General features: G+C 61.7%; 49 protein-coding genes and 5 pseudogenes. 25 read left to right on the plus strand and 29 right to left on the minus strand.

What is annotated here, in order from left to right:
* Nucleotides 1–189: 189 nt before the first annotated feature.
* The 6 genes from ACZIRK_RS37745 to ACZIRK_RS37770 all read right to left on the minus strand — a co-directional run bounded on the left by ACZIRK_RS37745 (nt 190) and on the right by ACZIRK_RS37770 (nt 4,572).
* Nucleotides 190–429 (minus strand): ComEC/Rec2 family competence protein, encoded by a 240-nt coding sequence (locus ACZIRK_RS37745; RefSeq protein WP_130231223.1) that lies wholly within the window; start codon nt 427–429, stop codon nt 190–192.
* A gap of 37 nt (nt 430–466) precedes the next feature.
* Nucleotides 467–997 carry an MBL fold metallo-hydrolase gene (locus ACZIRK_RS37750; protein WP_130583612.1) on the minus strand — a complete coding sequence of 177 codons (531 nt, stop codon included), beginning with the start codon at nt 995–997 and terminating at the stop codon, nt 467–469.
* A 408-nt stretch (nt 998–1,405) separates the two neighbouring features.
* A complete protein-coding gene (gene tnpC / locus ACZIRK_RS37755) occupies nt 1,406–2,998 on the minus strand; it encodes an IS66 family transposase (protein ID WP_130231227.1) in 1,593 nt (530 codons plus the stop codon).
* A 74-nt stretch (nt 2,999–3,072) separates the two neighbouring features.
* Nucleotides 3,073–3,417, minus strand: coding sequence for an IS66 family insertion sequence element accessory protein TnpB (gene tnpB, locus ACZIRK_RS37760; protein ID WP_027583889.1), 345 nt, complete (start codon nt 3,415–3,417; stop codon nt 3,073–3,075).
* A complete protein-coding gene (locus ACZIRK_RS37765) occupies nt 3,414–3,761 on the minus strand; it encodes a transposase (RefSeq protein WP_229167410.1) in 348 nt (115 codons plus the stop codon). Before ACZIRK_RS37765 ends, tnpB (ACZIRK_RS37760) begins: the two co-directional genes overlap by 4 nt.
* A gap of 127 nt (nt 3,762–3,888) precedes the next feature.
* Nucleotides 3,889–4,572 carry a class I SAM-dependent methyltransferase gene (locus ACZIRK_RS37770; RefSeq protein ID WP_474419236.1) on the minus strand — a complete coding sequence of 228 codons (684 nt, stop codon included), beginning with the start codon at nt 4,570–4,572 and terminating at the stop codon, nt 3,889–3,891.
* Nucleotides 4,573–4,837: 265 nt separating this feature from the next.
* On the opposite strand from ACZIRK_RS37770, the gene ACZIRK_RS37775 reads away from it, so the two are divergent.
* Entirely contained in the window at nt 4,838–5,092 is a 255-nt protein-coding gene (locus ACZIRK_RS37775; RefSeq protein WP_245475157.1) for a hypothetical protein, read from the plus strand.
* 584 nt (nt 5,093–5,676) lie between these two features.
* Here the strand turns inward: ACZIRK_RS37775 and ACZIRK_RS37780 are convergent.
* A pseudogene (locus ACZIRK_RS37780) lies at nt 5,677–6,072 on the minus strand (isocitrate lyase/phosphoenolpyruvate mutase family protein); the annotation flags it as partial.
* Between the two features lie 806 nt (nt 6,073–6,878).
* On the opposite strand from ACZIRK_RS37780, the gene ACZIRK_RS37785 reads away from it, so the two are divergent.
* From ACZIRK_RS37785 to ACZIRK_RS37805, 5 genes are read left to right on the plus strand one after another with little or no spacing between them, the layout of a single operon-like run.
* The gene (locus ACZIRK_RS37785) at nt 6,879–7,175 is read left to right on the plus strand and encodes a transposase (RefSeq protein WP_130231233.1); all 297 of its coding nucleotides are present in this window, start codon (nt 6,879–6,881) and stop codon (nt 7,173–7,175) included.
* Nucleotides 7,176–7,221: 46 nt separating this feature from the next.
* Entirely contained in the window at nt 7,222–7,623 is a 402-nt protein-coding gene (gene tnpA, locus ACZIRK_RS37790) for an IS66-like element accessory protein TnpA (RefSeq protein ID WP_028168800.1), read from the plus strand.
* 23 nt (nt 7,624–7,646) lie between these two features.
* Nucleotides 7,647–7,967 (plus strand): IS66 family insertion sequence element accessory protein TnpB, encoded by a 321-nt coding sequence (gene tnpB, locus ACZIRK_RS37795; protein WP_433994572.1) that lies wholly within the window; start codon nt 7,647–7,649, stop codon nt 7,965–7,967.
* Between the two features lie 46 nt (nt 7,968–8,013).
* A complete protein-coding gene (gene tnpC / locus ACZIRK_RS37800) occupies nt 8,014–9,666 on the plus strand; it encodes an IS66 family transposase (protein WP_474419237.1) in 1,653 nt (550 codons plus the stop codon).
* On the plus strand, nt 9,615–10,652 hold the full coding sequence (locus tag ACZIRK_RS37805) for an IS3 family transposase (RefSeq protein WP_474419238.1): 1,038 nt from the start codon (nt 9,615–9,617) through the stop codon (nt 10,650–10,652). Before tnpC (ACZIRK_RS37800) ends, ACZIRK_RS37805 begins: the two co-directional genes overlap by 52 nt.
* Before the next feature lie 393 nt (nt 10,653–11,045).
* Here ACZIRK_RS37805 and ACZIRK_RS37810 read toward each other — a convergent pair whose 3' ends face one another.
* From ACZIRK_RS37810 to ACZIRK_RS37830, 5 genes are all read right to left on the minus strand, one after another.
* Nucleotides 11,046–11,507, minus strand: a complete 462-nt coding sequence (locus ACZIRK_RS37810; protein ID WP_130230597.1) for a hypothetical protein — start codon at nt 11,505–11,507, stop codon at nt 11,046–11,048.
* 410 nt (nt 11,508–11,917) lie between these two features.
* Nucleotides 11,918–12,337 carry a type II toxin-antitoxin system VapC family toxin gene (locus ACZIRK_RS37815; protein ID WP_245475119.1) on the minus strand — a complete coding sequence of 140 codons (420 nt, stop codon included), beginning with the start codon at nt 12,335–12,337 and terminating at the stop codon, nt 11,918–11,920.
* 8 nt (nt 12,338–12,345) lie between these two features.
* Complete coding sequence (locus tag ACZIRK_RS37820; RefSeq protein WP_474419239.1) at nt 12,346–12,993, minus strand: DUF433 domain-containing protein; 648 nt, start codon at nt 12,991–12,993, stop codon at nt 12,346–12,348.
* A gap of 171 nt (nt 12,994–13,164) precedes the next feature.
* Nucleotides 13,165–13,356 (minus strand): hypothetical protein, encoded by a 192-nt coding sequence (locus ACZIRK_RS37825; protein ID WP_463702886.1) that lies wholly within the window; start codon nt 13,354–13,356, stop codon nt 13,165–13,167.
* Nucleotides 13,357–13,473: 117 nt separating this feature from the next.
* On the minus strand, nt 13,474–13,791 hold the full coding sequence (locus ACZIRK_RS37830) for an ATP-binding protein (RefSeq protein WP_245475118.1): 318 nt from the start codon (nt 13,789–13,791) through the stop codon (nt 13,474–13,476).
* A 123-nt stretch (nt 13,792–13,914) separates the two neighbouring features.
* Between ACZIRK_RS37830 and ACZIRK_RS37835 the strand changes: the two genes are divergently transcribed.
* Nucleotides 13,915–14,097 (plus strand): hypothetical protein, encoded by a 183-nt coding sequence (locus tag ACZIRK_RS37835; RefSeq protein WP_245475117.1) that lies wholly within the window; start codon nt 13,915–13,917, stop codon nt 14,095–14,097.
* Here ACZIRK_RS37835 and ACZIRK_RS37840 read toward each other — a convergent pair.
* The 7 genes from ACZIRK_RS37840 to ACZIRK_RS37870 form a co-directional block, all read right to left on the minus strand.
* The gene (locus ACZIRK_RS37840) at nt 14,094–15,470 is read right to left on the minus strand and encodes a helicase HerA domain-containing protein (RefSeq protein WP_245475116.1); all 1,377 of its coding nucleotides are present in this window, start codon (nt 15,468–15,470) and stop codon (nt 14,094–14,096) included. The genes ACZIRK_RS37835 and ACZIRK_RS37840 overlap by 4 nt on opposite strands.
* Entirely contained in the window at nt 15,463–15,879 is a 417-nt protein-coding gene (locus ACZIRK_RS37845; protein ID WP_349645133.1) for a hypothetical protein, read from the minus strand. The genes ACZIRK_RS37840 and ACZIRK_RS37845 overlap by 8 nt, the downstream gene beginning before the upstream one ends.
* 55 nt (nt 15,880–15,934) lie before the next feature.
* Nucleotides 15,935–16,558 carry a hypothetical protein gene (locus ACZIRK_RS37850; protein ID WP_245475115.1) on the minus strand — a complete coding sequence of 208 codons (624 nt, stop codon included), beginning with the start codon at nt 16,556–16,558 and terminating at the stop codon, nt 15,935–15,937.
* A gap of 264 nt (nt 16,559–16,822) precedes the next feature.
* Nucleotides 16,823–18,058: an HAD-IA family hydrolase gene (locus ACZIRK_RS37855; protein WP_130230591.1), complete on the minus strand. Its 1,236-nt coding sequence runs from the start codon at nt 18,056–18,058 to the stop codon at nt 16,823–16,825.
* 1 nt (nt 18,059) lies between these two features.
* On the minus strand, nt 18,060–19,112 hold the full coding sequence (locus ACZIRK_RS37860; protein WP_130230589.1) for a DNA-processing protein DprA: 1,053 nt from the start codon (nt 19,110–19,112) through the stop codon (nt 18,060–18,062).
* Nucleotides 19,113–19,300: 188 nt separating this feature from the next.
* The gene (gene scpB, locus ACZIRK_RS37865) at nt 19,301–19,978 is read right to left on the minus strand and encodes an SMC-Scp complex subunit ScpB (RefSeq protein WP_474419240.1); all 678 of its coding nucleotides are present in this window, start codon (nt 19,976–19,978) and stop codon (nt 19,301–19,303) included.
* Nucleotide 19,979: 1 nt separating this feature from the next.
* Nucleotides 19,980–20,921 carry a DUF1403 family protein gene (locus ACZIRK_RS37870; protein WP_474419241.1) on the minus strand — a complete coding sequence of 314 codons (942 nt, stop codon included), beginning with the start codon at nt 20,919–20,921 and terminating at the stop codon, nt 19,980–19,982.
* Between the two features lie 298 nt (nt 20,922–21,219).
* Here ACZIRK_RS37870 and ACZIRK_RS37875 point away from each other — a divergent pair, with 298 nt between their 5' ends.
* From ACZIRK_RS37875 to ACZIRK_RS37885, 3 genes are read left to right on the plus strand one after another with little or no spacing between them, the layout of a single operon-like run.
* Nucleotides 21,220–21,474 carry a type II toxin-antitoxin system Phd/YefM family antitoxin gene (locus ACZIRK_RS37875; RefSeq protein ID WP_130231981.1) on the plus strand — a complete coding sequence of 85 codons (255 nt, stop codon included), beginning with the start codon at nt 21,220–21,222 and terminating at the stop codon, nt 21,472–21,474.
* The gene (locus ACZIRK_RS37880; RefSeq protein ID WP_130231983.1) at nt 21,474–21,881 is read left to right on the plus strand and encodes a type II toxin-antitoxin system VapC family toxin; all 408 of its coding nucleotides are present in this window, start codon (nt 21,474–21,476) and stop codon (nt 21,879–21,881) included. The genes ACZIRK_RS37875 and ACZIRK_RS37880 overlap by 1 nt, the downstream gene beginning before the upstream one ends.
* Entirely contained in the window at nt 21,878–22,960 is a 1,083-nt protein-coding gene (locus ACZIRK_RS37885; RefSeq protein ID WP_463702736.1) for a tyrosine-type recombinase/integrase, read from the plus strand. The genes ACZIRK_RS37880 and ACZIRK_RS37885 overlap by 4 nt, the downstream gene beginning before the upstream one ends.
* Nucleotides 22,961–22,981: 21 nt before the next feature.
* Here ACZIRK_RS37885 and ACZIRK_RS37890 read toward each other — a convergent pair.
* From ACZIRK_RS37890 to repA, 6 genes and pseudogenes are all read right to left on the minus strand, one after another.
* Nucleotides 22,982–23,400 (minus strand): annotated as a pseudogene (locus ACZIRK_RS37890) (PIN domain-containing protein).
* Nucleotides 23,397–23,645, minus strand: a complete 249-nt coding sequence (locus ACZIRK_RS37895) for a type II toxin-antitoxin system VapB family antitoxin (protein WP_130230078.1) — start codon at nt 23,643–23,645, stop codon at nt 23,397–23,399. The pseudogene ACZIRK_RS37890 and the gene ACZIRK_RS37895 overlap by 4 nt, the downstream one beginning before the upstream one ends.
* A gap of 124 nt (nt 23,646–23,769) precedes the next feature.
* The gene (locus tag ACZIRK_RS37900; protein ID WP_130230076.1) at nt 23,770–24,387 is read right to left on the minus strand and encodes a hypothetical protein; all 618 of its coding nucleotides are present in this window, start codon (nt 24,385–24,387) and stop codon (nt 23,770–23,772) included.
* An 85-nt stretch (nt 24,388–24,472) separates the two neighbouring features.
* Nucleotides 24,473–25,801: a plasmid replication protein RepC gene (repC, locus tag ACZIRK_RS37905; RefSeq protein ID WP_130230074.1), complete on the minus strand. Its 1,329-nt coding sequence runs from the start codon at nt 25,799–25,801 to the stop codon at nt 24,473–24,475.
* Nucleotides 25,802–26,078: 277 nt separating this feature from the next.
* Complete coding sequence (repB, locus tag ACZIRK_RS37910; protein WP_130230072.1) at nt 26,079–27,107, minus strand: plasmid partitioning protein RepB; 1,029 nt, start codon at nt 27,105–27,107, stop codon at nt 26,079–26,081.
* Nucleotides 27,104–28,318, minus strand: a complete 1,215-nt coding sequence (gene repA, locus ACZIRK_RS37915) for a plasmid partitioning protein RepA (RefSeq protein ID WP_130230070.1) — start codon at nt 28,316–28,318, stop codon at nt 27,104–27,106. Before repA ends, repB begins: the two co-directional genes overlap by 4 nt.
* A 414-nt stretch (nt 28,319–28,732) precedes the next feature.
* On the opposite strand from repA, the gene ACZIRK_RS37920 reads away from it, so the two are divergent.
* The 13 genes from ACZIRK_RS37920 to ACZIRK_RS37980 all read left to right on the plus strand — a co-directional run bounded on the left by ACZIRK_RS37920 (nt 28,733) and on the right by ACZIRK_RS37980 (nt 39,664).
* Nucleotides 28,733–29,152 (plus strand): acyl-homoserine-lactone synthase, encoded by a 420-nt coding sequence (locus ACZIRK_RS37920; RefSeq protein WP_245475088.1) that lies wholly within the window; start codon nt 28,733–28,735, stop codon nt 29,150–29,152.
* A complete protein-coding gene (trbB, locus tag ACZIRK_RS37925; RefSeq protein WP_130230068.1) occupies nt 29,149–30,117 on the plus strand; it encodes a P-type conjugative transfer ATPase TrbB in 969 nt (322 codons plus the stop codon). Before ACZIRK_RS37920 ends, trbB begins: the two co-directional genes overlap by 4 nt.
* A 28-nt stretch (nt 30,118–30,145) precedes the next feature.
* Nucleotides 30,146–30,487, plus strand: a complete 342-nt coding sequence (locus tag ACZIRK_RS37930; RefSeq protein WP_455998270.1) for a TrbC/VirB2 family protein — start codon at nt 30,146–30,148, stop codon at nt 30,485–30,487.
* Nucleotides 30,480–30,779, plus strand: coding sequence for a conjugal transfer protein TrbD (locus ACZIRK_RS37935; RefSeq protein ID WP_027584282.1), 300 nt, complete (start codon nt 30,480–30,482; stop codon nt 30,777–30,779). The genes ACZIRK_RS37930 and ACZIRK_RS37935 overlap by 8 nt, the downstream gene beginning before the upstream one ends.
* A 9-nt stretch (nt 30,780–30,788) precedes the next feature.
* The gene (locus ACZIRK_RS37940) at nt 30,789–33,242 is read left to right on the plus strand and encodes a conjugal transfer protein TrbE (protein WP_463702735.1); all 2,454 of its coding nucleotides are present in this window, start codon (nt 30,789–30,791) and stop codon (nt 33,240–33,242) included.
* Nucleotides 33,214–34,011 (plus strand): P-type conjugative transfer protein TrbJ, encoded by a 798-nt coding sequence (gene trbJ / locus ACZIRK_RS37945; RefSeq protein ID WP_130230063.1) that lies wholly within the window; start codon nt 33,214–33,216, stop codon nt 34,009–34,011. Before ACZIRK_RS37940 ends, trbJ begins: the two co-directional genes overlap by 29 nt.
* The gene (gene trbK / locus ACZIRK_RS37950; RefSeq protein WP_130230061.1) at nt 34,008–34,193 is read left to right on the plus strand and encodes an entry exclusion protein TrbK; all 186 of its coding nucleotides are present in this window, start codon (nt 34,008–34,010) and stop codon (nt 34,191–34,193) included. The genes trbJ and trbK overlap by 4 nt, the downstream gene beginning before the upstream one ends.
* A 14-nt stretch (nt 34,194–34,207) precedes the next feature.
* Complete coding sequence (gene trbL / locus ACZIRK_RS37955) at nt 34,208–35,368, plus strand: P-type conjugative transfer protein TrbL (RefSeq protein WP_474419242.1); 1,161 nt, start codon at nt 34,208–34,210, stop codon at nt 35,366–35,368.
* A 43-nt stretch (nt 35,369–35,411) separates the two neighbouring features.
* A complete protein-coding gene (locus tag ACZIRK_RS37960) occupies nt 35,412–36,074 on the plus strand; it encodes a conjugal transfer protein TrbF (RefSeq protein ID WP_130583603.1) in 663 nt (220 codons plus the stop codon).
* A 29-nt stretch (nt 36,075–36,103) separates the two neighbouring features.
* Nucleotides 36,104–36,931 carry a P-type conjugative transfer protein TrbG gene (gene trbG / locus ACZIRK_RS37965; RefSeq protein ID WP_245475158.1) on the plus strand — a complete coding sequence of 276 codons (828 nt, stop codon included), beginning with the start codon at nt 36,104–36,106 and terminating at the stop codon, nt 36,929–36,931.
* A gap of 2 nt (nt 36,932–36,933) precedes the next feature.
* Entirely contained in the window at nt 36,934–37,389 is a 456-nt protein-coding gene (gene trbH / locus ACZIRK_RS37970) for a conjugal transfer protein TrbH (protein ID WP_130231275.1), read from the plus strand.
* A gap of 11 nt (nt 37,390–37,400) precedes the next feature.
* Nucleotides 37,401–38,705, plus strand: coding sequence for an IncP-type conjugal transfer protein TrbI (gene trbI / locus ACZIRK_RS37975; protein WP_130583601.1), 1,305 nt, complete (start codon nt 37,401–37,403; stop codon nt 38,703–38,705).
* Nucleotides 38,706–38,911: 206 nt separating this feature from the next.
* Nucleotides 38,912–39,664, plus strand: coding sequence for a TrbI/VirB10 family protein (locus ACZIRK_RS37980; protein ID WP_245475159.1), 753 nt, complete (start codon nt 38,912–38,914; stop codon nt 39,662–39,664).
* 443 nt (nt 39,665–40,107) lie between these two features.
* Here the strand turns inward: ACZIRK_RS37980 and ACZIRK_RS37985 are convergent, their stop codons facing one another.
* The 3 genes from ACZIRK_RS37985 to ACZIRK_RS37995 form a co-directional block, all read right to left on the minus strand.
* Entirely contained in the window at nt 40,108–40,272 is a 165-nt protein-coding gene (locus ACZIRK_RS37985) for a transposase (protein ID WP_349645142.1), read from the minus strand.
* On the minus strand, nt 40,244–40,522 hold the full coding sequence (locus ACZIRK_RS37990; protein ID WP_245475160.1) for a transposase: 279 nt from the start codon (nt 40,520–40,522) through the stop codon (nt 40,244–40,246). The genes ACZIRK_RS37985 and ACZIRK_RS37990 overlap by 29 nt, the downstream gene beginning before the upstream one ends.
* A 75-nt stretch (nt 40,523–40,597) precedes the next feature.
* Complete coding sequence (locus ACZIRK_RS37995) at nt 40,598–40,894, minus strand: hypothetical protein (RefSeq protein ID WP_245475161.1); 297 nt, start codon at nt 40,892–40,894, stop codon at nt 40,598–40,600.
* 381 nt (nt 40,895–41,275) lie between these two features.
* On the opposite strand from ACZIRK_RS37995, the pseudogene ACZIRK_RS38000 reads away from it, so the two are divergent.
* Together ACZIRK_RS38000 and ACZIRK_RS38005 are read left to right on the plus strand one after the other, a co-directional pair.
* Nucleotides 41,276–41,513 (plus strand): annotated as a pseudogene (locus ACZIRK_RS38000) (hypothetical protein); the annotation flags it as partial.
* A 1,071-nt stretch (nt 41,514–42,584) separates the two neighbouring features.
* A pseudogene (locus tag ACZIRK_RS38005) lies at nt 42,585–43,617 on the plus strand (IS110 family RNA-guided transposase).
* 155 nt (nt 43,618–43,772) lie between these two features.
* On the opposite strand, the pseudogene ACZIRK_RS38010 reads toward ACZIRK_RS38005, so the two are convergent.
* Nucleotides 43,773–44,016: pseudogene (locus ACZIRK_RS38010) on the minus strand (hypothetical protein); the annotation flags it as partial.

The following is a 44,016-nucleotide window of genomic DNA, read 5'->3' on the forward strand; positions in this document are numbered from 1 at the left end:
CCGCGCCGACTTGAGCGTAACCGGTATGAGCTCCCACGTTCCGCAGTGATCAGCGGGCGCGTGCGTAGCGGATCGGCATCCAGTATTGGCGCAGCGCCTCGACGGCCGCTGGAATATCGAGGTGGGCAGTAATCGTCGTGTCGGTCGTCATGTGAGTCTCCTCGGTAAGGTAAACTCACAGAAACCTGCTTACACATTCTTTCTGACACCCTCCTGCGCTGCTTTCCTTTGACCTAAGATTGCATCGAGCAGTTCGGTCGTAACATTATGGCGACCGCCATGGTGTGGAACTTGAAACCGATCGATGCCGGGCAACATCAATCCTGCCAAAGGCGCGCAATCAATGACTTCCTGAAGACCGCTGCGTCCGGTATCTCCGGTCAGCAAAATTTTGCATTCATTTAGGTTGGCATATTGGACAACGCTCATCTCGTTTTCGTTGCTTGTTTCACCTCCCGGAAAATATTCATCGCCCCCAAGCCGCCTTAACAAGCACAGCGGCCTCTTTCATTAAACGTACAACTGCATCGCGCGCGGTTTCGAGCAGGCCTTTTTCCTCGGGCGTCTTCTCTGAGGAAACAACCAGGTCTAGAAAGCGCGAGCGTGTCGGGGCCATTACCCGAAAAGCGCCAATGGTAGCTCCCTGAAAGGGCTCGTAGATTTGAATCTTCCTGCGAACAGCAATTTCTTCAAGTGCCGCGAGATTTGAGTAAGCTTCCTTTAGGGCTTTCCCCAATCCATCGACAGTTGTGAAGCGCTTGAACCGGGGCAGAAGTTCTTCTGCATAGATCCACGGCCGCAACATCCAAAGCGCGCCGACCTCAAAATCTTCCAAGACTCGTTGCAAACCTCCGGCATGATCACCGTCGTTGTGTGTTGCGACAACATGCGCGATTCGTTTCGGATTGCCATAGTACTTGTTTATGAAGTTGACGACCTTCTCTCCGGTTAACTGATAGCCGCCGTCAACGACATGAATGAGGGTCTGACCGTTCAACTCATAGCGGACGCAAATAGCGCGCCGCTGCTTTTCGCTTCAACGTCCAAAAAATCGATTTCAAAAAAATCGGCCAATGTTCTCGCTCCCGAGTCGGGCTTGAGTGAGTGTCGCCACTGCCGACGCCGGCATTGGTCTCGATTGCCACGCTGTTTCCGGCCGCCGCTCACGGGGCTCTAGGCGTAAGGCCACACGATGTTCATGGGTCTTGATTTCTTGGGAACACCAACCTTCGGTAACAATCTCCTTTTTCGGACGACGTTTTCTAATCGGGATAGCAGTTTGTTTTCCTACAAACTTGCAAAGCAGACGCCAAATTGCGCAGAATTTCAGCGTTTTTGGCGCCATTACGCAGGATCCGAAACAGATGGACGCCGCTTCCAGTATGTAAGCGGCAAGCTAAGGCCGTCAGGCGGCGTGGTTCCATGGCATAAGCGCGTCGATTTGGCTGCTCGGCCAGCCGTTGGCGATACGCTGAAGTGTTACGGCGAGCCAGGCGAACGGATCGACGGTGTTCATTTTCGCCGTCTGCAGCAGCGTTGCGATGGTCGCCCAGGTTCGTCCGCCGCCGTCGCTGCCAGCGAAGAGGCTATTCTTTCTCGTAATTGTTTGTGGCCTGATGGCGCGTTCGACGATGTTGGAGTCGAGCTCGATGCGACCATCGGTCAGGAAGCGTTCGAAGATGGCACGCCGCGAGACGGCATAGCGGATCGCCTCGGCCAGTTTTGATTTGCCGGAGATCCGCCGCAAGGTCTGCTGCCAGAGATCGAAGAGATCTGCGACGATCGCTGCGGAAGCTTGCTGGCGCGCGGCAACGCGAGTGTCGGGGCTTTGACCGCGCACCGTTTTCTCGACCTGCCAGAGCTTCGCCATCCGCTCGACCGTCGCCGTTGCCACTTCTGAGCTCCCCGCAACATGCAGCTCGTAGAACTTGCGTCTGCAGTGTGACCAGCAGCCAGCCAATGTGATGCCATCATTGCCGCGATCGGATCGCGCGAGCTTGTTATAGGCGGCGTATCCATCAACCTGCAGGATGCCGCGATAACCATTGAGGTGCCGGACCGCGCATTCGCCGGCGCGGCTGTCTTCGAAGCGATAAGCCACCATCGGCGGACCGTTGCGGCCAAAAGTTCGGTCATCTCGGGCATAGGCCCATAAGTAGGCCGTCTTTGTCGATCCGGAGCCCGGAGCGAGCGTCGGCAAAGTGGTTTCGTCGGCAAAGACCCGTTCGGCCTTCTTGACCTCGCTGAAGATGTAGTCGGCCATGATCTCGAGCTCGAAGCCGAGCTTACCCATCCATTGCGCCATCAACTGGCGGTCCAGCTCGACATGATCGCGGGCGTAGATAGCCTCCTGCCGGTAGAGCGGCAGGCCATCGGCATATTTGGCGACGGCGATCTGGGCCAGAAGCGCTTCCGTCGGAATGCCTCCTTCGATGATGTGGGCCGGGGCCGGCGCCTGGATGACGCCGTCCGCGTTCTTGAAGGTATACTTGGGACGGCGCGTGACGATCACACGGAACTTCGCCGGCACTACATCCAGGCGCTCCGACACGTCCTCGCCGATCAGCACCTTCTGCTTGCCGGCATGCTCAGCCAGCTCTTGCGGCTCAATGACGGTTTCGATCCGTTCCAGATGCGGCGCAAAGCCCTTGCGCCGACGCGGTGCACGCTTGCCATCCGCCTGCGCACGGCCCTTGCTGACCTGGGCCTTGATCGCGGCGATGCCGGTCTCGATCTCCTCGAAGACGAAGGCCTGCTGTTCATCGTCGCCGTTCGCCGAACCGAGCTTTTCCGATCGTCGGCCGAACCGGGCGCGGTCGAAGGCCTTCAGGATCTGCGTCAGCCGCTCGATGCGCGCATCGGCATCGGCGTTGCGGGCCTTGAGATCGGCGACTTCGCTCGCCAGAGCATCGGCGCGGGCCGCTTTCTCGGCCAGGGCAAGAACCATGGCCTTCAGCGTCTCTACGTCATTCGGGAGGCTGAGATCGGGCGGCGTCATTGACCCGACCAGAGCACATTTTGCCCCGGTTCTCTTGCCCTTTCAGCTCACTGATTCACTTCGCCGCAGTGCTTTTACCCAACAATCTCCGGCGGCTTGACCGCCGCGGTCCGGACCCGCTTCCAGTCCATCCCATCGACCAGGGCCATCAACTGCGCAGCATTCAGCTGCACCCGATGATGTCCGATCCGCGGCCAGCAGAACCTCGCCTTCTCAAGCCGTTTTAAATAGAGGCACACGCCGGAGCCATCCCACCATACGATCTTGATTCGGTCGGCTCTTTTCGCCCGGAACACGTAAAGCGCACCGTCGAACGGATCTGAGCCCGCATCGCGCACCAGCGCAACAAGGCCATCGATACCCTTGCGGAAGTCGACTGGATGGCTGGCCAGGAACACCTTCACGCCGGAGGGGATCATGCCGAACGGACCGCCCGGATCACCCGCTGCAGCTGCGCCTCGTCGACGTCCACGCCGGCGCGCACGATCACCTCGCCAATGGCAATTTCGATCACAGCGCCTGACACAGACGCCACCTCACCCCCGCAACTCGAGTGCCGCTCGCGATAATGTCGTTCCGCCCGAGCATCACGGCGCCAGGCAAACAGCTGCGACGGGTGAATGCCAATCCGGCGAGCGATCGCCGAGACGCTCGCGCCAGGCTCCAGCGCCTCTGTCACGACTTGGGCCTTGAACTCGTCCGACCAGCGTCGGCGAAGCTGCCGCGGCGCTCCCTCAAGACGGTCGGCGACCGCTTCGATCATATGGAAGGTTCTAGTTCCAGAACTAGGCGCAGACATAGTAGCTCACATCGGCTCACAAACTCAGCAGCCGATAGCCGATTGCTCACCCCCTGCGCCAGACGGGGTCTCTGCGATAGCGCGAGAACCGTCATATCCGTATCCAGGGAGCGGACCTCGGGGCTCGGAGTGCGATCCAATCAGGATCCGACCACGACCGCTCCACCTCAAAGTTGAACAAAGGGACCAGATAGTCCCGGATGATAATCGTGACGTGAGGTTCGTTTGCCTCGTCCTCAGTCAACTCCTTGGTCTGCCCGCCATCCGCATATTGAGCGGTCGCTTGGATCAGATGTCTGCTTCCGAAGGCGAACCTCACATCATCGAAAAGGAATAGGGAGCCGGGCTTCAAGAGCCGTACTGCTGCGATGGCAGCCGCCAAATCTACATAGATTGAATGGTTGCCGTCGAGATAGATGATATCGAAAGTCTCCCGATTTCTGGCCAACCTGATCAGGTTGAACAGGTATGTTCCTACGCGATTTCCCAGAAACCTGATGTCTCGATCCGCGATGCCGGCCGCCGCCAAGTCGGCCCGGCGTTCGGCGCAAACATGTTCGAAGTCCAGGCCCACATAGTGAATCCCGAGATCGTCGATGGTCCTGAACCGCTCCTGCCTGAATGTTGGTCCTACGCCGATCTCGAGAAAGCGGCATCCGGGATTCTGTCGAAGTATTTGAAGCAGGCGTGTATGAACCGAACGCCGATACGCACGGTAGTCGCTCGGCAGAGCATGGCTAGCGTCAAACAGGAAGTCGTGATGGTCAACATTCATCAATCGTCTCCAGTTGCTCTACGGATGGATTCCGGCGTGGCGCACGCATCATCCAACGCCTCACCTTCGGTGCACCGCGACCAGCACGTTGGCCAATCAAGCCGCTTCCATTGAGAACAGCCGGCACGGACCGAGAAGGTCGGCTGTCGACCCCGCGCAGAGGTCGTCAATCTGCTTCGCAAGGCTGAACACCGGTCCTGCCGACGGATTGACGCGTTCACTGCTCTCGTCAGGGGGGACGGGTCCGGATGATGTACCGTCGCCAATGACGCTGACCGTATTGGCCGTGCCGGCCGCGAGGCGAGCCGCGGCCGCCGGCACCAAAGTGACCGGACGATACGAAACACGCGGTGACAGCTGCACAGGCCGCAAGGGCGCACAGGAACATCTGGAAGCAGGGTTCGCGGATCTGGAGCTGGGTTGTCGTGACCCATCCAGCGATAGCACCGGCCCGAGGCATCGTTCGAAGCAGGCCGCGTCCATGGGCCTGCCCGAAGGCACGATCGACAAAAGCGGGTAGCACCACACAACGTGATAGCCATGAAATCGAGCGTCACGAGGGCGAGCAGAACTCCGATGGCGAGGATCTGGCGGAGGCAGCTCAGGAAGTCTCACGCGGCCATCCGCCCCGCGCCAAACTGAGCCGGAGAAGAGCCGCAGGGCTGATCGCATAAATGAATGGTAGCCAGCAACTCGAGCTTGCGGCGAGAAGTCTCCCGACGATCGGCCCGGTAGGCTGGAGCACTTGGCCCGCTTCGTCGATTGGGCGATGGATGTCGTTGGGCGGTCGGTGTTGACGGTGGCGGACAGCAGCGGCGCGACGGACGCCGAACACTCGACGGTGCGGGACGTGGGAAGATCACGACGGCTAGGAAAATCGCTGCGCTCCCGGCGTGTTGGGTGCCGCCGGCGCTCAGCCATAGGGGCCGTCACAGCATGACGACAGGCGGTCCTGTCCAAAATCCCCTTCTCGGCGGTCGGTCGACCAACTGCCCGAAGAAGGCTGGCTAGCGGCTCTCGGTGGTCTGGCAGGCGGCTATCACCGAAAGATATCGGGGTCGAGGCGGAGGTGGTCGGCCGATGATAGCGGGGCAAGGCTGCCCCCCATGCCTGCGCGAATGCCTTGATCTCCTCGGCATCACGTCTCTTCGAGTGAACGAGACTCTGATCGGCACCGGCCACGCGATGGCAGTTGCAGCGCTCAAGCGCGGCTTCGAGCTTCAACCGACAGACCGTGGGCTCCATACGCGCCACGACGACGAAGTCCAGGTCGCGGACAGGCTGCTCAATTGCACGAACGCGTCCAAAGACTTCCATCGGATTCGCCAGCAAATGTGCATGGCTTCGGAACGAGTTCATCTTTGGTAATCTCTTGTCCTCGACATACACGCCCGCGGCGACCAGCTCGATCTGAGAAGCGAAGCGCCGATCGTTGTTGATCGTCACCGAAACCAGTATTCTCCATCGGACGAGGAGCGGAATCAACGCCTCATCGGCCATGACTTGGACCGATCACTCGAGCTGGGACAACGATGCTTAATTGGCAGCCCGGACAATTCCAGTCCTGCAGACCTATCGCCGTCGAGCTCGCAAGCCCAGATGCCCAGAGCGCGCCGAAGTGACGCGACGACATTCATACCGGGACCTTAGCGGTAGCGAGTGATGCGGTAACTTCATCTCGATCCGTCGTGACCGCCGCCAGATAGCGAGCGAAGAGCGAGATCGTCCGGGTGTGCGATTCGAGGGCGCTCTTGCTGCAGCGCCCTGCGAGCCAATCGTCAAACAGTCTTCTGCGGCCAGCGCCGAGGTCGGCGTTTCGGACGAGTGTATCCCGCGCGGGATAGAACCTTTCGCGAAAGGCTGCGCGGCCGAGGAAACCGGCGTTCCGCCAAAGCGTGATGTGCGCATGCCTGGTCAATTGCGGATTGCATTCCGTGCCCGAGTGCGGGCGCTTCAGGATTCTAGCCTCGATCGCAGCGAAGGGACCGATGTTCAAGCGAATAGTCTCGGACGCATACCGGCCGTTCTTATTATAGACGTTGGTTGGCAATTGCCGCCAGTTGCGAAGCGATACGCTGGTCTGCAGAAGGTCGAGCCGGAACAGGCAGACGGTATCGCGGCTCCCACGACGGCGTGCGACTCCGGAAGAGACGAGATCCGTCTCACCCCAGCACGGTGGAGCGGTAAATAGTCTAGGGGCTGGCGCGGGGCCGGGAAGCCTGCGCACCGGATCCGGTCCGATCTGCCTGACTTGGTCGGCAGCCGTCGCCCGGTGGACATCCAGTTCGACCGCCCGGAGGTGTTGAATGGAACGTCAACGTCGGTCATTTAGCGAAGAATACAAGCGCCAGACCGTCGAGCTGGTGTTGTCGAGCGGGCGCTCGGTCACGTCGGTTGCCAAGGAGCTTGGTCTGCGCGACTCGGTGCTGCGGCGCTGGGTGGATAAGGTTCGGCAGGAGCCGACATCGGCGGCGTGGCGCCCCACCACGCAGGCGACGCCGATGTCGGCGGACCAGGCTTCGGAACTCGCCCGGCTGCGCCAGGAGAACGAGCGGCTCCGCAGTACGCATCCGACGGCGGCCGTCTTGCGTGACGGGTGGTAATTAGCGAAGCGTGTGACCTTAAGTCTAGCTTTAAGGTCATCAGGCGATGCGGGTCGAGGTTTTGGGCGGGCTGGAGCGGCGGCGGCGCTGGTCGCAGGACGACAAGGCACGGATTGTCGAGGAGACGTTGGTGCCGGGCGCGAAGGTGACTGAGGTTGCGCGTCGCAACGGAGTAGCGGCCAGCCTGGTGTTTACCTGGCGTCGACAAGCACGGACATCGGAACAAGTTGTGCCATCTTTTACGCCGGTGCAGATCGCCGCCGCAGCGGCATCGGCTGAGGAAACTCCGAAGCTTTTGCCTACGGCTGACGGCCGAGTTCGCTCTGTGGCAGCCGCGCGTACTGGATTGATCGAGATCGATCTTGGCAACCGACGGTGCATCCGGGTGGATGCGCACGTCGATCCGGAGGCGCTGGCGCGGGTCCTCGATGTGCTTGGACGCCGATGATTGCTATACTGGGGAATGTGCGAGTGTGGCTCGCGACAGGCTACACGGATATGCGCAGAGGCTTTCCGTCGCTGGCACTCCAAGTGCAGGAGGTGCTGCGCAAAGACCCGCTCAGCGGTCATCTGTTCGTCTTCCGCGGTCGCCGCAGCGATCTTGTGAAGGCGATCTGGCACGATGGCCAGGGAGCCTGCTTGTTCACAAAAAGGCTCGAGAGAGGAAAGTTCATCTGGCCATCGGTTGCCGGTGAATCGGTCACGATCTCGCCGGCGCAGTTGAGCTATCTGTTGTCCGGGATCGATTGGCGCAACCCTCAAGAAACCCAGCGTCCGACGCGGGTCGGATAGCCGTTTTACGGTTTGAATCTGCTGCTCGATCTGATTCAATGGCTTCATGATATCGAAGCCGGACGATCTTCCATCGGACCTTGTGAGTGCCCTGGCGGCGCTGCAGGCCGAGCGTGAGGCGCGGCTGCAAGCCGAGGCGGTGGCTGCCAGTGCGCGGGCGGAACTGTCGGACAACGAAGCGCTGATCGCGCATCTCGAGCTGCGGATCGAGAAGCTCAAGCGCGAACTGTACGGGCAACGCTCCGAGCGCACAGCGCGGCTGCTCGAGCAACTGGAGTTAGAGCTCGAAGAACTCGCCACCACGGCGAGCGAGGATGAGCTTGCCGCGCAGGCCGCAGCGGCGAAGACGCAGAACGTCCGCCCCTTCATGCGCAAGCGGCCGGTGCGCAAGCCATGGCCGGATGACATCGAACGCGAGCGCGTCGTCATTGAGGCTCCAACAACCTGCGCCTGCTGCGGTGGATCGCGACTGGCGAAGATCGGTGAGGATGTGACCGGGACGCTGGAGGAGATCCCGCGCCGCTTCAAGCTGATCGAGACGGTACGCGAGAAGTTTACCTGCCGCGATTGCGAGAAGATCAGCCAGCCGCCCGCCCCGTTCCACGCCACGCCGCGCGGCTTCATCGGCCCACAATTGCTGGCGACGATCCTGTTCGACAAGTTCGGCATGCATATCCCGCTCAACCGCCAGAGTGCGCGCTTCAAGGCTGAGGGGATCGACCTGCCGTTGTCGACGCTGGCCGACCAAGTCGGCCACGGGACCTTCGCCGTCATGCCGCTCTTCCACTTGATCGAACGCCATGTACTCGCGGCCGAGCGCCTTCATGGCGACGACACCACCATCCGTATCCTGGCGAAGGGCAAGTGCACGACCGGGCGGATCTGGACTTATGTGCGGGATGACCGGCCGTTTGCCGGGCCTGCGCCGCCGGCGGCGGTCTATTACGCCTCGAGCGACCGACGAGGCGAGCATCCCCAGAAGCATCTGGCCGCCTTCGCCGGTATCCTGCAAGCCGATTGCTACAACGGCTTCGAGCCGCTGTTCGACCCGCAGAAGAAGGTGCTGCCGATTACGCCGGCGTTTTGCTTCGCCCATGCGCGGCGGGGCTTCTTCGAGCTGGCTGACATCGAGAAGAATGCCCGGGAAGGCAAGAGAGGTAAACCGGTCTCTCCGATCGCGCTGGAGGCGGTCAGGCGCCTGGATGTGTTGTTCGAGATCGAGCGCGCCATTAACGGCTGCGGCGCCGAAGAGCGGCGCGCCGTGCGCCAGGAAAAGAGCAAGCCGCTCCTCGGGGACATGCACGCCTGGTTGTTGCGTGAGCGCGAAACCCTCTCTCGCTCCTCCGAGGTCCTGAAGCCTATGAATTACATGCTCAGGCGCTGGGACGACTTCGCCCGCTTCCTCGACGATGGCAGGATCTGCTTGACCAACAATTGTGCTGAGCGCGCATTGAGAGGCATCGCCTTGGGAAGGCGCAACTGGACCTTCGCCGGCAGCCAGCGTGGTGCCGACCGTGCCGCTATCATGCTGACGATGATCACGACTTGTCGCCTCAACGACGCCGATCCCAAGGCCTGGCTCGCTGACATCCTCGCCCGTATCGCCGATCTTCCCGCGTCGCGTCTGCACGAACTGCTGCCCTGGGAATGGAAACTCCTGCGCCAAGGCGACAAGCCCGCCGATCAGCAGGCCGCCTGATCTTCACGCAACGCCATCATAGAGCTCGCCGTGCCCGCGCGCATGCGTCGATCAGGCGGTCTTCGTCGTATGCGAACGCTCCGCATGGAGTGCGACATTTTAAAAAAGTCGATCGCGATCTTTGCCGGAACCCGGACATGAGCTTCCGCTTCATCGAAGATCACCGCGAGGCTTATCCGGTGCGGCTGATGTGTGCCGTGCTCGAGGTTTCCCCGGCCGGTTATTACGCTTGGCGCGATCGTCTGGAGAGCGGCCGCGCAATCTCCAATTCTGTGCTGCTGGCCGAGATCCGGCAGGTCCATCGTGAGAGCGGCCAGCGCTATGGTAGTCCGCGGGTCCATGCCGTCCTGCGGATGCAGGGACGTGGTGCCAGCCGCGGCCGGATTGAACGGCTGATGCGACGGCATGGTATTCGCGCGATCATGTCGCCGCCACGTCGAGTCCGCACCACCGACAGTTGTCACGATCTGCCAATCGCGCCGAACCTGGTCGCGCGCGACTTCACTGCCGCAGCCCCCAATCGGGTCTGGCTCGCCGATATCACCTACGTCCCGACCGCGGAGGGCTGGCTGTACCTGGCGGCCGTCATGGACCTCTTCAGCCGAAAGATCGTCGGTTGGGCGATGCGAGACCACATGCGGGTCGAACTCGTCTCCTCCGCGCTGACGATGGCGATCCGCCAGCAGCGGCCCGCTGCAGGACTGATCCATCATTCCGATCGCGGCGTACAATACGCCTCGCAAGACTATCGTGCGATCCTGTCGGCTGCCGGAATCGCAGGATCAATGAGCCGCAAAGCCAACTGCTACGACAATGCCCCGATGGAGAGCTTCTTCCACACTCTCAAGCCCGAGCTCGTTCATCATCGTCAATACCAAACCCGCCTCGAGGCCCAGCGCGACATCTTCGCCTTCATCGAAGGCTTCTACAACTGCGCATCAGAACACCCATCTGGCTATGTGATTGAAGAGAAGAGAGTTTGTTGAGCGGGATGCGATCCCGCGGGGTATTTTGGGTGAGCCGGCCGTATGTTCTTTATTGGCCGGTCTAGGCTGTTCAGAAAGCCTGCTGTGATCTTCCGGCCATGCGGGTGGATGCCGATGTACGTTGTCGTTTCGGGCGTCGTGACAGGAACGTCGAACACTATCTCGCCAGTCTTCGCCGTATGTTGCTGTATCCGCTCGGCGCGCTCTATATTGTTTTGGTCCGCGTAGGCGACGTGGAGTGACAACGGCGCTGCTCCTAATGTCTCTTCGATCAACAGTTGCAGTTCGGGAATGCGCCGCAATAAATCGGCTAGAGAGATCAAGCGCGCTTGGCCGTCCGTCGAGATTCTGTCCCAACTGTCGGGCCGCGGCTTGGATGCGACCGGCTTCAGATCAACGCCTCGAAAGCGGCAATACTCGTAAAAATGACCGCGGTCCCGGCAAGCGACTTTGTAGTTGAATGGAAACTCCTCTCCCGGTTGCCGCAATCGTCCAAAGCCCGTGGCCGCTTTCCGTGTGAGCTTGGATGTCCTTCAGGTCGGCGGTGGATTGCGGGCTCGCTACCTGCTCAGCAATCGTGATCTGGAGCAGCGCGTAGTATCGCGTGAGCACTCTGGCATTGAGCGAGCCGGGCTCGCTCCGCCAATAGCCAAGAGCGCTCCGAACGGCAAATGCGAGTTCCTGTCCCTTCTTCTGTGGGATATCGGGAGCAAGCCCGGGCGCACGGGCCGCAATGGTTCTTTCGCAAAGTGTCGGACTGGTGAAACGTCGGAGGCGCAGCCAGACAGCTTCGCTTAGGTTCTCTGCCACGAGCCACTCGGGATAGAGGTCTCCTGATCCTTCTTCGTCAGTCATAAAGATCGCCGCCCGCGCTATGTGTCCAAATAGAAGTGGAAGTCCATACCTTGAGTTCGTGACTCACATTTATCACTTGACGGCATTGTAGAACCTTATTGGTCGCTTTGGCGCGGGAAACGGGAACGGAAATTCGTCCCCACACGACCGGGTTCGCTGGTCAGCGGCGTGAACCCAAGCTTGGGTTTAGCCACTTGGATCCAGCTCGCGAATCGTAGCCTAGCTACGATATCCCAGATCTCTTCAAATAACCTTGCGCACTCACCATCCGTCCAGGGTTTCCGGCTCGCGTTATCGTCACGGACAGATGGCGCGACGTGGTCGGTCGGATGTGAACGAGGGCAGGCTGCTTTTACGTCCTCGAGCTCGATGTGCAGCTATCCAAGTCATCGTTTGAACATCGCGGCGTGTCAGGATTCAATCCGGACCGGCGGGTCACGAAAGGGATTAAGTAATCGCACGCTGCGCGTCTCGAAGTCCTTGATGTTGCGGGTGACGAGGACAAGATCGTAAACCCGCGCAGTCGCCGCGAGGGCCACATCCCACCGATCCTTGTTCTTCGATCCAAGCAGTCGGGTCCATTCCGCGACGACACTTGCGTCTATCGGAATGATCCGGTCCGCATAGGCTTTCTCGATTGCACCGATCGTCTTGAGCAAGTTCGCGGCCCTGTCCGCATCGCGGCGCTTCAACATCTCGGCGCCGCGCCGCTTCTCGAAAAGCGTGGCGGCGCTCAGACGGAGGTCCGAATCGTCGACTGTTGCAAGCCACTTGCGCACGTTCCCGTTGCCACGCGCACCAAACTCGCGAAGCACGTTCTCGTCGATCAAATATGCGGTCACGGAATCCGGCGCGGCGCAACCTCGCCCGCCTCGGCTTCGTCATCGAACCCGAGGTCGGCTAGCTCTGCCAGCGCCCGCTTCAGGCTCCGCGAGGGATAGGGGCGTCCTCGCTTTGGATAGGCCTTGGCATATTCGATCGCGGCCTCAACCTGATCGCGCGTCAGCGACGGAAAATCGTCGACAATCTCCTCGGCCGATTGCCCACGGGCGAGGGCCGCCACCATGTAGACAGGAATCTTGGTGCCTTTAATGATGGGTTCGTTGCGATCACCTCCGACTTGTACCCATCGGCGCAGTTCATCGAGACGGTGGAGACGGGTTTTGAGGTCGGCGTCGATCTTGCCGAGATCAAGGACCAGTTCGCCAAACGCGACTCGGTGCGCGTCGAAAGAGAGCTGCCGGATCGCCTCATACAGGCGACGCCGGCCCGCAGGGGTGAGATCTCTTTCCAGTCTGTCGGCGACCAGCAGAAAGCGCATCTCCGCCGGGCCGAGGAGGCGCTGAACGCCGCTTCCGACGCGTCGCTGACGTGCGCGAATGATGCCGGTATCGACGGCCTTGTTGAGCGCAGCCGCGGACCGGTTCAGCACGTAACCTGCTTCCGTGAGTGTCAATACTTCGGCGGAAGACATGCGGAACTCCATCAATAATTCATCCCCAATATAGGGATGAATTAGGAGGTCGACAAGGCACGGCCTTAAAGAATTCCCCAGCGTGATACCGGCCCGTCTCTTGGATGCCTAGCCAGCGCTGGGGTTTAGGCTCCGTGCAACGTCTCCTTCGCCGCTATTACGATCATCGCAGCGAAAATGTGGCTAGCCTGTCTCTGTCCGATCTGCAGCTTCTTCGTCATCGTCCTGGTCATCATCATGTGCCGGCAACGGATCGGGAAACTCGCCGGCCAACCTTTTGGCCTTGCTGAGCAGGCCGGCCTCCTCGAGCATTTCCATATCGGGCAGGTCGCACGGCGCGTCGAAGCCAAAATGTGACAGGAAGTCAAGTACCATGCCGCGGCCAGTCCCAGGTGGGGATTTAGGCTACCGGATCGAACGCGCAGCCGGCGCAATACTCGATAATCGCCAGTGGCTTCGAGGGCGGTCGCCATCTCTTCTGATGACGGGCGCTCAATCATCAGCCGCCAGTGTCGTCGTGGCCGACCCGAACCGCAGCAGTGAAGGCCGTCCCGCCTCGTGGAACCACAGGTCGACAATCTTTGCGTCATCACTCGCCGGCAGCGGGAACGCACTCCGCACCTTGAAGGTCGTTGGAAGGTTGACCGAGTTTCCGAACACCAAGGCGTGCTGCTTCGGCAACGACGGGAGGCGGCGAAGCACGGCGTCTGAGATGAATGGCGTCATCTGCCGAATTTGAGAAAGGTCATCTGGATTCTGAATCCGATGCACGACGAAATTAGAGCACTGGGAGAGGACAGTCTTGGACAATTCGCTTGGTCGCTGCGAAGCGACTAGAAGAAAAAGACCGTACCTTCGACCTTCCTTAGATATGCGTTCGAATATACGACCTGCATCCATTGCGTACCGTGAAGGCGTCGAAGCGACGTAACGATGCGCTTCTTCCAAGAGGAGATGCACTGGGAAACGATTGCGCGGGTCGGCGTGCCGAAGCAAGCGGAACACCATGCGCGCGAGTACGGCGCTGACCAGCTCAACCACCTCATCTTCCACGGCGTTCATATCGATTATGACGATTTGCGCAGACTTGGTGTGTCCACCATCCTTGGCCTTTAATCGAGAAGCCGAGCGAGAAAGTCCGTTGGCTCCAATGCTTCATCGGCCTGGTGGCGCAGAAAGCGATAGTCGGTGCGCTCCTGAAGTGCTTTGAAGCGCGTTACCATCTGCGAGCAGTAGTCGCGGATCTGACGATTTCCGTGGGCTTCTTCATAGAGAAGGGAGAGATCAATCGCGTCTCCGAGCGCTGCGAAGTCGAACGGCGTTCCGTCGTAATCGGGGAATTTCAAATCGGGGTTGATAAAGCCACTCACCCCGTCTGAGCCAGCAAGGTATTTATAGGCGTCTTGCAGAGCGGGCATGTTGCCATAGCTGACGCTGATCCAACGGCCGAGCTTGGTGGCGTTGATCTCCTGCGTTCGGAATCGCTGAAGAATCCCGCGTATCCGAGTTTCCTTCGCGCCGGGCTGGGTTTCGTCTCCGAGAATCTGGGTGATACAAGTCGCCAAGATGTGGTTGCGAAAGTCATTGAGCTGAGTGCCTCCTGCCTGCCCGAACAGCGTGGTCAATCCCAACGCCATTCGCAGAATGGGAAGTTGGGTGCGCTCGCTGGCCTGAAGGAGCAATTCCCATTCGGCAAGATCGAGGAACCAGTGCGGCACACGAAATTTATTAGCTGCAGCGCTGCCGTCAAGGATTACACGTTCCACGCCGATATCGGCGATACTTGGTAGTTTCTCGAACGCGGTGTGGTATTCGCCATTCACGTCTAGGACTACGAATGTCGCGCCGCGCGCGTGATGCTCGTCCGGCTTCTCAAAGAGAGCCTGCAGGATGGACGCAACCGTGCAAGACTTTCCGCTGCCAGTGTTGCCGAGCACAGCGACATGACCTCCGAAGAAGTCGTCGATACGAACTTGGACCTGGTAGTCCTCAAAGATAACCGACTGGCCGATGCCGAGATTGCGGAAGCGCGTGGCGTCGGCTGGAATACAGTCGGATCCATTATGCCCTATCGACTTTACCGCATCGGTTTCCGTATCGAAGATGCGATCGAGCTCGGTATCGAGAGCATACAGCGCGTCGGAAAAGAGCGATGGGAAGACTGATACCCCGAAACGAAACTTGCCATTGGGCGCCACCGACAGCATGCCGACGGGAACGACGTCCAGGAATTTGGCTGAGTTAGCCTTGTCCATCTGACCATCGCCGCGACCTGGGCCGTCCCGCTCTCGGACGCCGACCACTTCGGCGACGACATACTCGGTTTGCGCGGGGATCACGAGAAAGGAGCCAAGCCGCGCGACGTAGTGGATGCCGTCGAAGCCAACAACTGTGAAGTTGTCGGTCCCGCCATGCACCTCAATAACGAAGCGGTCGGCTGCGACAGAGATCACCTTTCCAATTGCACGTCGGCGGTCATCATTACTCATCGTCCGTCTCTTTTCTCGAGCCCATACTTTCAATGACGAGACGTACCGCGTCGTCAATCCGCTCTGTCTGCCGCTGCGGCATGAAGTGGTCGACGATGGTTCTAAAGTAGTGCGCTGGGCTGCCGCCGGGAGGGCCGTCACCGCCAATGATCCAGACTCGTGGATCGTTGAGCGCGCGCAGCTTGGCGATTTCCCCATTTGAGTCGGGGTCCGCAAAAATGACTAGCCGAAAGGTTGGGATCGTCAGAGCTTGGTAGATGATGTGATTGAGGTGCTCGTCGCCGAAAGCATAGCCCGCAGTGATAAGGACGCTTTGCTCGCGCACCACTCGCGATTGAAATTCGCGAAATAGGTCCGCGTATGGAGAGCCAAGGCTTGAGTTCTGTTTGGCCGGCGTCGGATAGATCATCACCTTCGAAGGTGCGTCTTGCGGCCAGAGTTCACGGATCGGGAACAGGCCGTGGTCATCTTCCGTCCAGCTGATCGAGCCGTGCAGCTTGCAAAGGTAAACGAAGCCATCGACGGCCGACCACTTTCGGCTTGTCAGGTCGAGCTGTTCTGCGAGTGCGTAGCGGAACGTGGTCGGGTTGAAACGACCGCTCGACCACGCCGGAAAAGCCGTTCGCGTAAGGCAAGCCAAGGCGGTCCATCGCGCGTTCGTTGAATAGGTCGTAATTGGTGGTGAACACCCACGGTCTTGGCAGAGACCTATCTCGCAGAACGAGCTTCCTGTAAAATGCCTCGTAGAGATCGAGAACGGAAGTATCGCCGTTGGCAAACTCCCCGTTCGTGCAGCGCTCCCAGAGGAACGACTTTACTTTCTGAATGATACTCTCGACCCGTTTGCCACTGGCCTCGTGCGTCGCCTTCTTGCTCCTCCTGTAAACGAACCGCAGGCTGTAAAGCAGCTCCATGAGCCGCTCCAGATTTCGGGAGTACTCGGCATCCTCCAAACTGGCGCCGAGCTTTCCAAGAAATTCGACATCAGCCTTATCGAGCGCCCATGCCGGCGCAGGGATAGGGTTAAAATCATCATCGATCTGAGGCTCTCCGGGGTGCTTACAGAACTCTTTCGCCAGCGGAGCCATGGTCGAGATCCCGCGCTCTTGCTTATCGACCACGAGAGACGAGCAGCCGGCGCCGAGGCTACGTTTCGAGCGTTCAGCGCCTCTCCTATGGCCTTGCGGACGTGATCCGGCCCGTGATCCCAGTCAAGAGCTGAGTTTGCCTGATCGCCGCTCTTGATGAAGTGGAACCGCGCATCGGAATTATCATCTCCATCGGCCACTCAGGTCCCCCAATTGCCTTGTGTCGCGACGGGTCGCGATCTGCGCCGACGCTGTACACATCCGTTAGAAATTCTCAGTGTTTTGGCAGTGGTCCGGATATCCAGAGCACCCCCAGAATTTCGCGTTGGTTGTCGAATTTGTTCGGATCTTCATCGATCGACCGCAGGCTGCACAGACCTTGCGCGAAAAGACACGCTGGTCTTTTGCCAAGGTCATTACTCTGACTTCGCCAGCCCCGCTCGCGGTTAGCGTCCGCACGCATTCCCCAGTGGTTTCGCCGGTCGTATAGACATCGTCGATGAGTAGAACCTTGTTGCCGTTCCATTTGAAGTTGGAGTGGAACGCGCCTTTGATTGCTTCGGAGCGTTCAAGCGGGTTCATCTGCTTGTAACCTTCGATTTCCTTGACACAGCGCAACCCCTTCAGCTCGAGTTCGATGTCTTCGTCAAAATGATTGGTCGCCTCGTTGAGGAGCTGTTCGAATCGATTGCGTTGCTGGGATGGTTTCATCGGCACGGGTACGACATAGTCCGGCGTCCAATCGAGATTCGCGATGGCCTTGCCGATAGCCTCACCAAGGATCTTGGCGTAGGTGTCGTCATTCTTCAGGGACAGGACTGCACCGCTTAGCACGCTCGTGGCGTGGCGCGGGTCGGAGGCTGTGAAGTATCTGCCTAACGCATATACAATTGGGTCGTCATCGCAATGGAGGATAGATCCCCAATGGCTGTGGAAGTCCCAGCCATGGGTCAGGGCTTCGCCGATGTAGCATCGTCCCCCAATGCGATCCCGACGCAACAGAGTCGAGGCTTTCGACATGAAGATGTCCGGGGCAGTTGAGGAAAGTTCGAATATCGATGATGGTCCCCATCTTACCGCAACCGAGGCTAAGCCGGCGTGATATGCGGATTCCACATCGCCAACATCGTCGCCGATATAGAGCGATTGCCGGCTCGGCGGAATGCCGAGTACCTGAAGCGCTTTGAGCAAAGGTTCGGGGTCCGGTTTGTGGTTCTCCGTATCGCCGTATGTGACAAGTACGTCGTAGGGGATGCGGAACTGTCCAAGGACGGCTTCCGCATACCATCTCGGCGACGAGGTCACGACTCCGACGGCTTGGCCGTCTGCCTTCAGAAGACCTGGCAATTCGTGCGGAGCAGCGCTTCCCTGGGCCGGAAACGGCCTGATGAGATGCATGTTGCGACGCACTTCCTCCCACAGTTGGAAGCGCCGCATCTGCGCGAGCGCCGAGCTGTCGACAAGTGTCATGTCGAGATCGAACAGGAAGACGCCCGGCATGTCAGAGCATCGACGTCTGGGTTGAAGCAGAGGCTGGTCGGAGCTCCGGTTGCTCCCCGGCGATCAGGCGCGTCTCCAGCAACTCCAACATAGAGGCGTAATCCTCTCGGCTCGCCAGCGGCACCGCCACGGGCTCGTCCCGGAAGCGCGCCAAGAGGATGCGACGATAGTCACCCTCAGCCCGCACGGCGTCGGCGAACCGCATCGCCGGCAGTTGAGTCATGGCCAAGATGCCCTGGCTCTTGGGCTCGGCCGCGTGTCGTCCCTGTGGGACGGGTGCAAAGAGCAGGCGATTTTGCTGAATCGTGAAGCGAACGGTGTGCATGGAGCCGCCCTTGATGTCGGTCTGCATGACGAACGTCGCGATCGAGAGACCGCTTTGGAGGCGGTCGCGTTGGACGAGGTTTCGGGGGGACGGCGGCACGCCAAATGGCTGCTCGCTGACGAGCATGCCGTCCGTCTCAAGAATTTCAGCGGCCAGCTTGGCGTTTTGCCTAGGGTATATGCCATCAAGCCCACCTGCCATCACGGCAATCGTCCGTCCGCGATGGCGTAGCGCAGCCTGATGACTGAGCGTGTCGACGCCCGTCGCGAGACCGCTGACGATTGCCCAATCAGCACCGACTAGTGTTCCGATGATTCTATCGCTGACGATTTCTCCAAACTCGGACGGCTCGCGCGTGCCGATGCAAGCGACACTACGAAGTGGCGGCAACTTGCCTTTGACGAAGAGGACAGGCGGACGGTCGTGGAGTGAGCGAAGCGCCGTTGGGTAGTCTTGATCAAACACGGAAAGGACACGTACGCCGCGCCGATCGGCCTCGTCGAGCACGCGCTGAGCCTTCTCACCAGCGTTGGCCAATGCAGTCGGTTCATGAAGGCTTTCGATGACCGAGGCTGAAACTAGTGACCGCAGTTTCGCAGGCTCGGCGTCGGCAATGGCGGCGAGAAGCTGAAACCGCTCCGCGAGGCGTTCGGCTGTTGCGGGGCCAATGCCACGCAGCGCGGTCAAAGTAAGAATGCCGGCAGCAGTTCGCGTCTCGGTACTGATCATCGAAATCAACGCCTCTCGGAGAATTGGTCGGATATCAGTGTTTGGGCGATGTGTTTAATTGACGGGTCATGGCTCACCTCCGCATTCCCGGTTTGGTTATCGGGCCAACGACAGATACGCGCAGGTCGGTAGTTTCCCTTTGGAAGCCCGTCAACCTCCTAACCGATATAGCTCTAGGCCATAATCGGTCAATCTGCAGCTTGTTCGTCATCGACCTGGTCCTCGTCATGTGCCGGCAAGGGATCCGGAAACTCCCCGGCCAGCATTCTATCTTTACTGAGCAGGCCGGCGTCCTCCAGCATTTCCATATCCGGAAGATCGCGCAGCGTCTCCAGGCCGAAGTGCGACAGGAAGCCCTTGGTGGTCACGTAGGTGTAGGGCGCGCCGGGTTGCGGGCTGCGCGGGCCGCTCGCGATGAACCCCAATCCGCGCAGACGGGCGATGGTATCGCGGCTGACCTCCTTGCCGAAGAAGGATGACAATTCGCTGCGATTGATCGGCTGGTAATAGGCGATGCAGGCGAGGATCAGCGCTTCGGTCTGCGACAACGCCTTGTCGCCGCCGGCAGTGCCGATCGCCGCCCGGATCGCCTCGGCGAGGTTTTTTCGGGTGCGGTGCTGCCAGCCGCCGGCGACGGAGACGAGCTCGTAAGGCCGGCCGCGGAGCTCGTCGCGGATATCGTCGATGATGAGATCGAGGTTGCAATCGCGGCCGACGACGCGCGTCAGGACCTCACGCGTCACCGGCGCCGGCGAGGCGAAGATGACAGCCTCGACCCGGCCCATCCATTCGCGCCAGCGCAGCTCCGGCGGCAGGTCGGCGAGCTCGGTGTCGAGATCCGCTTTCGGTCGCGCGCGCCGTCCCATCTCAGAGCCCGTACAATCGAAACGTCGGCCGTCCCGTGAGCTCGCGCACCGCGCCGAGCGACACCAGCCGCTCAAACAGCCGTCGCGTGCTGCGGTCGCTCGCGGTCTTGCCTGGGCGCGCCGCCTGGGCGTCTTCCATCAGCAGGATCAGGACCATCCTGCCGGCGTCGCGGCCGCGCAGCTTCGGTGCGGCCGCGAGCAGCCGGTTGGCCCGCCGCACGAGGTCGGCGTAGAGATCCGATGCGGCTGCGGCGGCGCGTGCATAGGCCAGCGCGCAGGCCGCCAACCAGGCCTCGTCCGGGCCGCCAACCTTGCCCGCGGCGCGCAGATCGCCGCGTCGAACTTGGCCGGCGATCAGCGGCACGGCGATCGGCCATTTCAGGCGGTGGGCGAGCACGATGTCGGCCAGCCACAAGGCCAGCGGTTCGCTTGCAGGGACGAAGCGCATGCTCATCGCCGCGATCTCGGCGGCGGCCGCGACGGCGCTCCCCTGCCCGGCCGCCAGCTTCGCTGCGGCGGTGACGACGTCCACGAACGCGTCGTCGAAGCTCAGTTCGAACCGAAGGGCCAGCGTGATCATCCAGTCGTCCGGCACCATGGCGGCGCGCTCGCCGAGATACCGCCACGCCTTGAGGATGCGCCCGCCCGGGCCGGGGTCATCGGTCTCGCGGCGCAGATACCAATGGTCGCGCAGCGTCGCCTCGTCCTCGGTGCGCCCGCCATGCCGGGCGAGCACGGCGGCATCGGCGAGCGACAGACGATGGCGCCAGAGCAGGCCGAGCGGGTGCTCGCTGCGGGCGATCGGATGGATCGCGGCCAGTGCCGCACCGGCGAAAAACGTCGCATCATCAACGGATTGCCCGGATAAGGCCTGCCGGCCCCAGGTTGGAAAGGGTGGGAAGGTCGGTGGGGGGTCAGGGAGGGTTCGCGCGCGCGACGGCATGACCAATGGTAATCGGTCACGGCGCTTTACACCATCAAAAACGCCACAAACCGCCGCGCCTGTCGGTGGATAACAACGAGCGATAATGTTGCCTTATCGTTCGTTTTTCTCTTATATAGAGGAATGCCCGATCTCGCCGCCGAGACCTTCGAAAATGGTGCGCCAGAGCGCTCGAAGTCGCCTGAGAGCCCGGCTCCAGGCGTGATCTTTTGGCCGTCGACCCGTCGGCGCCCATCCTTGACGTCGACGACGACGCCTTCTAGAAAATAGCTAGCCTGTCTAGCTAGGACCGTGCAACATGGAATGGCCGCTGCAGGACGCCAAGAACCAGTTTTCCAAGGTGGTGCAGAAGGCCCGCCGCGAAGGCCCGCAGGTCGTGACCCTGCGCGGCGAGCGGGCCGCCGTGGTGTTGTCGGCCGCCGATTACGACGCGCTCCGCTCCGGCCGGCCGACCCTGGTCGACGACTTGCTGGCCGAGCCCAGCTGGGATGACGACCTGGCCGAGGCCGTGACGCAGCGCGCCAAGACCCCCAGCCGTGACGTGGCGTTCTGATGTATCTGGTCGACACCAATGTCGTCTCCGAGGCGCGGCGCGGCTCTGTGCAGGCCACCGGCTGGCTGCGCGCGGTCGATCCGGCCAGCGTTCACCTCAGCACCCTCACCCTCGGCGAAATCATGCGCGGCATTGCGCTCAAGCAGAAGTCGGACCCGAAGGCGGCTGGCTATCTGGCCGAATGGTTGCGCAAGCTGCGCCACGACCACGCCGACCGCATCCTGGCGGTGACCGACCAGATCTCCGTCGAATGGGGCCGCATCGCCGCGATCCGGCCGCGCGGCGATATCGACGGGCTGATCGCCGCCACCGCGATCGTCCACGACCTCATCCTCGTCACCCGCAATGTGGGGGATTTCGAGGATACGGGCGCCACGGTGATCAATCCTTGGGAGGCCTCGGCATGAGCCACCCTCCAGCGACCGCTTCGGAACCACTCGCGGCCGCCCCGTCCGACGCGGACCTCCCCTCCCCTCTCCCGCCATCACAAACCGGGCTGCCGGCGCATCTGGAACGGCTCGCCGATCGCGCCCGCGGCTATGTCGAGGCGGCGAGCTCGGCCAACACCCGCCGGGCGTATGCCTCCGACTGGAAGCACTTTTCCGCCTGGTGCCGGCGCCAGGGCCTCGAGGTGCTGCCGCCGTCGGCGCAGACGGTCGGGCTTTACATCACCGCCTGCGCCTCGGGCGCCGCGACGGCCGATCGCCAGGCCAATTCGGTCGCGACGATCGAGCGCCGGCTCTCAGCGCTGGCGTGGAACTATACGCAGCGCGCGACGCCCTTGGACCGCATGGACCGGCACATCGCGACCGTGCTCGCTGGGATCCGCAACACCCACGCTGCCCCGCCCCGGCAGAAGGAGGCGGTTCTGCCGGAAGACGTGATCGCCATGCTCGAGACACTCAATCGCGGCACGCTGCGGGGCTTAAGGGATCGCGCCATGCTGCTGCTCGGCTTTGCCGGCGGCCTGCGGCGCTCGGAGATCGTCGGCCTGGATTGCGGCCGCGAGCAGACCGAGGACGGCCGCGGCTGGATCGAGATCCTCGACAAGGGCATGATCGTCACCCTGCGCGGCAAGACCGGCTGGCGCGAGATCGAGATCGGCCGCGGCTCATCGGACGCGACCTGCCCGATCGTCGCTCTGCAGACCTGGCTGAAGCTGGCCCGGATCGGTCACGGCCCACTGTTTCGCCGCGTCACCGGCCAGGGAAAGGAGGTCGGGCCGGATCGCCTGGCCGACCAGCAGGTCGCCCGGCTGGTCAAACGCGCGGCGCTGGCCGCCGGGGTGCGCGCCGATCTGCCGGAAGGCGAACGCGAGGAAAAGTTCGCCGGCCATTCGCTGCGCGCCGGCCTCGCCTCCTCGGCCGAAGTCGACGAGCGCTACGTCCAGAAGCAGCTCGGGCACGCCAGCGCCGAGCAGACCCGCCGTTATCAGCGCCGGCGCGACCGGTTCCGGGTGAATCTCACCAAGGCTGCGGGCCTTTGACGCCGCTCCCCTGCCGGCGCCTTAGGCTGCGAAATTCCACGGCGAAATCAATTCGAGCCCTGTGGACGCAAAATCATTTAGGTTCCGCGTGGCCAATCGACCGCCGTTGACGCGGGCGATGGCTGCAATCATCCCGTCGGGCGCCGACATCGGTTGGCCACGCCGTGTCGCCTCCCCCATGATGTCGCCATACGCCAGCGCGGCCTCTCCGTCAGGCCGAAGATCCGATCGGCGAATCGTTGGCGCCAATCCAACAAGCCGCGTTCCAGGCGCTCGGCGCGTTGATCGGGCCTGATTTTCTGAATGCCGAACGCGATCTCGGCGATTGTGACCGTGGGAAGCGCAAGCTCCGCATCGTGACGGACCAGCCAGGCGATTACGGCGTCGTCGGGCGCCTTCCTCAAGGTCTCCGAGATCACATTGGTGTCGAGAAAGATCAAAGTTCGGGTCCGGTGTGGGGCCGGCGGCCCTCGCGGATGATTGCCTCGAGGTCGATATCCGCACCGCCATTGGCCCTAAGGCGGGCGTAAAACGCCGCCGGCGGTTCGCGCCCGGCCGCGCGCTCCTCATAGGCTTCCAGCGCGCGTTCGACCACGTCCGCGATCGAGCGATTCTCCCGACGCGCAAGCCGATGGGCTAGATCTCGTGCCTTGGCACTGCGGACTGAAAGTTGCGGTTCGGCCATCTACGACTCCTCCCCTAAGCATATAGGAGGAACGGTGAGCCATCAAGATGGCAGCTGCTGGCTAGCCAGCTTCACTCGATTTTGGGCCATTCATCGAACGGAAATCCGCCAAGCCGCGTGCCGCTTACGAATTCAGCGCCTGTCGAGGTGCCGGCTCAGCCGCAGCGCGCACCTTGCTCATCACCTCGCCCATCGCCATTCGGAGCTCGTCCTGGGCGTCGTTCAGTCCGACATGGCCGGTACAAGCCGCAAGGGCTGCGAATTTCAGTGCGGCTAACATGGCGGCTTCGCTGCCCAGCTCGCGCGAGACCTGCTTCGCCGGATGCGTCTCCAGCACGGAAAGAGCAGACTGGGTGATCGTTTGGCCGATCTCGTCGATGAGATCGTCAAACGCAGCAAGCTCAAGATCGTCTTCCGAGCGGCTCGGCCGCGGCACAGGCGGGGCATTTCGGACGGCAAGCGTCACTTCGCCCACCACCTCGTCCACCAGGCCAACGATCTCGCCGGCGCGCGCGTCGAGTTCGTCCCATGGGATGCACCGTGTCCCAAGGCCTTCCTGGGCGCGGTGTTCCGCCGGGGTCCGTGCCGCGATGCGGGCGTTGATCGTGAGACCTGAGCGATCATCGCCAAAGATCGTCATGATCCGCACCCGAGCCGGGCGGTCGCCGAGGCCGCGCAGCTCCTCGGCCCGTTCCAGGGCCGCTGCGATCGCGCCGCCGACAGATGTCGTGTCTCCGGTCAAATCACCCTCTCCCATCCCTTGTTGGCCCGAAAAACCGTAGCCGAGTCGGCTTCAACGACGGAGTCATTCCTGGCGCCGATCCGGGTCATTTCGGCCGCTTGGCCAGCGAGGCACGCAATTCGGCACTGGCCTGGAAGGCGCCGGCTTGCGTGGGTTTCCCGGGTTTGAGGCTGGCGGGACCGCTGCCCGTCGGCGGTGGGGTTGGCTTCGATCCGTCGAGCTTGGCGCGCAGCAAGGCCATGATCATCGGCCAGACCGAGAATTTCCCGGCCTTGGCGCGGTCGGTCAGGCTGCGCAGATAGCCGCCGGCGCTGCTGATCTGGTCCGCTTTCTGATGGATCGCAGCGAGCGTGATTGCGGCCTGCTGCTCACCCAGGACCTCCCGCGCGTCGCGCCACGCGCTGGGGCTGATCCCCAGCATCGGCCGGGCAAGCTCCGCGGCGGCCACCAAATCCTTCCAGTGCCGGATTTCGCCGCCTTTGATCAGCCAGCGTATGTTGGGGCAGGCATCCAGCACAATTCCCAGCGGGAGCTCGCGCTTCGGCAAGCGCCGCAGGTTGTGGTTCGCCGCGGCGTTGCCGCCCGCTTCATCTTCCTTCGCCGGCCCTCTTTCAGATTCAGATGGAAGGTCTGGATTTGAATTCTGTATGTGGCGACCAGAATGGGACTCATTGGCGTCCGGATTCTGTGTTTTCGCGAACGTTTCGAGCAGCTCACGGATCTCGCGCCAGAGCGTTTCCATCTCGCCGCCGATGCTTTCCAGGAGCTGTCGTGGTGCAGTCCGTGGAATCCGCCCGGCGATCTCCTGGTAAGCCTGCTGAAACCGCTTCCAATTTCCCGGCACGCCCTCCTCAAGCCCGGCCTCGATCATCTTGACGATGTCCCGGCGCAGGATGGTGAGACGCTCCTTGGCTACGCGGAGCGCCTTCTTCTCGGCCTGCACGGTAGCCGCGAGCGTCTTGTACTCCTCGGCGCGGGCCACCATCGGAGCCAAGTCAAAGCCATAGGCCTGCTCGATCTCTCCGCCCTGCCCCTTGCGCGCATAGCGCTTGCCGTTCGGGCTGTCCCTGCGAATGATCAAACCGCAGTCGACCAGGACGGCGAGATGCCGGCGTAGCGTCGTCGGCGGCATCCCGTTGGCCCGCGCCATCAGCTGCTCGTTGGAGGGCCAGACGATCAACTCGCTGTCAGCCTCGAGCGCGATCTCCGGATGGAATGACAACAGCGCGTGCAGGATCGTGAGCGCACGGTCGGTGGCGCCGAGAACCTGGCGCGCCTCCTTGATGTGCTGAAAGACGTGCCATTTGTGAACAATGGCGGTCTCTGGCTTTGCCTTCGCGGCCAGCTGGCTCGAAATCATGCCAAGCGTCATCGGCCGCCGCCCAAAGGGCGTCGTTGATATGGATTGCGTCATGGTTGTGTCTTTCAGCTTTTAGGCAAAGCGAAAGCGCTCACCAAAACGGTGTCCAACGCCTCGAAGAGGCTCTTGACTGTGATTCGCGGAAGTGAGATTCTCGTTGCCGCCAAACATACGAGAGAGGCTTCCGGGACACTGTTTCGGGGGCCTTTCTTTTTACCGCATGCTACCTCTGTGTTTGTTGCGCCATCGTCCGGCTTCGGCCGAGGCCTCCGCCCTTCCCGCCGCCCAACCAAACCTTGTCATCTGACAAGGTTTGACCGCGCGCCGAAAATCACTCAGTGCCCTCCCGGTCAAAAAATCTTTCCACCAGACCCGGCAGCTCTTCCTCGAGGAAGGCGCCGAACTCAGACGCGTGCTTGTCGGAGACGGTAAGTTTGATATCGCCCTTTGAGAAAGTCGCTTTGCCCAAGACCCTTCCTGCCGGGCTACGCAGCTCGAACTCATTATGAGATCGCGCCGGCGGCTGCCTTACGGCTGCAAAGACGAGCTTGAATCGATCGTCGGAGGGCAGCGTCGAAACCTTGTCAGCTGACAAGGTTTTGCGCACCCGATCCAACGCAGGCGGGTCTTCTCCAATCGCAGTCGCGAGCGCGACCCAGCGGGGCCGGCCCGCCTTCGGCGCCCGGCCTATCGCCTCGATCACCTCGACCGGGACGGCTCGGCAGACCGCCCGGAGGCGAGCAAGCTCCGGGTCGTCGATCGAAAGAGCGGCTCGGATGTCGCGGGGCTTGATCCCGGCCTGATCCATTCGCCACGTGAAAAGCGCGCGCTCGATCCAGCTCAGATCCTGACGTGCCGCGTTCTCGATACCCTGAGCGACGACAAGTTCGCTGTCCGACAGCGCGACAACCGTGGCTTTGACTTTGATGCCGAGATCCAAGGCCGCCCGCCAGCGCCGATGGCCATAAACGACTTGGTACCGGCCATTGGCGATCGGATGCCGCCGGACTTGGATCGGCACCTTCTGGCCTTCTTCGGCGATGAGTTTCTTGAGCGCTTCGAACTCGACCTGGCTGTCATCGGGCAGCCGGTCTGGGAAAGGCGATGGATCGATAGAGGAGGGATCGAGCTCCGAGCCGCCACCGGCGTCGACCAGCGCTTGGAGCCGGTCACGCTCTCCTCGCAACTCCGCCAGCGAACGCTGTGTTGCTCCGATCACCCCGGCTCCAACACGGGCCGGAGGTTGGATCGGCGTATCCGCGCTCGGGGAAGGAGAGGGGCTGGACGGCGCCATCTCGGGCTCGGAGAACGAGCCGAAATTGGCGAGGATCGATCGACCTGAAGGACGTTTATTGGTCATGCGCGCCCCCAAGCCCGAGCGATCAGTGCGAGGATCTGATCATTAACCGCATCAATGGATTCTCGTGCGCGCTTGGTGGTCGCGGCCGAGATGTTGCCCGGTTCCAGCTCATAGAGCGTGCGCTTCGCCAAACCAGCGGTCTCGATGGCTGAGCTTGCGATCGCGGTTGCTGTCAGCACGTCTTCCGTGAACAGGTGCCGAAGCATGGTCACGACCCGGACTTGAGATTGGTCGAAAGGATCGTGCCGGGTCACGACATAGCGAAGGAAGTCCTGCTCCATCGTCGCGCCGGCTTCGCGGATGACCGATATGAGATCGCCCATCATCAGCAAGAACTGGCTCATCGACATGACATCGAGCATTGCAGGGTGGACTGTCACGAGGAGCCCGGTCGCCGCATAGATGGCACCCAACGTCAGGAAGCCGAGCGAAGGTGGCGTGTCGAGGATGATGACATCGTAGGCGTCTTCGACGTCCGTCAATGCGAGGCGCAATCGTTCGAAAAAGATGCTCTCGGAGTCCGCCTGCCGCTTCGACAAATACCGCGGCGTCTCGTGCTCGTACTCCATTACCTCGATATTTCCGGGAATGAGGTCGATACCAGTGAAATAGGTCGGCCGGATGATGTCAGCGATGGGTCGACGCTCGTCGTCGTAGCGCAGGGCCGCATAGATGGTCTCGTTCTGCTGGACATCGATCTCCGGCTGCGCACCGAACATGGCCGACAACGACGCTTGGGGATCGAGGTCGATCGCAAGGACGCGATAGCCCTGGAGAGCCAGATAGTGGGCAAGGTGCGCGCTGGTTGTCGTCTTGGCACTGCCACCCTTGAAATTCGCGACCGCCAGAACCTGCAGATGCTCGCCTGGCCGACGATGAGGCAAGAACCTCAAGGCATCTGCCGGACGCTGAGCGGCAAACAGCTCGCGAAGCTCATTAATCTGCGCGAGCGTATATGCGCGATGGTTGTTCTCCAGCCGGGCGGGAAGGGGGCCTTTCCCTTCGTTCGACATCAACTTGAGAGTCGATTCCGGAATCGAGGTCAGCTTCGAGACCTCATGGGTCATAAAATGCCGTAGACTTTTCTGAGCGTCCGGGGGATACATCTGCTGACGCCTGGCCTGCAGATGTTCAGAGAGCATTCCCGCGTGCCGGATAATCTTGTTGGCGGGATCTTCAATTTGAATATCGGTCCGGGCCTGCGCTTCCATTGCCGATTCATTCCTTCGCTGTCGGCCAGTAGGCGGTTTGCCGCCCTTTGCCCGCTAAAGCTAGGTCACGATTCTCGGCTTTCGTCCAGTCCTTTAAGGTTAACAGATACTTAACGGCGCCTTCTCGCAGCACAACGTAAGCCGCTGATTCGTACTAATTTGCTCAATGTTATCGCGGGCTTATCTTGCAGGCCCAAACGCCGCGATGACGTTTCGTCCCCCCGTTAATCTTACAGTCCAGGCGTATCCTTTTGCCGCCGGATTTCGATCGCCGACAGACCCAGAATCGACGCCCACGAAGCGACTCACGCAACTGGGAGCTCGCCGGCCCCCCGTTAATTCAACAGAGGGTCCGAGCCGCCGCACCATGCTGACTTACCTCCGTTCACGAGAACGCGACGGAGGATTCGGCGAATGCGGGCAATTGCGATTGATGCCAACGAACACGGCGGATTGGGGTCTCTGGTCGATGAGATGCATCAGTTGCGCGCCCGGGTGTTCGCTGGCCGGCTCGGTTGGCGGGTAAAGATTGAGAACGGCCGCGAGCGCGATGAATACGACGCGCTCGACCCGACCTACATCCTGGCCCTGACGGAGCGCGGCGACCTTGCCGGCTGCGCCCGTCTGCTCCTGAGCACGGGCCCAACCATGTTGTCGTGCACCTTCCCGCAAGTGCTCCCGGGGGGGCGGGCCACGGGGCAAATCCACCATGGTCGAGAGTTCGCGCTTTTGCGTCGACACGCGAGGCGAGAGGAGGCCAGGCCGGTTCCTGCGGTCCGACCTGCGCCGCGTTCAGCGCGTCGCTGCGTGAGCGATGGCGGGCGATTGCCATGACCGAACTTCCTTCGCATCCGCGGCTTGTCCGCAAACTCCAGGACGCGCTTGGCGACCAGATCTGCGCCGCGCTCGATGATCCGGCCGTTGTCGAAGTGATGCTCAATCCAGACGGCCGGCTTTTCATCGAACGGCTCGGCCACGGAATGGCAGCGGCCGGAAACTTGCCTGCCGCGACCGCCGAGATCGTTATCGGCAGTGTCGCGCATGCGCTGCAATCGGAGGCCGACGACGAGCGTCCGATCATTTCAGGCGAACTGCCGATCGGCGGTCATCGCTTCGAAGGTTTGCTGCCGCCCGTCGTCGGCGCCCCCACATTCACAATCCGAAAGCGGGCTTCGCGTCTGTTCGATCTCGAGGATTACGTGACGCAGGGCGTGATGACGGCGGACCAGCTCGCGGTCATCCGCAACGCCATCGGATCGCGCCTCAACATCGTCGTGTCGGGCGGCACGGGCTCGGGTAAGACCACACTCGCCAATGCCGTGATCGCGGCGATAGTCGCGCACGCGCCTGAGCACCGCCTTGTCATTCTCGAAGACACGGCCGAGATCCAGTGCGCCGCCGAGAACGCCGTCTCGCTTCACACGAGCGACACGATCGATATGGCGCGCCTGCTCAAGAGTACGATGCGGTTGCGACCCGATCGCATCATTGTCGGGGAGGTACGCGACGGTGCGGCACTCACGCTGCTCAAGGCCTGGAACACCGGCCATCCCGGCGGCATCACGACTATCCACGCCAATAGCGCAATTTCGGCGCTGCGCCGTCTCGAGCAGCTCACGGCCGAAGTCAGTCAACAGCCCATGCGCGAGGTCATCGGCGAGGCGGTCGATCTGATCGTCTCGATCGAACGAACGGATCGCGGCCGCCAGGTCCGCGACGTGCTCCATGTCGAGAGCTTCTCGGCGGGCCAATATCAAACCCAATCCTACGCCCGGAAGGAGGAGCGCCATGTCGCTTAACCGCATGATGATTGTAGGTGCCGGCAGCATGCTGCTCGCACTCGTGATGTTGGATCCAGTTTTCGCGTCGACCAGCGGCGGCGGCAATCTTCCCTGGGAGAGCCCGCTTCAGCAGATCCAGCAATCGATCACGGGGCCCGTGGCTGGCTTCATTGCCCTTGCGGCCGTTGCGGTTGCCGGCGGCATGTTGATCTTCGGCGGCGAGCTGAACGATTTCGCGCGACGCCTCATGTATGTCGTGCTGGTCGCCGGCATTCTCCTCGGCGCCACGCAGATCGTCGCTCTATTCGGCGCAAGCGGCGCGTCGATCGGCGACGTCGCGCCCACGATGCCCATTGGCAGAAGGGCAGGGGATCTCGGTCATGGCTGAGGTCGGCGCCAATCTTCGACGCAATCGAATCCATCGCGCGCTGTCGCGGCCGAACCTGCTGTTCGGCGCAGACCGCGAGCTCGTGCTGCTAACTGGCCTTGCCGCCGTCATCCTGATCTTCGTCGTGCTCACCTGGTACGCCGCAATCCTCGGCGCGGCGATCTGGATCGTTGTCGTCGCGGCGCTTCGGATGATGGCGAAGGCCGACCCGATGATGCGCCGGGTCTATGCCCGTCACATCTCCTATCGGCCTCACTACCGGGCGACCTCGACGCCCTGGCGTCGATACTGAGGTCCGCTCATGGTCGCGCTGCGCTCCTTCCGTCACTCTGGCCCGTCCTTCGCCGATCTCGTGCCATATGCCGGGCTCGTCGCGAACGGGATCGTGCTGTTGAAGGACGGCTCGCTGATGGCGGGCTGGTATTTTGCCGGGCCGGACTCGGAGAGCTCGACCGACGCTGAGCGCAACGAGGTCTCGCGCCAGATCAACACCATCCTGGCGCGCCTCGGCTCCGGCTGGATGATCCAGGTCGAGGCGGTGCGGGTGCCGACCACGGATTATCCGGCGCGGCAGGACTGCCATTTTCCCGATCCGGTGACGCGCGCGATCGACGACGAACGCCGCAACCACTTCGAGCAGGAGAGGGGACATTTCGAGAGCCGCCACGCGATCATCCTGTCCTGGCGGCCGCCCGAGCGTCGCCGCGCGGGTCTCGCGCGCTACATCTATTCCGATGCCGAGAGCCGATCGGCCTCCTATGCTGATACGGCGATCGAGAGCTTCCGCACCTCGATCCGTGAGGTCGAACAGTATCTCGCCAGCGTTCTGTCCATCCGGCGCATGGAAACGCGCGAGATTGAGGAGCGCGATGGCACGCGCATAGCGCGCTACGATGAACTGTTCCAGTTCATCCGCTTCTGCATCACCGGCGAGAATCACCCGATCCGCCTGCCGGACATCCCGATGTATCTCGACTGGCTGGCTACGGCCGAGCTCCAGCACGGCCTGTCGCCGATGGTCGAGAACCGCTTTCTCGGCGTCGTGGCGATCGACGGCTTTCCAGCCGAGAGCTGGCCGGGAATCCTCAATTCCCTCGATCTGATGCCGCTAACCTACCGCTGGTCGTCGCGCTTCATGTTCCTCGACGACCAGGACGCGCGGCAGAAGCTCGATCGCACCCGAAAGAAGTGGCAGCAGAAGGTCCGCCCCTTCATCGACCAGCTCTTCCAGACGCAAAGCCGCTCGATCGATCAGGATGCGGCCGCCATGGTGGCTGAGACCGAGGATGCGATCGCGGAAGCCTCTTCGCAACTCGTCGCCTATGGCTATTACACGCCGGTCATCGTGCTGTTCGACGAGAGCAGCGCGCGCCTGCAGGAGAAGGCCGAGGCGGTCCGTCGCCTGATCCAGGCCGAAGGTTTTGGCGCGCGCATCGAAACGCTGAACGCGACGGAAGCCTTCCTCGGCAGCCTGCCGGGCAACTGGTACGCCAACATCCGCGAGCCGCTCATCAACACGCGTAACCTCGCCGACCTGATCCCACTCAATTCGGTGTGGTCGGGCAATCCGACCGCGCCATGCCCGTTCTATCCTCCGGGCTCCCCGCCGTTGATGCAGGTCGCATCCGGCTCCACACCCTTCCGGCTGAACCTGCATGTCGACGACGTCGGCCATACGTTGGTGTTCGGGCCGACGGGTTCCGGCAAGTCGACATTGCTCGCACTGATCGCTGCGCAGTTTCGGCGTTATGCCGGTGCGCAGATCTTCGCCTTCGACAAGGGCCGTTCAATGATGCCGCTGACGCTGGCCGCCGGCGGCGACCACTACGAGATCGGCGGCGATGACCTCGACGGTGCGGCGGCGCTCGCGTTCTGTCCATTATCGGACTTGTCAACGGACACAGATCGGGCCTGGGCGGCAGAATGGGTGGAGACGCTCGTTGCCGTGCAGGGCGTCTTGATCACGCCCGATCATCGCAACGCCATCTGGCGGCAGATCGGCCTGATGGCCGAGGCGCGCGGACGATCGCTGTCGGATTTCGTGTCGGGCGTGCAGATGCGCGAAATCAAGGATGCGTTGCATCACTACACCGTCGACGGTCCGATGGGTCAGCTGCTCGATGCCGAGAGGGACGGCCTGCAGCTCGGATCGTTCCAGACCTTCGAGATCGAGCAGCTGATGAATATAGGCGAGCGCAATCTCGTCCCGGTCCTGACCTATCTGTTCCGGCGAATCGAGAAACGGCTGACCGGCGCGCCAAGCCTGATCATTCTCGACGAGGCCTGGCTGATGCTCGGCCATCCCGTCTTCCGCGACAAGATCCGCGAATGGCTGAAGGTGCTGCGCAAGGCCAACTGCGCGGTGCTGCTCGCCACGCAGTCGATCTCGGATGCCGAGCGCTCCGGCATCATCGACGTGCTGAAAGAGAGCTGCCCAACGAAGATCTGCCTGCCGAACGGCGCGGCGCGTGAGCCCGGCACGCGCGAATTCTATGAGCGCATCGGCTTCAACGAGCGGCAGATTGAGATCGTCGCGACCGCGGTGCCCAAGCGCGAATACTACGTCGCTTCGCCAGAAGGCCGTCGCCTCTTCAACATGTCGCTCGGCCCTGTCGCGCTCTCCTTCGTCGGCGCGTCCGGCAAGGACGACCTGAAGCGCATCCTGGCGCTGAAGAAGGCCGAGGCCAATTGGCCCGTTCACTGGCTCAAGGAAAGGGGAATCGGCCATGCCGAGTCGCTTCTCGCCGTTTCGTAGGGCGCTCATCGTCGCCATCATCATCGGACCACCCGCCGTGGGTCCGGCATTGGCCGGCGCCGCGGCCGGCGGCTCCACCGAATTCACGCAGATCCTTAACAATGGCGAACTGGTGAGCCTCGTCGGCCATTCCACGACGCAGATCAACAACCAGATTCAGCAGATCTTGCAGCTCGCCCAGCAGATTCAGAACCAGCTCAGGATCTACGAGAACATGCTGCAGAACACGGCCCAGTTGCCTTCGCATGTCTGGGGGCAGGTGGAGAACGACCTCAAGCAGTTGCAGAACATCGTCAACCAGGGCCAGGGCATGGCGTTCTCGATGGGCAACATCGACGACGTGCTCAAGCAGCGCTTTCAGAGCTACGCGCAGTTCAAGACCAATCTGCCAAACGGCGCGAGCTTCGGTTCGACCTATCAGACGTGGTCGACGACGAACCGCGACACGATCTCAAGCACGCTGCAGGCGGCGCGGCTCACCTCCCAGCAATTCGCGACCGAGAGCTCGACGATGGCGCAACTCCAGACGGCCTCCGAGAGCGCCGACGGACAGATGAAGGCGCTGCAGGTCGGCCATGAGATCGCCGCGCAGGAAGTCGCCCAGATGCAGAAACTACGGGGTCTCGTCGCGCAGCAGACCACGATGATGGCGACCTGGTTCCAGTCCTCGCAGGCGAGCAAGGATCTGTCGCAGGCCCGCCGCGAGCAGTTCTTCAAGGCAACAGCGCCAACGACCACCGGCGGCCAGACCATGGAGCCCCGTTGGTGAGACCGTCCACGATCATCATCGTCGTTATCGCGATTGGCGCCTGCGCTGCAGGGGCCTGGCTGGTCTTCGCGCCGCGCGCGCCGGTGCCGGCACAGGGCGCGGCATCGCGCACAAGCGACTTCTTCAAACCCCCGCAGGACTACAAGACGTCCGGCGGCCAGCAGATGAAACCGCGTTGGTAGAGGAGGGGGCGGGGATGCGTGGGATTAAACCAGGGCTCGCTCTGATCATTGCGATCGGCATTGTCGTGGCTGCGCATCCTGCCTTGGCGCAGCAGGACGGCAGCGTTCTCACGACGCTTCAAAATTCGGTGACGACGGCCGCGAAGGGCTGGCAGACGACCGTCATGCAGGCGGCGAGGTCGTTGTTCTGGATCCTCGCGGGCATCGAGGTCGGCCTTGCCGCGGTCTGGCTCGCCATTCAGACCGCCGCCCTCGACGCCTGGTTCGCCGAGATGGTGCGGCGGATCATGTTCATTGGCTTCTTCGCCTTCGTGCTCGACCAGGGACCGAATTTCGCGAAAGCGGTCGTCGACAGCCTCTATCAGATCGGTGCTGGCGGCGGCTCGGCATCGCCCGCGGATGTGTTCAACGCGGGTCTCAAGGTCGCCTCCGCGATGTCGCATAACGCGCAGTTCGGCCTCTTCCAGGACAATGCGCTGGCGATTGCCTCAGTATTCGCGATGGTGATCGTGGTGATCTCCTTCTCGCTCGTTGCGGCGATCTTCGTGGCGGTGATGGTCGAGATGTATGTCGGTCTGCTCGCCGGCATGATCATGCTTGGCCTCGGCGGCTCGTCCTTCACCAAGGATTTTGCCATCCGCTATCTGGTCTACGCGTTCTCCGTCGGCATGAAGCTCATGGCGCTGGTAATGATCGCCAAGATCGGGTCCGACGCCTTGCTGAACCTCGCCAACCAGACGGGCACCGGCAACGACGCCTTTGTCGGGACGCTGGCGATCGGTGGCATCTCCGTCGTCGTCTTCATCATCTCGATCTACGTGCCGAATATCGTACAAGGCGTCGTGCAGGGCGTCTCCGTCGGCAGCGGCATGGAAGTGGTGAAGCATGCGGGACAGGCGGCGAGCTTCGCGGCTAGCGGCGCCAGCCTCGCCCTGGGAGGCGCGAGGGCAGGGGCAGCCGGGTTCAGCGCCGCGCGGGCCGACGGCGCCTCGTTTGGCGCAGCCGCCCTCAAGGCCATGACGCAAGGCATCGGCTCGGCGGGCGGCGCGCTCGCCTCCGCCGCGCGCGACCAGGCCATCGGCGCGCCAGGCTCCTTCGGTACGTCGACGCTCGGCCTCGCCAACGCCAAGCTCGATCAGCGGCGCTCGCAGCGACAATCGACTGGAAAGACTTGAGCCGATTCAACCCAATAGGTGATCAGTGGAGACCCTTTCTCGAATGGCCGCGCGCAATCCGCCCGACAACCCCTATCTCGCCGCCCGACAGGAATGGAACGAGCGCTACGGCTCCTACGTAAAAGCGGCCGCGACGTGGCGCACCATCGGCATTGTCGCCATGGTGATGGCGGTGATCGGCTTCGCCTACGCGTTGTTCCAGAGCACGCAGGTCAAGCTCGTCCCGTATATCGTCGAAGTCGACAAGCTTGGGACCGCCTTGAGCGCCGGCTATCCGCAGCAGATCGAATATGCGGATCCGCGGGTGGTGCGCGCGACGCTCGGAAGCTTCGTCTCGAACTTCCGATCGGTGACGCCCGATGCGGTCGTGCAGAAGCAATATATCGATCGGACCTACGCGCTGCTGCGGACCTCCGATCCCGCCACGCAGAAGATCAATGATTGGTTCCGGAGCAACTCGCCGTTCGAGAAGGCCAAGACGACGACGGTCGCCGTCGAGGTCAACAACATCGTCGCTCTGTCCAACCAGTCCTATCAGATCGACTGGACTGAATTCGAGCGCGACAGGAAAGGTAAGGAAACCGGCGAGCACCGCTTTCGCGGCATCGCCACTGTCACGCTGACTCCGCCCCAGGACGAGCAGACCATCCGGCTCAATCCGATCGGTCTCTACCTGCGCGATTTCGACTGGACGGCGCAACTATGAAAGGGGCGGGGACGCCGATGCACCCAAACATGATCAGACTTCATACATGCGTTGTTCTCGTGGCATCCGCCTTCGGCTTGCTGCTTGCCAATGTCAGCGCACACGCGCAGGCAATGAACGCCAAGGAGCGAAAGGGCACAAGAATTTCGAGCCAGTGGCGCGGATCGACCGGCCTTGTGACGCGCGGAAAGGACGGCAAGGTCGTCTTCCTGTTCGGCGAGGTCCAGCCCTCCGTCGTCTGCTCGCCGCTCGAGGTCTGCGACATCGAGCTCGAGGCCGGTGAGGTCGTGCGCGATGTGCTGGTTGGCGATACCGTACGCTGGAAGGTCGAACCGGCGACGTCCGGAGCGGTCGGCGGACAAGCCATCCACCTGATCGTCAAACCGTCGGAGCCAGGGCTCGTCACCTCGATGGTGGTGACGACCTCGCGGCGAACCTATCACATCCAGCTCAAGTCGAATGCGACCCAATACATGGCGCGCGTCGGCTTTGAATATCCAGAGGATGTCGGCGTCCGCCTCGCGGACGTCAACGCGCGCATTGGCGCCGACACGATTCCAGGCGCCGGTGTTCCCGCCGAGCAGTTGAGCTTCGCCTACAGCGTGAGCGGCAACGCGTCCTGGCGGCCAACGCGCGTCTACAGCGACGGCGTGAAGACCTACATCCAGTTTCCATCGTCGCTCTCGGGCCAGGATGCACCGGTCCTGTTCGTCGTGTCGGGCGGTCAGAACCGCATCGTCAACTATCGGCTGAAGGGCGACATGATGGTGGTCGACTATCAGATCGACACCGCCATTCTGGTCTCCGGCGTTGGCTTTTGGAACCAAGACAAAGTGACGATCCGGAGGGGAGGTTGATGATGCGCCAGCTCTCCTCGATGCCTCGGCTTGTCCTTCTCTCCGTGCTCAGCCTGCCGCTCGCCGGCTGCGCGACCTTCGGCGGCGGCGGCGCCCTGGTGGCGAGCTCGGCGCCATCAGATCTGTCCAGTCCCGCGGCTTCTGCGATCGCCGGCGACATGGTGACGAAATTTGCCGAGCAGGTCGGGCCCGGCGATCGCACCATCATCCTAAAGCCCGACGGCACGCCCTTCGGCCAGGCGCTGGAGACGTCGCTCAAGAGCTGGGGATATGCGGTCGCGACCGATCAGAAGACCAAGGGCGAGAAGACCATTCCACTCGCCTATGTGATCGAGTCCTACAACGGTCAGGTCCTGGCGCGCTTGTCGACCGGCAGCGTCGAGCTCGGCCGTGCTTATAGCGCAACCGCCGCTGGCGCATCGCCGGCCAGCCCGCTCTCCGTTATGCAGCGCGGGTAAAGGGGGTCATCATGGCGCAATCGCTGAAGCTCGGCGGCGCTCCGGAGGGAGCGGAGGGCAGGGGAATCCGTCGCCTGAACCGGCTGCCGATCATCGTCGCCATCGTGCTGGTGATCGTGTTCTTCGCTGTCATCTTCTACGGCTTGACCTCGCGCGGTCTGTACTTCCGTCGCGAGGCCGGCATCGACACCGCCTCATCGAACTCGGCATCGACTTATGCCGATCAACTGAAGAAGGGCGTCGCTAACGGAATCATCGGCGATCAAGAGGCACAGACCTTTCAGCCGGCACCCCCGCAGCCGGACAGACGAAAGCCGGCAGGCAATCCCTTCTCCGGCCGACAACAGACCGAGGCGGCGGCCGGCCCGCAGCTCGAACCCGACGCACTATGGCGGGCGCGTCTCGAGCGCGAGGCGCAAGAACAATATCTGCGCGAGCGGCAACGCCAGCGTATGGCCCGCGTGCAGGCCAACGATGCCGCCTATGACTCACCGCTCGCCGTCAATGTCAGCAAGCTGCAAACATCGAGCGCACCCGTGAGCAATGCACCACAATCAACAACGACGACGCCACGCGGTCTTACAGGCGGCGCGTCCGACCTTTACGCGGCGGCGCTGCGTGCCGGCTTTGGCATGCAGAACATCGATCCGAACGGGCAAGCGGCGAAAGAGGATTTCTTCAACGCGGACCTCAAGAAACTCGGCTACCTACCCAACAAGGTGGTCGCGCCGACATCCGCCTACGAATTGAAACGCGGCTCCGTCATTCCAGCGACGCTGATCACCGGCATCAATTCCGATCTTCCCGGGCGCATCACCGCCCAGGTCAGCCAGAACGTCTACGACAGCGCCACAGGGCATCAACTGCTGATCCCGCAGGGCGCCAAACTGTTGGGACGGTACGATTCCAAGATTTCATTCGGGCAAAGCCGCGTCCTTGTCGTCTGGACTGACATCATCTTCCCGAACGGCTCGACGTTGCAGATCGGAGGCATGGCAGGCACGGACGCGGAAGGCTATGGTGGCTTCAATGATCAGGTCGACAATCATTATTTCCAGGTGTTCGGCTCGGCGATCCTCATTGCCGCGATCGGTGCGGGCATCGATATGTCGGTGCCGGCGAGCTCGCCGTATTCATATCGGCAGACACCCGCAGATGCCGCGCGAAACAGCTTTGCCGAGACCTTTGGCCGGGTCGCCGAACAGACGATTAGCAAGAACCTGAACGTCCAGCCCACACTGGAGATTCGACCGGGCTATGTGTTCAACGTCCTCGTCGACCAGGACATGGTTTTCCCCGGCGCTTACCACGGATAGGACTTCGAAGATGAACAATCAGTCGGCGGCCCCAGGAGGGCGTCGGGATCGTGACAAAGGGGCTGCTCGGCGGGAGGAGCGGACAATGGTCGAACAGCAATGCTCAAACGCGGCCTCGGCGCGCTCGCGCTTACCGCATTCGCCTTTCTGATCATCTAGGGACCTGGAAAAGCGATAAGCCGGTCACGGATTCGGCCCGAAAGCTCATGATCCGCCAGGCGGCGGCCTTCGAGCCCGTCGCGGAAACACCCGCCGCACCGGTCACCACGGCATCCATTCCGGTCGCACCTATCTCAGCCACGCCGACGGCCCCCGCGCCGGTTCCCGACCAGATGCTCGAAAGCGCGCGGCGCGCACCGGTGCTGGCCTATAATCGGCCGGTCGCATCGGGACGTTCGGCCCGCAACGACCCGACCGGAGGTGTCTCCGTGAATCCCTATGATTTCGGGCGGGCCGAGCCACGCAATGAGCTTGCCGACAAGCTCAAACCCACGGCCATCGAGGGCGTGCGGGCGGCGCGGCTGACCAATCGCAATCTTCTGGTTACCCAGGGAACATCAATCCCTTGCGTGCTCGAGCCCGCAATGTCGTCGGATGTGGCCGGCTTCGTCTCCTGCGTCGTGCTGCGCGACGTGATGTCGGATTCCGGCAACGTTGTGCTCATGGAAAAGGGCACGCAAGTCGTTGGCGAATATCGCGGCAATGTCCGGCGCGGCTCCAAACGGATGTTCGTTCTATGGGCTCGCGCCAAGACGCCGACAGGTGTCATCGTGGCGCTGGCCTCCCCCGCCACGGATGCGCTCGGTCGCGCAGGGTTCGACGGCGACATCGACACGCACTTCTGGGAGCGCTTCGGCTCGGCGCTATTGCTGTCAATCGTCGGCGATGCCTCTTCGATCGGGCGCCAGCAACTGCAAGACGGCTCGATCCAGATCAACAACACGGCTTTCGCTAACTAACGGACAGTAGTTTCGCTAAATCGCGGACAGCGTGGCGGCGCTGGCTTTTGGTTGCCTGGTTGTTGAAGTCAATTTATGCGGTTCTGGAGAAGAACTATCCGCCAGCCCTGGCCAGGCTGTACCGTGCTGAGCGCATTGCCAAGCTTTTTTTGCGATCTCCGCGTTCGTGTTCTGGAATGCGCAGTACAGTCCCAATCAGGATGGCGAAACTCATTTGAACAGGTTTGAGTGTGACCAACTGTATGGCCTCCCATAGCGTCGCCTAGCCTGCCCCAGTCATCGCGTCGGCCTCAAAAATGGCAGCGGAGGAATTCCTTCGAAAGCTATACGTTGGCATAGCCAAAGCTCCGGATCCTCCGCCAGCGAGATTTTGGAGCCACTAGGACTCACCTTGACGGACGACCTGTGAGATGGGGGTGCGGCCCTGGAGTTAACCCCACGTGCTATAGCCTATCGCTAGGATCGTCCGCCGCGGCCAGAACCGGCATTACGAAAAAACACATGCAGTGGACCGGCGCCTTGGCGGCTGACCAGGCCGCCTCGACCAGCATGGCGCGCGCATGACTGCGGCCGATCTTGCTAATACGGCCGTGATGGGCGGCTCCCAGTGGCGACTTGCCGCACCCGCGGGTTCAGCCCGACATAGCTCACCAGCTTCTGCGCGCTGTTGAACCGGCTGATGTCGCCGATCGCCGCCACGATGCCGGCGGCGACCGCCAGATTCACGCCAGTGATCGTCATCAGTCTGTTGACCGCGGAATCCTCAATTGCGTCCTGCGCGATGTCGCGGTCGAGCAGGGCAGATCTTCCGCAGCCGGTCAAGCTCACGGACGTGCCGATCGATGGCCGCTCGCTCATCGTCCGGCAACTTGTGAGTGGCCAACCACGCCCGGCCGCGGGCGTTGAAAAGATCGGCATGTGGACACTTCGGGATCAAGTGTGCGTGCAGGATCGAATGCACCTCGTCCTGGAGCCGCGTGCGATGCCGCACGACCTGGTAGCGCCGTGCCACCAGTCTGCGCTTGCGTTTGGTCTTCGCGTCAGGCGTCCAGATCTGCGGCAGGTATCCGCCGCCTGCAGACTGGCGAGCGTGCCAGCATCGATCTTCTCGGTCTTGACGTAGGCCTGGGCGATCGCCTTCACCTGCAACGGATTAGCGATGATCACCCGCGCCACAAATGGCGCCAGCACTCGCGAGACCGCCATGCTGTTGCCGGTCGCTTCGAGCACAACTTCTCACTGGCCAACAGGGTCTTGCCAAATCCCTGCAGCGCAGTCCGCGTCATCAATGCGGCGTGCATGTCGAAGCCTGCCGTTCTCCCAACAATTTCCCGAAGGTTCGCTGGACATCAATACCAATCAGCGTCGCATTCGCGTCTCTGCCAGACACATGACGGGAGCTGCGGGCGACACGACAACTACGGATTCGCGCTCTCGGCGCAACCGGGCGAGTCGCAGAGGCGGCCAGCTACTGACGCGAGCTCTTGGCCAATCGTGTGTATCGGCCTGCCCGCACCGTGCTCCCGGTGGCTCTGTCCCGATGGTCGCACCATACGCCACGATGTTGCACACCGCAGCGGAACGTTGGCACCGAGACATCTCATACCGATTACCAACCCCATCGAGAGCACTTCGCACCGTGCGGCACAGAACGGTGCGCGGCTCGTTGTCGCGCAAGCTGGTGATCGCCGCATCAAAAGCCTGGCGGCGGCTCAAAGGCACAAATCAGTTGCCGAAGCTGATCGCGGGTGTCAGATTCAATGACGGCATCGAGGTCATCCAATGCCGGCAAACGACGTCCCCCGGATCACCTCGTCACCCAAAATCCCGCATAGCTCGCTGTGTGTGAAGGCGGCGGCAAGGACGAGGGCCTCGAAAACCTGTGAGTGTGTACAAGCGGGGCGACTCGAAGCCAGAGCCGAAGACGTTCGAGTTCGGACGGCGGATGACGATGAGGCGTGGGGCAGTCAGCCGGTTGGACTGACAGACGTTCAGATAGGGCGCGGTTCGGCTGAAGTGCCGGGCTGCCCTTTAACTATCGTGCATTGTGATTCCCGTGCAGCCCGCCTCAGGCGACTGTTCTCCACTGGTACGTTTGGCGAACGCAATGCGAACCAGGTGTTCCGCCCGGCGAACACCCTCGCGGCAACGCCAGATGGTTTGGAGGACAACTGTCAGTCTCGCAGGGAACTTAGCAAATGGAACTGCTAAGCTCACAACGTTTGTTCCGCACGGGAGTGCTGCACGATGGGTGACGAGTCCCGTACCGAAACTCTCCGCAAAATGACTGAGCACCAGATCGAAGCTGTTGCGGCGGCTATCTGTGAAGGCAAGAGCGCCGTCGAAGCCGCATGCCGTCTGGAGTGGCTTACCCGTCAACTGGTGCGGGAAGAGGTGCCTCCGAGGAAAGGCGCCTTGCGGCGGGCTGACCTGAGCTGGGAATTCCTTATTAGAAGCCGCCCTCCGTCTCAGCCAACTTCCGGAGCGTGCAGAGGTCAACACGTCCGTCTGATGGAGTATCAATGTAGTCTATATCTACTCCCGGTCTGTCAAGACACTCCGCTTTACACACGGCTTCTCCTGCGCTCAACCTTTGAACCGAAAAATACTTCCGGCTAAACCCGGTTCGATGACATCTAATAGTGTAGGGCACGGATCCCACTCCGTTGAGAGCGACAGTATATCCATCTTCCTGTAACAGTGCGGCCGACCATTTTTGGTAGGTCCTTGGGGGCGCGTTTGCGTCGCGATCACCGAGGCTCTCGAGCTTCAAACCGACATTCTGAAATAGAATTATGAATCCTTTCCAATCCAGAGTTCCAGTGCATCAAAAGTGATGGTGTGGAACGGCCCTTCGAACCGGCATCAAAAGTGCCTAACGTGGTCGCGTTGAGAAGCGCCACAAAGGAAGGACCGTTCCATGGAGAAGATTATCACAGTGGGTTTGGATTTGGCTAAGTCGATCTTTCAAGTTCACGGCATAACCGAAAGCGGGAAAGTTCTGGTTCGCCGCACGTTGCGACGATCGCAGGTGCTGCCTTTCTTTCGCGGACTTCCCTCCTGCTTGGTGGGTATGGAGGCCTGCGCAAGTGCGCATCACTGGGCGCGCGAGATCGCCGCGCTGGGGCACTCGGTCCGCATGATGCCGCCAGCCTACGTGAAGCCCTACGTCAAACGAAATAAGACCGACATGGCGGATGCAGAAGCCATTTGTGAGGCGGTCACCCGGCCGACGATGCGGTTCGTACCGATGAAGACTGCCGAACAACAAGCAGCCGGCATGATCTTGCGAGCGCGAGAGATGCTGATGAGACAGCGGAGTCAGACTGCAAATGCTCTGCGCGCTCATATGGCCGAATTGGGCATTGTCGTGGGGACAGGCATGGCAAGCATCACGAAACTTCTGGGGCTGCTCCGGGACAGGGAAGACGATAGGATCCCCGCTACCGCCCGCTTTGCCCTGATCCACTTCGCTGAACAAATTGAGCTACTTACCACCCGTATAGAGAAACTCGATAAGGAGATTTTGGTTGCCGTCAGAAAAGATCCCGACGCGAGGCGTCTGATGAGCATTCCCGGTGTCGGTCCTCTCATCGCAGCTACCGTTCGGACATCGGTCTTGGATGCTCGTTGCTTTGCGACTGCACGAGATTTTGCGGCTTGGATGGGGCTGACGCCGAGGGCACAGTCGAGCGGCGGGAAAGAACGGCTCGGCGCGATATCGAAGCGCGGAAATCGGCAACTACGGACACTCTTAATCGTCGGTGCGACCTCTATCATCAAGCTTGCTAAACGAGGTTTGAAAGTCCCGCTCTGGGGTTCGGACCATGCTGCAACGACGGCCGGTCAAGGTCGTATCCGTGGCGCTTGCCAATAAGATTGCGCGCACCATTTGGGCGTTGCTAGTCAGAGGCGGCATCTATCAGGCGCCGGCTGCAATGCTGAAATCCTAATCTTAAGAGCTCATCGGCGGAAGAGGAGAGCTGCCGAGGAGGCAAGGTGCAATCTGGATGAACACTGAATGACGACATTCCCGGTAGCAGTCAGACCGCCTGACTCACTGCGCTTCGAGCGCGCGAAATTGATTGGGCGATTGCTTCCGCGGATATCATCGTGGCCAGCGGCCAGGTGCCGCGTTCACAGGCCGAACATATGACCGCACCGTCATCTCTTGTTCAACCAGAGAAAGATCTTGCAGCCCGGGCCGTTCCACATATGAGTCAGAGCGCATTGCCTCATCAAGAATGTTACCGGAGAACTGACCGTCAGGGTTGGGGCGGCGATACCGAATCGGATCGGTGTCGCCGATGGCAGGACGGATCAGCATGGGTGCGCGGCGCGAGCTCACGGCG

It is taken from the genome of Bradyrhizobium sp. Leo114 (assembly GCF_055229415.2).

Bases quoted from the DNA above. Each gene is read 5' to 3' on its own strand.
- ACZIRK_RS37825 (WP_463702886.1), bottom strand. From the start codon at position 13,356: ATGGTACTTGACTTCCTGTCACATTTTGGCTTCGACGCGCCGTGCGAC.
- tnpC (WP_130231227.1), bottom strand. From the start codon at position 2,998: ATGACGCCGCCCGATCTCAGCCTCCCGAATGACGTAGAGACGCTGAAG.
- trbJ (WP_130230063.1), top strand. From the start codon at position 33,214: ATGCCGAGTCGCTTCTCGCCGTTTCGTAGGGCGCTCATCGTCGCCATC.
- ACZIRK_RS37875 (WP_130231981.1), top strand. From the start codon at position 21,220: ATGGAATGGCCGCTGCAGGACGCCAAGAACCAGTTTTCCAAGGTGGTG.
- tnpA (WP_028168800.1), top strand. From the start codon at position 7,222: ATGCGGGTCGAGGTTTTGGGCGGGCTGGAGCGGCGGCGGCGCTGGTCG.
- repB (WP_130230072.1), bottom strand. From the start codon at position 27,107: ATGACCAATAAACGTCCTTCAGGTCGATCGATCCTCGCCAATTTCGGC.
- trbI (WP_130583601.1), top strand. From the start codon at position 37,401: ATGGCGCAATCGCTGAAGCTCGGCGGCGCTCCGGAGGGAGCGGAGGGC.
- ACZIRK_RS37940 (WP_463702735.1), top strand. From the start codon at position 30,789: ATGGTCGCGCTGCGCTCCTTCCGTCACTCTGGCCCGTCCTTCGCCGAT.
- tnpC (WP_474419237.1), top strand. From the start codon at position 8,014: ATGATATCGAAGCCGGACGATCTTCCATCGGACCTTGTGAGTGCCCTG.
- ACZIRK_RS37820 (WP_474419239.1), bottom strand. From the start codon at position 12,993: ATGGAGTTCCGCATGTCTTCCGCCGAAGTATTGACACTCACGGAAGCA.
- ACZIRK_RS37990 (WP_245475160.1), bottom strand. From the start codon at position 40,522: ATGAGCGAGCGGCCATCGATCGGCACGTCCGTGAGCTTGACCGGCTGC.
- ACZIRK_RS37805 (WP_474419238.1), top strand. From the start codon at position 9,615: ATGGAAACTCCTGCGCCAAGGCGACAAGCCCGCCGATCAGCAGGCCGC.
- ACZIRK_RS37765 (WP_229167410.1), bottom strand. From the start codon at position 3,761: ATGATCGAAGCGGTCGCCGACCGTCTTGAGGGAGCGCCGCGGCAGCTT.
- ACZIRK_RS37770 (WP_474419236.1), bottom strand. From the start codon at position 4,572: ATGAATGTTGACCATCACGACTTCCTGTTTGACGCTAGCCATGCTCTG.
- repA (WP_130230070.1), bottom strand. From the start codon at position 28,318: ATGGAAGCGCAGGCCCGGACCGATATTCAAATTGAAGATCCCGCCAAC.
- ACZIRK_RS37840 (WP_245475116.1), bottom strand. From the start codon at position 15,470: ATGAGTAATGATGACCGCCGACGTGCAATTGGAAAGGTGATCTCTGTC.
- ACZIRK_RS37850 (WP_245475115.1), bottom strand. From the start codon at position 16,558: ATGGCTCCGCTGGCGAAAGAGTTCTGTAAGCACCCCGGAGAGCCTCAG.
- ACZIRK_RS37855 (WP_130230591.1), bottom strand. From the start codon at position 18,058: ATGCCGGGCGTCTTCCTGTTCGATCTCGACATGACACTTGTCGACAGC.
- ACZIRK_RS37930 (WP_455998270.1), top strand. From the start codon at position 30,146: ATGCTGCTCGCACTCGTGATGTTGGATCCAGTTTTCGCGTCGACCAGC.
- ACZIRK_RS37775 (WP_245475157.1), top strand. From the start codon at position 4,838: ATGACGCTGACCGTATTGGCCGTGCCGGCCGCGAGGCGAGCCGCGGCC.
- ACZIRK_RS37860 (WP_130230589.1), bottom strand. From the start codon at position 19,112: ATGATCAGTACCGAGACGCGAACTGCTGCCGGCATTCTTACTTTGACC.
- tnpB (WP_027583889.1), bottom strand. From the start codon at position 3,417: ATGATCCCCTCCGGCGTGAAGGTGTTCCTGGCCAGCCATCCAGTCGAC.
- ACZIRK_RS37835 (WP_245475117.1), top strand. From the start codon at position 13,915: ATGCGCTTCTTCCAAGAGGAGATGCACTGGGAAACGATTGCGCGGGTC.
- ACZIRK_RS37980 (WP_245475159.1), top strand. From the start codon at position 38,912: ATGATCCGCCAGGCGGCGGCCTTCGAGCCCGTCGCGGAAACACCCGCC.
- trbB (WP_130230068.1), top strand. From the start codon at position 29,149: ATGACCGAACTTCCTTCGCATCCGCGGCTTGTCCGCAAACTCCAGGAC.
- scpB (WP_474419240.1), bottom strand. From the start codon at position 19,978: ATGGGACGGCGCGCGCGACCGAAAGCGGATCTCGACACCGAGCTCGCC.
- ACZIRK_RS37880 (WP_130231983.1), top strand. From the start codon at position 21,474: ATGTATCTGGTCGACACCAATGTCGTCTCCGAGGCGCGGCGCGGCTCT.
- repC (WP_130230074.1), bottom strand. From the start codon at position 25,801: ATGACGCAATCCATATCAACGACGCCCTTTGGGCGGCGGCCGATGACG.
- ACZIRK_RS37785 (WP_130231233.1), top strand. From the start codon at position 6,879: ATGGAACGTCAACGTCGGTCATTTAGCGAAGAATACAAGCGCCAGACC.
- ACZIRK_RS37885 (WP_463702736.1), top strand. From the start codon at position 21,878: ATGAGCCACCCTCCAGCGACCGCTTCGGAACCACTCGCGGCCGCCCCG.
- ACZIRK_RS37810 (WP_130230597.1), bottom strand. From the start codon at position 11,507: ATGACTGACGAAGAAGGATCAGGAGACCTCTATCCCGAGTGGCTCGTG.
- ACZIRK_RS37960 (WP_130583603.1), top strand. From the start codon at position 35,412: ATGGCCGCGCGCAATCCGCCCGACAACCCCTATCTCGCCGCCCGACAG.
- ACZIRK_RS37920 (WP_245475088.1), top strand. From the start codon at position 28,733: ATGCGGGCAATTGCGATTGATGCCAACGAACACGGCGGATTGGGGTCT.
- ACZIRK_RS37745 (WP_130231223.1), bottom strand. From the start codon at position 429: ATGAGCGTTGTCCAATATGCCAACCTAAATGAATGCAAAATTTTGCTG.
- ACZIRK_RS37935 (WP_027584282.1), top strand. From the start codon at position 30,480: ATGGCTGAGGTCGGCGCCAATCTTCGACGCAATCGAATCCATCGCGCG.
- ACZIRK_RS37895 (WP_130230078.1), bottom strand. From the start codon at position 23,645: ATGGCCGAACCGCAACTTTCAGTCCGCAGTGCCAAGGCACGAGATCTA.
- ACZIRK_RS37845 (WP_349645133.1), bottom strand. From the start codon at position 15,879: ATGATCTATCCGACGCCGGCCAAACAGAACTCAAGCCTTGGCTCTCCA.
- ACZIRK_RS37870 (WP_474419241.1), bottom strand. From the start codon at position 20,921: ATGCCGTCGCGCGCGCGAACCCTCCCTGACCCCCCACCGACCTTCCCA.
- trbH (WP_130231275.1), top strand. From the start codon at position 36,934: ATGCGCCAGCTCTCCTCGATGCCTCGGCTTGTCCTTCTCTCCGTGCTC.
- trbG (WP_245475158.1), top strand. From the start codon at position 36,104: ATGATCAGACTTCATACATGCGTTGTTCTCGTGGCATCCGCCTTCGGC.
- trbL (WP_474419242.1), top strand. From the start codon at position 34,208: ATGCGTGGGATTAAACCAGGGCTCGCTCTGATCATTGCGATCGGCATT.